This window comes from Eudoraea sp. (genome assembly GCF_049669105.1).
In the GTDB taxonomy this organism is placed as follows: domain Bacteria; phylum Bacteroidota; class Bacteroidia; order Flavobacteriales; family Flavobacteriaceae; genus Eudoraea.
In genome coordinates this window covers 1-44038 of sequence record NZ_JBATKE010000050.1, presented here as the reverse complement: position 1 = coordinate 44038, position 44038 = coordinate 1, and the positions used below count along the sequence as shown (strand labels likewise).

Sequence of the window (44038 nt, the reverse complement as noted above, 5' to 3'; positions counted from 1 at the left end):
CTTTGAGCACATCAATTCGTTCATCGCTCGCATTCACTTTGGCTGTGCCTGCGTAAGGCTTGCCTTCTAATTTGCGTCCCGGCAATGTATAATAAGGGATACCTGTTTCTGCAGTTTTCATTTGAATAAATTATTAGGTTAAAAATTGAGTTTATTGATAATTGTCTCATTTTTCAACATACCTGAAAAATGAATTGCGTTCTTTATGTTCATAATTATTTAGAATACTCCAGTTTTAAAGTTACGCAGAGATAAGCATAATTAAAATACCTATAAATAGGTATTTTTAGTGACTTTCCATAGTGATCACACCCGATAAGTTTATGCCCATAATGAAGTTTGTGAAAGTTTCCGGCATCAATGAAAAATAAGGGGGAATCCAATGTAAAATAGTTTTACCTGCTTTACCGTTGATGGTAGATTTACGTATGTTTGAAAAGGGTATTTGAATGTAATTATCTAAAGGAGACATGAAAATATTGCATGTTGCAAAAAACAAGTATTTTTAAGAACTATTTAAATGGTCGCCCTTGGAACAAGTTACAATTAAAAACGATTTTATATCCTTAAGCGTTCTGGACTACGGTGCTATTATTCAAAAGCTTCTGGTGAAAGACAAGGAAGGAAAAGAGCTGAATTTGGTTGTAGGGCTGGAGCACCCGGAAAGTTATCTGGACGATCTTAAATGTTTAGGCGCCTGCGTTGGCCGATATGCTGGAAGGATATCAAACGGGGGCTTTCAGATAGATGGGAATACCTATAATTTATATACCAAAAATGGTGTGCATCTTCACGGTGGAAAGCAGGGTTTCGCACAAAAGTACTGGAAGTTCGAAACCGTAGATAATAGTGAACATCCCTGGGTGAAATTGAGATACAAAAGCTCTCATATGGAAGAAGGTTATCCGGGAAACCTGAATGCAAGTGTGACTTATAAACTGATCGATAATTCGCTGCATATAATTCATGAAGCGGTGACGGACAAGCCTACGGTAATAAATTTAACCAACCATTCCTACTTTTGCCTGGACCATACCAATTCTATTGATCACTATGAGCTGCAACTGGAATGTCCTGAAATATTAGAAACTCAAGATAATTTGCTGCCAACAGGAAAACTGATTTCCGTGACAGACACGGATTACGACTTCCTTACCAGAAAAGAGATAGCAGGAAAACGATTGGATACTCCTTATGTGGTTTCAGATAATGCCCAAAAAGTGGCTGAATTATATTCCCCTGTTTCAGGACTGCGAATGACAGTGGAAAGTAATCAACCTGCTGTTATTGTTTATACTCCTCCGGAATTTGCAGCTATTTGTTTTGAAACCCAAAACTATCCTGATGCACCCAACATCAAGTCATTTCCCTCGGCAATTCTAAATCCCGGAGAAACCTATTACAACCAGGCAATTTTTACTTTTGATTTAGTAACTTAGACAAACTAATCAGCACTTATATAATATGAAAGTATTAAAATGGATTTTGATCGTATTGGCGGCATTGGCCTTACTTTTTTACTTTGTGGGAATGCCCTATCTAAAAAACCAAACTAAGAAAAACAGTCCTCAAAAGACCGTTGTTTATACTGAAAATGGCATGGACCTTACACTTAAATACAGCAGTCCCTTCAAAAAGGGAAGGGTCATTTTTGGTGAACTTGTGCCTTATGATACCGTATGGCGCACTGGTGCTAATGAGCCTACTACCTTTACTACTAATTCCAAAATTTATATCATCGATAAAGAACTACCGGCAGGCACCTATTCCCTTTGGACAATCCCGGGTAAAGATAGCTGGCAGGTAATTTTTAACAAGAATGTCCCGGATTGGGGAGTTACTCTGAGTAGCGGTGGAAAAGAAACAACACGTATCCCTGAAGAAGACATTGTTAACGTTGAGGTACCCGTTATTAATTTGTTGGAAACAGTTGAAAGTTTGACTATAAATTTTGAAGAAACCGGGCAATTATACCTCAGTCTCGATTGGGACAAAACCAAAATCCGGGTACCAATTAACAACTAACATTGAGTACGGAAAAAAATAAAGGTACAAAAGGAGTACGCCAGGTAAAAAAACACCGCAAAAAGAAACTCTCTGTTGAGGATCTTACCCGTGGGGTCCTAAATGGAGACAAAGCCATTTTGGCAAGGGCTATAACTTTAGTTGAAAGTACCAGAAATGAAGATTTAAAGAAGGCTTATACTTTAATTGAGAATTGCCTTTTAAAGAAATCCAATAGTATTCGGATTGGTATAACTGGTGTACCTGGGGTTGGTAAGAGCACCTTTATTGAAATCTTCGGCAAAACCCTAACAAGCCTTGGCAAGAAAGTTGCCGTATTAGCTGTAGACCCCACCAGTACGCTTAGCAAAGGAAGTATCCTTGGTGATAAAACGCGTATGCAGGAGCTGGTTAAAGATCCTAACGCTTTTATACGACCATCACCTTCGGGTGAATCTCTAGGAGGAGTGGCCCGTAAGACCCGAGAATCAGTTATCTTATGCGAAGCCGCCGGTTTTGATGTGGTTTTAATAGAAACTGTTGGGGTTGGACAAAGTGAAACTGCAGTGCACAGTATGGTTGATTTCTTCCTGCTATTAAAGTTAGCCGGTGCAGGCGACGAACTTCAGGGAATAAAAAGGGGCATCATGGAAATGGCAGATGCGATTGTCATAAACAAGGCGGAAGGCGATAATCTAAAAAGAGCGCAACTGGCGAAAGTGCAATTTGAAAGAGCATTGCAGCTCTATCCTCCCAAAGAAAATGGATGGACCCCTCAGGTAAACACTTGTTCAGCCATTGATAATAAAGGGATAATTGAAATATGGGAAATGATTGTGCAATTTTTGAATACCACAAAAGACAATGGGTATTTTGAAAGGAACAGACAAAATCAGAATAAATACTGGCTCTTGCAAGCTATAGATGAACTTTTAAAGCAACACTTCTTCCAAACGTCGACTGTTAAAGAGAATCTGGAAACTATGATATTGAAGGTTTCAAAAGATAAAATCTCCCCTTTTAGGGCTGCCGAAGTACTAATGGCCGGGTATAGGAAAGAACTTAAATAAAAAGTATAAATTTGTCCCAACATTTATCCACCACAATGAAGCCGGTTACGCTCTCTCTTTTATCTATTGTTATTCCAATCTATAATGAAGAAGAAAATGTAGAACTTCTTACATCTAAAATTAATGAGAGTCTGCAGGGTTATTTCTATCAGATTATATATGTGGATGATTTTTCTACAGACCTTACCCGCAAAAAGGTAAAAGAGATGAAAGATCCTAACGTTCACCTCATAGCTTTAAAAAAGAACTATGGCCAAAGTTTGGCTTTGGCTGCAGGCATTGATTATGCCAAAGGAGAGTATATTATTACCATGGACGGTGACCTGCAAAATGACCCTCAGGATATACCTAAAATGTTGGAATATGCAGTGAGCGGGGAATACGATGTTGTTACAGGAATCCGGCAAAAAAGAAAGGATTCATTGGTTAAGAAAATTCCATCCAAGATCGCTAATTTCATGGTTAGACGCGTCACAAAGTTAGACATCCAAGACAACGGATGCGCTCTAAAGGTATTTACCAGAGATATTGCCAAAGATTTGAATCTTTACGGTGAAATGCATCGTTTCATTACTTTATTGGCCTATTTGGAGGGTGCTCAGATAAAACAGGTTCCTGTAAAACACCATGCGAGAAATGCCGGAGTTTCCAAATATGGACTGGAACGTGTTTTTAAAGTTGTGGCCGATATGATGTTGCTCCTTTTTATAAGGAAATATTTCCAACGACCCATTCATTTATTTGGTATTCTTGGAGTATTGCTAATTATATTGGGAATCTTTATTAATATCTATTTGCTCATCGTAAAAGTAGGTTTCGGACAGGATATAGGAACCAGGCCGCTGCTCATTTTTGGAATGATGTTCATATTGGCCGGTATTCAGCTATTTACCATAGGTATAGTTATGGAACTGCTCATTCGAACGTATTACGAATCGCAAAATAAAAGGCCCTACAGAATTAAAAGTATATCTATAGGTGGCCAATAATCGTAAAAAAGGGACTACCCTCCTTAAAATCCTTTTTAGCTCTGTTCTGCTGTATTTTGTTTTTACCAAAATTCAATTCAAAGAAGTATGGGATATACTTAAGGGAAGTAATTTAGGATACCTGTTTATAGCGCTTTTGTTTTTTATCCTATCCAAGGTTTTATCAGCCTTTCGCCTAAACCTGTATATTCATCAAATCAAGATATTTCTTACTCAATTAAGCAATTTAAAACTATACCTCCTTGGCATGTTTTATAACTTGTTTTTACCAGGTGGAATTGGGGGAGACGCTTATAAAGGATATGTATTAAAGAAAAAATATGAGGTAAAGACTAAGAGCGTTATATCTATTCTTGTTTTAGATCGGCTTAATGGACTTTTGCTAATCTTTGTGATCAGCTGTATGCTTGCACTTTTTTTAGGTGAAGGCCGTTTGCAGCCTTATAAACTCCTTTTTGGAATTGCTATTGGGCTTAGTATTCTTACTTTTTGGCTTATTAATAAAAGATTTTTTTCATTCGTTTATCCTGTTTTCTGGAAATCTTTGGGGTATTCGGCTTTGGTCCAATTAGCTCAATTGGTAAGTGTTTTATTTATTTTACAGGCTTTAGATGTGCAAGGCGATAACATTGCTTATTTGTTTATTTTCCTAATATCGTCTATTGTTTCTGTTTTACCATTGACAATAGGCGGAATAGGTAGCAGGGAAGTTGTTTTCTACTACGGTGCACTTTGGTTGGGATTAGGTGAGAATACCTCAGTAAGTATTAGCATGCTGTTTTTCCTAATAACCGCAACAGTTTCGCTTTTAGGAATTATTTACCATTTTAGAAAACCCGAATTGAAAGAGATACCGGCTTAAAATTTACTCGATCAGGTGAATTAAATGCATGCTGTTTAGCACTTGCTTCCTCGTGGAAGGATTTAAAAACTTTGGCTGCAAACGCGTTATCCTGAATTGATCTGCGGTGAAATGTCTGTCCCAACGCAAACCGGACTCTTTTAGTTTTTTAAGATCGTCATCTGTGCCATAAACCCATATAGCTCCAATATCAGGTAAATTTGCGACCTCAGTAATTTTAACGGGGTGTTGGTTATAAAAATCCAGGGCCCATGAAGGCCCGGCGGTAATTTTGTATATCTGATCAGGCGGAATGTCATTTTCAGCAACAATACCTGAGATAGTAGAGCCTGCCTGATACTTTAATAAAGATGGATAAAAATGTAAATTCAAAACAGCATTTAGAAGAAGAGAACTGTATAGCGAGATAGTTAATAATCGAAGGCCATATTCCTGCTGCTTCAAACAGAAATATCCTATGAGGACAAAAGCTGATAATAATAAAACATAGGCATACCAGTTTGAAATTTTAAACACAAAAAAACAGATCAGAACCGTTGTAGTTACCACCAGACCCAGAATAAAATATTGAAGTCCAAGAAATACTTTCATCTTTTTTACTTTTGCAGAACTGATTAAATCCTGCACAAAGGAAGCCGAGAGTACCGCGAACAAAGGAATCATTATATTTAAGTAGTGTGGTAATTTAAATTGTGCAAAACTTATTATTAAAAAAATTAATGTAATACCCCCTATTGTAAGAAACTCCAGGCCCGAATCTCTCCTGAATCTAGTATTAAAAAATGCCTTGACCCGTGTCCAATAAGCAGCAAGACCTAGTATTGTCCATGGAAGAAATACCCATAAAAAAGTATGGAAAAAGAAAAAATAATCGCTGCTGTTCTTTCCTACCCCTTCTCCGCTTAATCGTTCAAAACTTTGCTCCCAGAGAATAAAGAGAATACCACTTCTGTGATCTTTGCCTCGGATTATTTTTTCCGGATGCAAATCAAATTGCAGGTAATAGGCATAAAGAATTGGAGAAATAGTTAATCCAAATACTACCAATGCAGCTAATACCTTCCAACTGAACAGCAATTTCCATTTATTGCTATAACCTAAATGGCAAAGTATTGGAAGACCTATGACTAATAGTGCAATCTGCCCTTTTGTAGAAAAAGCAATTCCGGCACCAAACGCACCCAGAAGTAAGTTTTTCAAGGAATTTTTTTCTATATAAGCTGCCAGTTGCCAAATGGCAAAAGCGGTAAATCCGGTAAGAACAGCATCAGTCCGAACGTCAATATTAGACAGCATGATGGTTTGTGCTGTCATAAATATAAGTGAAGCTATTTTACCTACTTCCTTGTTATACAACACCTTACCTAAGCCATAGCAGCTATATGCACCTAGCAATGTTGCCAGGATACCGGGAATTCTATAGGCCCAATCGTAAAGACCGAAAATTTTAAAAGCAATGGCTGCGAGCCAATAGTGCATATGAGGTTTGTCTAAATACTCCTCCGGGCCTTTGAACAAATTTATAAAGTCATTTTCCTGTACCATTCGCATTGCCATAACAGCAAACTGAGCGGAATCATATTCAAAAAGTGTTACGAACATTCCCGCCAGATATACCAGGATAGTAAGCAAGAGAAAAAACCAATACTTCGTATTTGAAATCATATACGATATTTGTGAATTGCAAAGATATATAACTTAGCAAATAGCCAACCAAAGAGTGCTCCTACAACCATTCCTGTAATAATATCTAATGGAAAATGTACCCCAATATAAATTCTGCTATAAGACACAAAGAGGGCCCAAACAATTAAAAAGACACCAATATATTTGTAGGTAGCGTTAAAAAGAAAAGTAAAGAATAAAGCCAGTGCAGAAGTATTGGCGGCGTGAGCAGAAAAATAGCCGAATTTTCCTCCGCAATAGTCTTTTACCAGACGCATCAATTGGTTTACGTCCGGGTCATAACAAGGACGTAAGCGTTGAACACCATATTTAAAAAAATTAGATAATTGATCCGTAGCGGTAATCAATAAGGCCACAGCAATAACCAGGATAATCATTTTCTTTATTCCATATTGTTTAAATGAAAGTATTAGCAATAAAAAATATAAGGGAATGGCGCTCCACTTATTGGTAAGAAACATCCAAAAGGCATCCCATTCAGAAGTTCCCAGGTTATTGAGATAAAGGAATACTTCCTTGTCGAGATGTACTAATTCTTCTAACATCTTAATCTTCGTATCTCGCTATTTCCCTATCATAAAATGCCGTAGCCGCTTCAATTAATTTTTCTGCTTCATCAGACAACTCTTTTTCATCTTCAGCAGTGAAATCTTCAAGCCATTCAACCTCGTCATTTTCAAGGTTCAAAATAAACCTTGGATATTCGGTGTGTACAACAAATATCGCGGTAGGGTAATCTGTATTATCGCCAAGTAAAAATTTTGGAAATTGCATAGATCAATTTGTTTTTTTATTTATCTGGTAATAAAATTTACCAATGACTTGCATAAATATAGAAATAAGTAAAGGTCCTAAGAATTTATAAGTTTTTTGGTCATTTTGTTAAATCGAATATACAACATAATTGCCGATGCCGTCAAGCCCGCCAGCAACCCTATCCATATGCCTGTACTCTTCAATTCTGTATGTAAACCCAGGTAATAGCATATAGGAAAGCCTATCAACCAATAAGCAATAAGAGTAATAAAAGTTGGGACTTTTACATCTTGTAAACCCCTTAAAGCACCAAGAATAACCACCTGAAAACCATCTGAAATCTGGAAAAATGCCGCTACCAGAAGTAATTGTGAGGCCAGAAGAATTACTTCCAAATTATCTGCCTGGTTTATTGGGTCGTTAACATCCAGGTAAATGGTAGGAAACCAATGCCGTCCTAAAAGGAAAAGTATGGCAAAGACAATCTCAATTATAAATGTGAGGAGAAAAATAGATTGAGCAATTCGTCTTAAATCTGTAAAATTTTTAAGCCCTTTCTGATTTCCAACACGAATCATTGCCGCAACTCCTAATCCCATGCCAAACATGAATGTCATGCTGCTCAGATTTAATGCTATCTGATTAGCGGCTTGTGGATTTTTGCCTAAAACGCCACTCAACCAAATGGCCGCTGTGAATATGGCTACTTCGAAAAACATTTGTAAAGCCGATGGAAATCCAAGATTAATGATCTTGTGAATTACCTTATTTTCAATCTTTTTGAAGTTAAACCCTGTAACGTAATCGTGAAATTTTTTCTTCTTATCCAATAAATACCAAAGCATTATCAACATTATTATTCGTGCGGCTAAAGTCCCAATGGCGGCACCTATAATTCCGAGCTTTGGAAAACCTAATGCACCAAAAATAAGCAGGTAATTAAGGACGATATTAACCACATTAGCTGCAATAGTTGCATACATTGGATATTTGGTTTGAGACAGTCCTTCTGAAAATTGTTTATACGCCTGAAACATAACCAACGGAACCAATGAAAAAGCCACCAGATCTAAATAAGGGATAGACAACTCCACCACCTCAGGTGGTTGGTCCATTAAATAAAGTAAAGGTTTTCCCAATTGAATAAGGCCAAAAAGAACTAATCCGAGTATAGTACAAAGTATCAATCCGTGCTTTAAAGCACTTTTCCCCTCAGCCTTATTGCCAGCGCCATCAGCCTCAGCAACCAACGGGGTAATTGCCGTTGAAAATCCTATTCCCAAAGACATGGCTATAAAAACAAAACTATTTCCCAAAGAAACGGCGGCCAATTCTGCAGTACCCAGCTGCCCTACCATAATATTATCTGCGAAGGCAACAAAAGTATGCCCAAGCATTCCTAGTATAACAGGTACAGCTAGCCTTATATTGTATCTGAATTCCTTGGTATACTGTTGCAACAAAACTGGCTGTTTTTTGAAGCAGCAAAGATAGGATTTAGGATTGGTTTAATTAGAGTATTGCAGAACCTCTGATCACCCCGTTTCAAGAGAAAGTGACTCAATATCATAAGAGGTAGAAATTTATAAGCTGTTGGTCTGCGTAAAGCCTATATTTTTTTAGCCTCCTCCCAAAAGACATCCATCTCGGCCAGTGACATATCCTTTAGTGTTCTTTTCTGTTCTTTAGCCTTGCTCTCCAGATATTGAAAACGTTTAATAAATTTCTTATTGGTTCTTTCCAGGGCATTTTCCGGGTTAACATCCAGAAATCTGGCATAATTCACTATAGAGAAAAGTACATCTCCAAATTCAGCTTCCAATTTATCTCTGTTCCCTGCATTCACTTCTTCCTGCAATTCTGATAATTCTTCATTAACCTTTTCAAAAACTTGCTCTGGTCGTTCCCAATCAAATCCAACGCCAGCAACTTTTTCCTGAATTCTATTGGCTTTAACCAATGCTGGAAGACTATTTGGAACCCCTTCAAGAACACTTTTTTTACCTTCCTTTAGTTTAATATTTTCCCAATTCCTTTTAACATCCTCTTCGCTGGTAACAGACACATCTCCATAGATATGTGGGTGTCGGTTAATTAGTTTATCACAAATAGAATTAGCAACGTCGGCAATATCAAAACTATTGGTTTCGGATCCTATTCTTGCATAAAAAACAATGTGTAACAAAAGATCTCCAAGCTCATTTTTCACTTCCTTAAGATCATTTTCCAGGATTGCATCACCCAATTCATAAGTCTCTTCAATGGTAAGATGCCGCAGTGTTTGAAGTGTCTGTTTTTTATCCCATGGACATTGCTCCCGGAGCTCATCCATTATAGTAAGTAAGCGATCAAAAGCCTTAAGTTGTAATTCTCTTTTATTCATAGAACGGGTATTTGGGTAAAAATACAAATACCATTGATAAAGGTGTATGGAAAATTTAGACTAATTTAGAAGAATACAACTACCTTAATTAAAACAAGAACATCATGCAATCCAGAAGAGATTTTTTACTTCGATCCACGGCTTTTACTGCCGGATCATTACTTCTACCTTCCTTTACTTATGCGCCAAATAAATCGCAAAATTTTGGAGTTCAATTGTATTCTTTTCGCAATGAAATGGCTCAGGATGCAATTGCTACATTAAAACAAATTGCTTCTCTTGGCTTCAAGGAAATTGAAACAGCCAGAAGTCAGAAAGGCCACTACTACGGTCTCGGCCCCGCGGAGATGAAATCTGTTTGTGATCACCTGGATATGAACCTAAAGAGCGGACACGTACATTTAGATGATAAGTGGCAGCAAACCATGGAAGAAGCAGTAGAATCCGGACAAGAATATCTTATCTGCTCTTCAATGCCCAGTGAAGGACAGAATGTAGATAATTATAAAAAGGTAGCTGAAGAATTTAATAAGGCCGGTGAAGCATGTAAAAAATTGGGGCTTAAATTCGGTTATCACAATCATGAATATGAATTTGAAACTGAAAATAACAAGGTTCTTTATGATGTTCTCCTCTCAAATACCGAAGCAGATCTTGTTCATATGGAATTAGATCTCGGATGGGTGGTTGTGGCCGGCAAGGACCCATTGGACTATTTTAAAAAGTATCCGGGGAGATTTCCTTTATGGCACCTTAAGGATATGGACATGAATAAAAAAGAAAGCACAGAATTTGGCAAAGGCGGCCTGGATATTCCGTCTATGATGGCTCATAAAAAAGCTTCAGGTGTAAAACATATCTTCATAGAACAGGAAGAATATGCCAGCAATCCTTTGGAAAGCATGAAGCATAATATGGCCTATTTAAAAAACCTTTCATAGACATTAATGTAATAGGCGAATAAAATAGCAATGTCCGAATCATTAGACCCCTATTTACTATCCCAAGATAAAATAAAACATCCTCCTTCTACTTTCAGGGAACGTCTGAAATTTCTTGGACCCAGCTTTATACTTTCTGCTTCCATAGTAGGTTCTGGAGAATTAATAGCTACAACAACTCTTGGGGCAGAAGCCGGATTTATTACATTTTGGGTGATTATTGTTAGCTGTTTAGTGAAAGTAGCGGTCCAATTAGAATTTGGAAAACATACAATCCTGACTGGGGAAACCGCTATGCAGGCATTTAATAAGCTTCCGGGGCCTGTTTTCGGCAAAGCCAGGTGGACAGTCTGGACGGTATTGGCCGTAATGACCATAAAACTTTTGCAAGTTGGAGGTATCGTAGGTGGTGTGGCCATAATATTAAACATAGCCGTTCCGGGAATTGGTGTTCCGGTCTTTTGTTTTGGAATAGCAATAATCGTTGCATTGATGATTTACAGGGGGTATTATTCTTTTATTGAAAAATTTTCCCTAAGCATGATCGGGTTCTTTACAATTTTCACATTTGCTTCCCTTTATTTTCTAAAGTTTACACCTTATCAGATATCTTTTGAAAGTATATGGAGCGGGCTTCAATTTAATTTGCCGAAAGAAGCCGTAGCGGTTGCCATAGGGGCTTTTGGGATAACAGGTGTCGGTGGAGATGAGATAATACATTACAACTATTGGTGCCTTGAAAAAGGCTACGCGGCTTTTACAGGTAAGAATGACAATTCTGAAGAATGGAAGTCAAGGGCCGAGGGATGGTTAAAAGTTATGAAATTGGATGCGATTATTGCCATGTGCATATATACATCTGTAACTGCCGCTTTCTATTTACTTGGAGCGGCTGTGCTTCATGCTCAGGGTTTTGTGCCTGAAGGATATGCAATGGTAGAGACGCTGTCTGCCATGTATACTGAATCTTTAGGACCTTATGCAAAATCTGCGTTTCTTATAGGAGCGTTTATCACCTTATTCTCTACCCTATTCGCTGCTTTGGCGGCATGGACCAGACAGATTACCGATATATTTGGGCAAATAGGATGGATCAGTTTTTCTAACTTTAAGCAACGTAAAAAAACAATTGCAGTTCTTGCATGGGTAATCCCTTTATTGTGGGCCTTGCTTTTTGTATTCATTAAGTTACCTGTTCTTATGGTGTTAACAGGCGGTATTGTTGGTTCATTCCTACTTTTTCTGGTAGTTTTTGCGGTAATCCACTTTCGATACTTTAGAACACAACCGCTTTTCAAACACGGATTTTTTTATGATTTTGCGCTATGGATAAGTATATTGAGTATTCTAGGTGTTGGCATTTTGGGTATTATTAAATTATATAGCTGAAACGCACCGGAAAAAATGAAACAGTATAATAGCAAACTAAATGTATAGAATGAAATTGAAACCAATTGTATTAGCTTTACTGGTCATAGGCTTGTTCATAAGTTGTGAGCACCATAAGTCTTATGATCTGGTCATCAGAAATGGTATAATTATGGACGGATCAGGTGAACCGTCATTTAAAGGAGATATTGCAATTAATGCGGACACCATAGCTGCGGTTGGCGATTTAAAAAATGCTGCTGGCTCATTGGAAATAGATGCAATCGGACTCACCGTTGCTCCCGGGTTTATTAATATGTTAAGTTGGGCCAATGTTTCGCTGATTGAAGATGGAAGATCACAAGGGGATATCAGACAAGGGGTAACCCTTGAAGTTATGGGTGAAGGGCATTCCATGGGCCCGTTAAACGAGGCTATGAAACTGGAAATGAAAGAAACACAACAAAATATTAATTACGAAATTAATTGGAGTACCCTTGGAGAATACATGGAGTTTCTCGAAAAAAAAGGTGTATCTACAAATATTGCTTCTTTTGTTGGGAATGGAACCTTAAGGGAATATGTTATGAATTACGAAACCAGGCCTCCAGACACAGCTGAATTAGAAAAAATGAAAGAGCTGACAAAACAGGCTATGGAGGAAGGTGCAGTAGGTCTATCAACATCATTAATTTATGTGCCTAGCGGACATGCAAAAACGGAAGAAATTATTGAATTAGCCAAAGTTGCCGCAGACTATGGTGGAATGTATGTTTCCCATATCAGGGATGAAGAAGAAAACCTTTTAGAGGCCATTCAGGAACTAATAACTATTTCTAAGGAGGCCGGGGTACGCTCCGAAATATATCACTTTAAAGCCTCAGGCACCGCTAACTGGCATTTACTGGACAGTGCAATACAGCTGGTGGATAACGCCCGTAAACAAGGTCTGCCAATAACTACTGATATGTATATGTACAATGCCAGTTCCACAGGTCTAAATATTTTATTGCCTTCATGGGCAAAAGAAGGTGGGCATAGCAAAACAATGGAACTGATATCGCAATCGGCAAAAAGGAGGCAGATGATTCAGGAAATAAAATTTCATGTACCACCGGAAAAGATCCTTTTAGTTGGGTTCAGAAATAAACAAATGAGGCACCTTATAGGTACAACCCTTGCCGAAATAGCTAAGGAAAGAAATATTACCGCTGCCGAGGCCGTAGTTGACTTAATACAGGAAGACGATAGCAGAATTCAGGTGGTTTATTTCTCAATGTCTGAAGAGAATATTAAAAAGAAACTGGCCCTACCCTATATGGCCATCTGTTCTGATGCAGGATCCTATACTACTGAAGGCGTGTTTTTAGAACAAAGTACGCATCCGAGAGCTTATGGATCCTTTGCACGCTTATTAGGACATTTTGTGCGCGACGAAAAAGTTATTCCATTGGAGGAAGCTATCTATAAACTTACTTCGCTTCCTGCAAACAATTTAAAACTAAAGCATCGGGGCGCTCTAAAAGAAGGATATTATGCAGACATTGTAGTTTTTGACGCCAATACAATTAAAGACAACGCTACTTTTGCCAAACCACATCAATATGCAACGGGGATGAAACATGTATTTGTAAATGGAACCCAGGTGCTCAAAGACGGAGAACATACTGGTGCTTTCCCCGGCAGGGTAGTTCGCGGACCGGGATGGACTGGAAATTAACTCTTATTATTCTATTAAAAACAAGTCAATGAAACATTTAAATGCAATCCTGATCTTACTTTTAGCTATAGGATGTAAAGCCCAAAAACAAGAACTAGTGGCCGATCAGGCCAACCTCACTTTGGTTGCTGCAGATTACAAATTTACCGAAGGCCCGGCAGTAGATAAAAATGGTGATATATACTTCACGGACCAGCCTAATAATCAAATTCTAAAATGGACGGCCTTAGATAATTCGGTCTCTGTGTATATGGAAGATGCCGGTAGAGCAAATGGCCTTTATTTTGATCACGATGGCAATCTTTTGGCCTGCGCCGATGAAAAATTTGAACTTTGGAGAATAGATAAGGCTAAAAAGCCAACAGTGCTGGTAGACGAATTTCAAGGAAAAAAACTCAATGGCCCCAATGACCTTTGGGTAGATGCAAAGGGGGGTATTTATTTTACAGATCCTTATTATCAAAGACCGTATTGGGAACGTAAGGAAAAAGAAATTGAAAAAGAACGTGTTTATTATTTGACCCCTGATACTAATGAGTTGCGCATTGTAGCCGATGACTTGGTACAACCCAATGGAATAATAGGAACTCCAGATGGTAAAATGATCTATATCGCAGACATAGGCGATAAAAAAACATATAGTTTTACTATTTCGGAAAATGGTGATCTCAGTAATAAAACACTCTTTACAGAAATGGGTTCAGACGGGATGACAATAGACAACCAGGGTAATGTTTATTTGACCGGCAATGGCGTAACAGTATTTAATAAAAAAGGGGAAGAAATACTTCAAATTCCGGTACCCCAAAAATGGACAGCCAATGTTACATTTGGTGGGCCCAGTCAAAATATACTTTTTATTACCGCAATGAATTCAGTTTATACCCTGGAAATGAATGTGAACGGGGTGCGCTGATAATTTATTACTGTAGTCATTATAAAAGTCAGCATTGGAAAATCAATGTAAACTGAATATTGCAGATTCTTAAAAAGAGATTTCGTGAAAAAATTTCTTATTCTACAAATGCGACCAGAAAACGAAACTTCCGACAGTGAGTTTGAGGCTATTTTGAGGGTCGGAGGTTTAACAGCAGATGAGGTGCATCGGGTAAGGGTAGAACAAAATAGCATACCCGACATTAATCTTCATAACTACTCTGCCATAATTGCCGGTGGCAGCCCGTTTGATGTGAGCATCCCGGAAGCCAATAAAAGTGTCGTCCAAAGAAGGGTTGAATTATTTTTTACTGCTCTTTTTGACAAGCTGATTCCTCAGGATTTCCCATTTCTTGGTGCCTGTTCAGGAAATGGACTTTTGGGTAGATATTGCGGTGCAACAATATCTAATAAATTTTCTGAACCCATAGGAAGTGTTGATGTATGGATAACAAACGAAGGCATGAAAGATCCTCTTTTAAAAGGCCTGCCAAAGAATTTTACCGCAATGGTAGGCCATAAAGAAGCTTGCGATACAATTCCTTCTGGTGCTGTTCTCCTGGTATCTTCAGATTCCTGTCCGGTCCAGATGTTTCGAATAAAAAAAAATATATATGCCACTCAATTTCACCCGGAAGCCGATGCTGATGAATTTATTTTGCGTGTCAAAATTTATAAACATGCCGGTTATTTCCTGCCTGAAGAAGCTGAAGATCTGATCAGGGAAATTCGTCAAATGAATACCCCGGTGCCGAAAGAAATACTGAATCGCTTTATAGACAAATACAAATCCTATAAATAAAATTAGTTCAGCACCTATTTCTTAGATTTTTTTAAGTAATTTAATCCTGCACTATTAAAAGCTGGCATGGCTTCTCAATCTTTAAATATTAACAATAAAACGTATGTTGTAGATCTTAATGAGGATACTACATTGCTTTGGGTATTGAGGGAACATCTTGGACTGACGGGAACAAAATACGGCTGCGGTATCGCCTTATGTGGATCTTGCACCGTGCATGTGGACGGCCAGCCAATGAGATCATGTGCACTTCCAATGAGTGGTTTAAACAAAAATCAAAAAATTATTACAATAGAAGGCTTGTCAGATGATGGTGATCATCCGGTTCAGAAAGCCTGGATAGAGGCTCAAGCCCCGCAATGTGGCTATTGCCAATCAGGTCAGATAATGCAGGCTGTGGCCCTGCTTGCGGAAAATCCCAATCCAACAAAGGAAGAGATAAAAGCTTATATGAATGGAAATTTATGTCGTTGTGGCACATATTTGCGCATTGTAAAAGCTATTGAAATAGCAGCAAAAAAACATCAGTAAATACTTAAATCGTTTTCAAGCTATAAATTTTTTACGGAACTAATGAGTAAAGCAGTAAGTAGAAGAGAATTTCTTAAAACCTCAGGTGAGGTTGCCTTATTTATTGGTGTTTCCGGTCTCCTGCCTCAAATGATTTCCTGTAAAAACAACAAGGAGGTACAAAAACTTTTAAAAAAACATCAGCTAACAGCTTGGGTGAAATTAGCTGAAGACGGCCAGATTACTATATATAATCCCGCGGCTGAAATGGGCCAGGGATCCATGACCTCATTACCTGCAATCTTTGCAGAAGAAATGGATGCAGATTGGTCTAAGATCTCTGTAGAGTTCTCGCCACAGGAATCCCATATATACGGATCGGATAAATGGAGCCCAAATAATAAGGTAATGCTTTCAGCCGGTAGTATGATAACCTATGGTTACTACTCCATAATGAGGCAGGCCGGTGCTCAGGCCCGTTATATTTTAATGTATAGTGCCTCCGAGCATTGGAAAGTACCTATGGAGGAGCTTAGCACTTCCAATGGTGAAGTAATTAACGGGCGGGATAACAAAAGGATTGGGTATGGTAATTTGATTCCCTTTCTGAATATGCCCGAAAAGCTACCGGAATTCTCAGAATCAGAGTTCAAAGATCCTAAAAACTATCGGTTTATAGGGATAGACCGGCCACGCGTAGATATTCCCGAAAAGGTAAAGGGAACCACCCAGTTTGCCATTGATATTCAATTACCAGAAATGCTCTATGGGGTACTGGAGCGCGGTAATCTCCATGGAGCACGACCAACCCTGAATAATGAATCTGAAATCCTGGCCTTAAGAGGGGTGCTGAAAATAGTACCCTTTGATTATGCCATTGGCATAGTTGCAGAAACTTTAGATCAGGCTCTTGCTGCCAAAAAACGGCTTAATATTACCTGGAGTGAATCTTCTGCAAGCGGTTTCAATTCTCAGGAGTGTTATAAAAAATATGAAAAAATAGCCTCAGGGAAATCAGCAGGTAAAGTGATTACGAATGAAGGAGATGTTATTGGCGCCATTAAATCAGCAGCAAAAACCTTTAGTGTTGATTTTAAAAATGATTATGTCTATCACGCCCAAATGGAACCTCTTAATGCCGTAGTGCAGGTTGGGACAGATGGAAACTCAGCTGAGGTTTGGGTTGGAAGTCAGCAGGGTTTTGATTCTAAACTTGGAGTTCCCAAGTACCTGGGGATTCCGGCAGAAAATGTAAAAATAAATCTGCAGTATTTGGGGGGTGGCTTTGGCAGAAGAAGTATGACAGATTTTGTTTTGGAAGGAACAGGTTTAGCCAGAGAGGTTGCTCCCAGACCGGTAAAATTAATTTGGACACGTGAAGATGACGTTAGTTATGGTGCCTATAGGCCTTTAACTCTGCAAAGACTAAAAGCCTCTGCAGATGCTCACGGGAATATAACAGGTTTTTCACATTGTGTGGTTGGAGATGGTGGTAATTTGGTTGCCAGCGGTATCCGAATTGATTATTATGATATTCCTAATAAATATGCAGAATGGCGGGAAGTTTCTGAAGGTATAAGGCTAAAGCACTGGCGTTCGGTGGGCCACGGCCCCAACAAATTTGCGATAGAGTGCATGGTCGATGAAATAGCTGCTTATTTCAAGAAAGATCCTGCCGATTTTAGAAGGATTTTATTGCGTAAATCACCAAGGGGCCTTGCAACATTAGAGAAAGCTATAGCCATGTCTGATTGGCATTCAAATATTGCTGATAACCGTGCCAAAGGGATTGCTTTTTTAGAGCGAAGCGGTACATTAAGCACAGGTGTTTGTGAAATTTCCGTGGATAGAAAAACCGGCAAAATAAATGTACATCATTTTTGGACTGCAAGTGATGCGGGAATAGTAATACAGCCAGATAATGTTAGGGCACAAATGGAAGGTGGCATATTAATGGGTATTAGCAGTGTACTTAAAGAGCAGCTGACCATAGTTAATGGACAGGTACAACAGTCCAACTTCAATGATTATGAAATATTGAGAATGTCAGATATTCCTGAAAGCGTAGAAACTGAAATGATTGAATCTCGTGAAACACCCCGGGGAGTGGGTGAATCTGGCACTCCATTAGTTGCCTGTGCCATTGCCAACGCCTTCCTTAAATTAACCGGTAAACACCTCAGGCATTTACCTTTTACTCCGGAAAGAGTGTTAAACGCCTTAAATACCTGATTCTAATTAGGCCGTATGTCTATTTATAATAACAGTTAACCCACCATTTTTATTACCTTTAATATTAAGTTCCATAATATTTTTAAAGGAGTTTTTAAATACAATAAATAATAGTATTTCAAATTGGTAATTATAAATAATTCCTCATAAGGTAGCCATAATGAAGAGAAGAAAGTTCCTGTTATTGTCGCTTCTTGGTTTATTTATAAGCTTAGTTGCCTATTGGTATTATAAATTTAAATCTGCAGCAGTTGGAGATCTGATGTACCCTTCAGACCTTACAGAAATATGCGATCGAAAAACTTTAATTACTATTGGAAAGCAGTATCGGAAGTTAACCGATGAGAATAATAAAAAATATTTGGAAGAATTGTTGCTCAAAGATGCAGAAGTTCACCACACCGAAATTAAAACAGGCTTGAAAACTAAAGTGGCGGAAGACTTTAACACTGGCAATACGATTCTTATTGATGGCTGGTTACTTTCTATAACTGAAGCCAGACAATGTGCCCTTTTATCAATCTCGGAAGCAAATTAGAATTTATGCATTTAGACGCCAGAGAACTTGATAACAACACCTTAATTGAAGGAGATCTTTGTATTGTTGGTGCCGGTGCGGCAGGTATCAGTATGGCACTGGACTGGAATAAAAGTGGCAAAAAAGTAATCCTTCTGGAAGGTGGAGGTTTTGAATATGACAACGAAATTCAGGATCTGTACTCCGGAAAATCAACGGGACAGAGGTATTATCCTTTGCGCTCATGCAGGCTTCACTTGTTTGGAGGGACAACAGGTCATTGGGGAGGTATGTGCGCCCCCCTGGATCCCATAGATTTTAAAATAAGAAGTTGGGTGCCAGATAGTGGTTGGCCTATTACATTGGATGATCTTGTGCCCTTTTACACTAAAGCCCAAGATTTATTTGAATTAGATGCTTATAATTACGACTTGCAATACTGGCAAAAAAAGTACCCGGGACTCACCCCTTTTCCGCTGGACAAGAACATTATCTGGTCAAAAATGTGGCAATTTAGCCCCCCTACCCGATTTGGTAAAACATATAAAGAAACTATTGTTAAATCAGCTAATATACATCTGTACACCTATGCCAATCTTACCAATATTGTGGCAAATAATGAAGTTAACGGCATAAAGGAACTAATAATAAAAAATCATGAGGGAAAAACCCATAAAGTAAGGGCTAAAAATTTTGTCTTGGCATGTGGTGCTATACAAAATGCAAGGATGTTACTGGCATCAAGAGGAGTGGCCAAAAAAGGCATAGGCAATGACAGGGATCTTGTCGGGCGTTATTTTATGGAACATCTGGAAATTAAGTCTGCCCAATTATGGCTCAAAAAACCATTTTCAACCGAGTTATACACTTTTGATTACGGCACCCGTAAACCAAGAGCAGAATTGACACTGACCGAAGGTATTCAAGAGGAAAATCGTATTCTAAATGGTTCTGCTTCATTAACACCACTGATTATAGCAAAACAGCAGACGCCACTGATAGATGTCTGGAGCAATGAAGATCCAAGGAAATCCTTCGATAATTTAGTAGCAAATTTCAGAAAATCCAGAGAGAAAAACCAGGCTTGGAAGGATGATAGCGGAAACAGGGCTTTTGAATTATTCACACGCATGGAACAGGCCCCGAACCGTAATTCCAGAATAATGCTCTCCGATGAAAAGGATGCACTGGGTGTGCCCAGACCCCAACTGCATTGGGAATTAACCGAGCTGGATAAATACAGTATCAGAAAAATGTACCACATCCTTGGTGAACAAATGGGTAAGGCAAGTGTTGGAAGAATAAAATTAGAGGAATTCCTATGGGATGAAAACGACAACGCAATGCCAGATCAGTTAGGTGGAGGTTGGCATCATATGGGTACTACACGAATGAGCGAAGATCGCAATAAAGGAGTGGTAGATGAAAATTGTAAAGTTCATGGTATTGATAACCTCTTTATTGCCGGTTCCGGTTGCTTTAGTACGGCCGGTGCTCCAAATCCAACGCTAACACTGGTTGCCCTGTCTTTAAGATTGTCAGATTATTTAAAAGCAAGCTAAAAATTACTATAGGAATTAATAATTGGTTTATCAATATTGTAAATTAGTTTAAAAAGGTTAACCCATGCCAACGGGCAGAAAATTTATCCTCGAAAATCCGAGTAAATCGGCTCGCTATGCCTTGTCTGTACTGGCCCCTTTTATATCAGCTTATTTGATATTCTTTGTAGAACTGGACCCCGATAATCCGGCTATCACTAATACACTGGCAGTAGCATTATTAATGGCCCTTTGGTGGATAACCGAGCTAATTCCCCTCGCCATCACCTCCCTCCTGCCCATTGTCCTTTTTCCTGCACTTGGAATCATGAATGGCCGGGAAGTTTCAGCCACTTATTTTAATCATGTCATATTTTTATTTATTGGAGGTTTTTTGGTTGCTCTTGCCATTCAAAAATGGGCGCTGCACAAGCGAATTGCATTAAAAATTCTTCGAGTTATTGGTAGTAGTCCGGGCAGAATACTATTGGGGTTTATGGTTGCTACTGCTTTCCTTTCCATGTGGATATCAAATACGGCTACGGCAATGCTAATGGTCCCTATACTTTTATCAATAATTACCAAGTTGGAGGAGATAAATGGTAAAACATTGGTAAAGCACTTTGCTGTAGGCCTTCTACTTTGCATTGCCTACAGCGCTTCTATAGGAGGAATTGCGACTCTTGTGGGTACACCACCGAACCTTTCGTTCGCCCGTATCTTTTATATTTACTTTCCTAATGCCCCGGAGATTTCATTTGCAACCTGGTTTTTTTATGCCTTTCCAATATCACTTGTTTTATTTGCGGTTCTATTTGGGTACTTATACCTCATTTTTGTCAAGAGAAAAAAGAATTGGAAAAGTTTGAGTACAAATGAGATTCTTCTAGATTATGCAAAACTAGGCAGGAAAAACTTTGAAGAGAAAGTATTGATCATTGCTTTTGCGTCCCTTGCATTGCTATGGTTTTTCCGGGCAGATATAATGGTAGGTGGATTTAAAATTCCCGGATGGTCAAACTTATTCAATTATCCACAATTTTTTAATGACGGGACAGTGGCCATTTTTGTTGCTGTGATCTTATTTATGATTCCATCTAAAACGCAACCAGGGACTTTTCTCATGGATTGGAAAGCGGCAGAAGAGATACCTTGGGAAATAATATTACTGTTTGGTGGTGGTTTTGCCCTTGCAAGCGGATTTAAAGAATCTGGTCTATCCTTGTGGTTTGGACATCAATTGGAATGGTTAAGTGGCCTGCACCCCCTAATTCTAATTCTTTGCATATGTTTCCTTGTAACTTTTTTGACCGAAATTACTTCAAATACGGCAACAGTAGAAACCTTATTGCCAATTCTTGCTGGCCTGGCCGTTAGCATAGAAACCAACCCCCTGCTCTTCATGCTTCCGGCCACAGTGGCGGGTTCCCTTGCATTCATGTTACCGGTTGCAACTCCTCCCAACGCTATAGTTTTTGGCAGTAAACGTATTTCCGTCATTCAGATGGCTAAAACCGGTTTTTTCTTAAATATTATAGGGATTATCCTGGTATCTGTGATAACTTATTATTTCGGTACCTTTATTTTTGATATTGTAGAAGGCGTTTTTCCCGAATGGGCAAAAATCGATTAATAGGAATTTCTTAACTTGACTTAATAAACATCCTTATGAAAAATACGATCTTTTTTTTGGCTTTTCATCTCATAATTAGCTCAATTGCGTTTGGTCAAAACGGAAAAGTTCTGGACGAACTTACTCTTAACAGTAAAATATTGGAGAGTCAGCGAAAATTTGCAATTTACTTACCTCCGGATTATGATTCCTCCCAGCGAAGCTATCCGGTACTTTATTTACTTCACGGCGGAGGTGATGACCAAACCGGTTGGGTGCAATTTGGAGAAGTTTTGCATATTACAGACAAAGCTATTCGAGAAGGTAAGGCTACTCCAATGATCATTGTAATGCCCGATGCAAATACCGGAAAACGAGGCTATTTTAACCGAGGGGACTGGCGCTATGAAGATTTCTTTTTTGAAGAATTTATGCCTTATGTAGAAACTACTTATCGTATTAAAAGGGAAAAGCGATTTCGTGCTGTGGCAGGACTCTCTATGGGCGGAGGTGGTTCTTTTATGTATGCCTTACATCATCCGGAGTTATTCTCTTCGGCCTGCCCTTTAAGTGCTTCCGTTGGCCCACTTACAATTGATAAATTAAAAGAACGATTAAAAGAAAGAGGAGAAACCTATTCAGAAGAAGAAATAAAAACGTATTTCAAACGGCATAATGCTATTTCTTTGGTTGAGTCTATGCCGATTGAAGACGTTAAATCTGTCAGGTGGTTTATTGATTGTGGAGATGATGATTTTTTATACGAGGGCAACAGCCTAATACATATTGCTATGAAGAAAAAAGATATCCCTCATGAATACAGGGTCCGAGATGGCAGGCATAGCTGGACCTATTGGAGAGCGTCACTACCAGTAGTATTAGAATTTGTATCTGATGCATTTCATCAATATTAATCGGGAAAAACATGAAAATAAAAACTACCCTTATGGCCTTATTTTTAATCGCAATTATGAATGCCCAGGAAAAGCACCCTCAGGACCTACCTTATTATCAGATTCCGGACTATCCGGATAGCTATACGGCAGGTACTGTGGTTTCCCGAATGATAGATGGTTTGGGATTTAGGTATTATTGGGCTACTGAAGGATTGCGTACCGAAGACCTGGCCTATAAACCTTCGGAAAGCAATAGAACTATTGATGAAACCTTAGATCACCTTTATAACTTATCACGCGTCGTGTACAACTCCGCAATAAAGGAAATTAATGATAGAACACAACCCCGGGAAGAAGCACTTTCATTTCAGGAAAAAAGAAAGCGCACTTTATTAAATTTTAAAAAAGCCAGTGAAATTTTTATTAATGCAGGGGACCTAAACGAACATTTGGTGATCTTCAAATCCAAATCTGGCACAATTATAAACCCATTCTGGAATCAGATAAACGGACCTATTGAGGATGCTATTTGGCATAGCGGACAGATAGTGGCTTTGCGAAGGGCATCGGGTAACCCAATAGATCCCAAAGTTAATGTTTTTAAGGGTGTAAGAAGTTCGGAGTAATTGGAAAAAGCCAAAGGATAATAAACTATTTAAAGGTTTTTTCTGATTCGCTGAAAGGATTTAATCAGTAAAAAGACTATTTGACATTAATTTATTGATTACAAGGACTTTTATCCTTAAATTCTTCGTATATCTATTAATAGGATATTCCAGGGTTTATAGAAATCTTTCAAAATATTTCGGAATTATCAGGCACATGATTGATAATTTAATTAACAACCTTAAAAACAAACAAATGAAAAAAATTCTTCTTCCAGTAATTGCGCTTTTCTTACTTGGTTTTGGTCCCACAAGTACTAAACTTACGGATCAGGAAAGAGTTATAGGAGCTCTTGAATTGACTAAAACACATGCATATATGATGGAAACCCTTAACGGACTAAGTGAGGAACAGTTAAATTTCAAAAGTAGTCCTGAATCATGGTCTATTGCCGAATGTGTTGAGCATCTGGCAATTTCCGAAAATGCTTTGGACCAAATGCTTCAGGAATCCTTAAAAACACCTGCTGATCCCTCTAAGCGTGCAGACGTAAAAATGACCGATAAAGAACTAATGGCTATGATTAGAAGCCGGGATACAAAAGTAAAAACCTCAGAACCTTTTGAGCCATCCGGTAAGTTTGGATCCTATGAGGAAAGCCTGAAAGCTTTTCAATCAAAAAGAAAAGAACACATAATCTATATGGAGACTACAGAAGATGATCTGAGAAATCATTACGGGCAAATGCCTTTCGGCACCATTGATGCCTATCAAATACTCATGTTCATTTCTGGTCATACTGAAAGGCATGTAAAGCAAATGGAAGAAGTCAAAGCAGATCAAAACTTTCCTAATATATGATTTGATTTTCTTTGTTTGGAAAAGATAATTGTAATACCCTCGTGCTATTTTGTTCGCTGAGGGTATTTGCTTTTAAATGGTATTGCTTATTTTTAAAGCGATGACATTTTTCACTTTTGTAGTCTTTACAGGTTTTGTTGCCCTTTATGCTACCTGGAAACTTCGCCGGGATAAATTAAATACCAAAGACGGTTATTTTCTGGGAGGAAGGTCGCTGACTGGTGTAATTATTGCCGGCTCATTGCTATTAACCAATATTTCTACAGAGCACCTTGTGGGAATGAATGGTTCTGCATATAAAAATGGTGCCATTATAGTAGCCTGGGAGGTCACTTCCGCATTAGCTCTCGTAATTGCAGCTTTATATTTTGCACCTCGGTACCTAAAAATGGGTCTGACAACTATTCCGGAATTTTTGGAAAAACGATTTGATGGCCTTACTAGAACCCTTGTTGCGCTCTTGCTCATCATATCTTTTGTAGCCACTCTGTTACCCATAGTACTATATACAGGGGCATTAAATATCGAAGCCATATTCGAAATCTCCGAACTTTTAAGTGTGAGTCAAAAAGAAGGTATCTGGATTACCATAGTTATTGTTGGAGGGATCGGTGCTCTATACGCTATTTTTGGTGGACTTAAGATGGTAGCTTACACAGATACCATAAACGGTTTTGGTCTCCTTGTAGCCGGTTTGCTGGTTCCCGTTTTGGCGCTTTGGAGTATAGGCGATGGAAATCTGGCGGAAGGTTTAGGTATGGTCTTTGAGAAAAACCCCGGTAAATTTAATGTTATTAGCAGAGAAGCGGGCATAGGACCGGGATCAAGGTCTGCAATATTGCCATTTGAAGTACTTTTTACAGGATTAATGTTAAATCAGATTTATTTCTGGACCATGCATCAGTCCATTATTCAAAGAGTACTCGGGGCCGTAAGTCTTAAGGAAGCCCAAAAAGGTTTGCTGTTTACCGGACTATTAAAAATTCTGGTTCCTCTGGTAATAGTCCTTCCTGGTCTTATTGGGTTTTATTATTTTGGAGAAGAATTTTATGATAATCCCGACAGTGTTTACCCCAATCTGGTGAAAATGGTATTACCAGCCTGGTTAACCGGATTCTTTGTTGCCGTTATGATGGGGGCAATACTCACTACCTTCAATAGTGCTTTGAATAGTGCAGCAACAGTTTTTAGCCTGGGCATTTTTAAACGATATATCCAAAAAAATGCCGGGGAAAGAAGACTTGTAAATATAGGAAAATGGACCTCAGCCATACTTGCCCTTTTTGCCATTGGAATAGCACCTTTTGTAGCCAATGCACCAGAAGGTCTTTATCAGCTGTTGCAACAACTCAATGGAATATTCTTCATACCAATTGCTGGTGTTATAATCGCGGGTTTTTTACTGCCAAGTGTTTCGGCTGCAGGAGCGAAAACCGGTTTATTATTTGGCTTGTTATTTTATATCGTAAGCTACTTTATTCTCGAAGTTGATCTGCATTTTGTGCATATATGGGGAATTGAATTTGTACTAAATATTGGTGTAATGCTTTTAATATCACGGTTTTTTCCAAATAAGGAAACTTTTGTCATTAAAGATGCGGGAATATTAAACCTTAAACCGTGGAAATTTGCGAGACAGTTTAGCCTGTTTTTAGTAGTATTCACCATTATTTTGTACCTTTTACTAGGAAATGTTTAGTATGGAAAAAGTATTTAGAAATTATAATGATACAGATGTAAATGCTGCAGTGCGAGACCATTATCGCAAAATGCGGGAAAGACAAACCTTTGAATATGTCCAGCGGATGCAAAGGAAGTATTTGATGTTTAATAAGCCTATGGGTCTCTGGGATGCAATGACACATTTAAATGACCTGATTGACGTGAGCGATCCGGATTTGGATTTGCCTAACGTACAGCATCTTATTCAAAGTGCTGAAGCAATCAGAGAGGACAAGCGACCAGACTGGATGCAATTAGTTGGCCTGATACACGATTTAGGGAAAGTGATGTTTCTTTGGGGAAGCGATGAAGATGGAACAAGCCAGAACGAACAATGGGGAATGGTTGGTGATGTTTTTGTGGTTGGTTGTGCGTTGCCGGAGTCTTGTGTTTACCCTGAATTTAATCAACTTAATCCGGATATGAGAGATTCAAGATATAGCTCTGAATTGGGAATATATGAAAAGCACTGTGGTCTGGATAATCTTACTCTTGCATGGGGACATGACGAATATCTATTTCAGGTATTACAGCACCATAAGGGAAACCTAATCCCGGAAGCTGGTATGGCCATGATAAGGTATCATTCCTTCTACCCCTGGCATAGCGGAGGAAGTTATACTTCGCTGCTTTGTGATAAAGACGAAGAATATTTAAATTGGATAAGAGATTTCAATAAATATGATCTTTATACAAAATGTAATAAAACCTATGATCTGGAAGAGATTAAGGATTATTATTTACCCATAGCTGAAAAGTACCTCGGAACTGGCCCAATCTATTGGTAGTGCAAAAACCAAAAAAAGACATCTCAAAATAACAAAGTAATTTACTTTGCTATTTATGATTAAAACGTAATAGACCGTATTTATAGTTTTGTGGGAACTTTTAGAGTAAAAGCACAATAGAAAATTCTACCCAAAGAGCAAGAAATAGACACATTTCTGCACAGGCATCATTGGTCTTAAGGATATTTATCCTTCAGCAATCTTTAAGAAAATTTATGATATATTAACAATTTAAGATGATCAAAATCATTAAATTAGAAAGAAATGGGTTGTATTTTTGCAACTATAGTTTTTAAAAATCTAGATCATGAAAGATATCATATTTCTCAAATCCAATAATGTTCTATTATCAGCATTAGCAGGAATTATATTGTTAATAGGAATACCTGCAACCAGCCAGGCATCAACTGTCTTCCAGGATAATCCTCAGGAAGTAACATCATTCAACCAATTCAAAGGAGAGGTAGTTGACGGTGAGAACAACAAGCCGCTTGTATTTGCTACATTAACTTTGGAAGGAAGTAATATTAGTACTATAACCAATACAGAAGGTAAATTTTTATTAAAAATTCCAACAAGTATTAAACAAGGAAATATTATTGTATCCTTTTTAGGTTATAAATCTTCCGTAGTTCCTTTGGAGCAATTAAAGGATAATAATAATAAGATTGTACTGATGGTCTCAATAACTAAATTGGAAGAGGTAAATGTTGTTATTCCAAAAAGTGCCCGTACCCTGGTTAAGGAAACGCTGCGAAGAAAAGGAGAGAATTACTTTGGAGATCCTACACTTATGACCGCATTTTACAGGGAAACTATTAAAAAACGAAAGAAAAATGTATCTCTTTCAGAAGCCGTGGTAAACATATATAAAACCCCTTATTCCTCTGAGAAAAAAGATGCCGTACAGCTCTATAAAGCCAGAAAGAGTACAGACTACAACAAACTAGACACTCTGGCATTAAAACTGCAAGGAGGTCCGTTCAATGCGCTTTATGTAGATATTATGAAATACCCGGAATATATCTTTAATGAAGTTACCATGGAGGATTATGATTTTAGTTTTGAAAGATCTACAAGGATTAATGACAAATTGATTTATGTAGTAGGTTTTAAACAACGCCCTAATATTTATGATCCTCTTTATAAAGGACAATTATTTATTGACGCAGAAAACAAAATACTTACCAGTGCTATATATTCTTTAAATATTACAGATAAGGAATTAGCGAGTCAAATGTTTGTTAGGAAAAAACCTCGCAATGCTAAAGTATACCCCACAGATATAGCCTACAGGGTGGATTACAGGGAAAAAAATGGAAAATGGTATTACGGATATAGTAATGTGCTTTTAGAGTTTAAAATCAACTGGGATAAAAAGCTTTTTAATTCTGTTTATAGTATGAGCTGTGAAATGGCCGTTACTGACTGGGAAAAAAATATTTCTGGCGAAGTTCCGAAAGTTAAGGATAGATTAAAATCCTCTATTATTCTTAGCGAGGCTGCCATTGGTTTTTCAGATCCTGATTTCTGGGGAGAATACAACATCATAGAACCTGAAAAATCTATAGAATCTGCTATCAAGAAAATACAAAGACAGTTAAAAAAATCTAATACAGACGGCGGGGAATCCATACCGTAGTAACAGTTTAAGAGATATTCTTTTAATCGGCCTCAGATGAGGCCGATTTGTATTAATATATCCCACTGAATAACCCTTTTGATAAATAATTGTAAACTTCCTAGTTATGAACAATTGTTCATAAAGCAAGTTCATAAACTGTTGATTATTAAATTCTTGCAAAATTTGATATATGCTCAAAAATGATGTATATTTATTTTATGGTTTAAGAGAGTTACCTGTCTAGGGTAAATCAACAAGACCATTGTAAAGTTGACGTTCTTTATATTATTGTCTAGTCTTAAAATTAAAGTAGGGTAATTTATTACCAGATTTTAACAAGAGATGAGCATAACGAAGGAGAGCTGTAGTTTTCCTTAGGTGTGTGGGTTTATTTACGTTAAATTTAGAACTTAGGTTTTAGATTTAAGATAGATGAATTAAAACGATGAGAAGAAGCCTTCAGTTGTTACTTGGTTGAAAAATTAAGAACAAAGAAAGTTTCAAACGTTGATTTAGTTAGTCAAATGCAATCAATGGTTGCCGTGCTGTACTTCGGTACAGAACAAAAAGTTTGCTAGCTAATTCTAGAAAGCCATGTCAATGTACTTGTACAATGATATGGCTTTTGTTTTTTACTATTTGTCCCTATAACTTTCATTCTTTTAGCAAGCTATCTTGGCTTTAATTAAAGTTTAAAAAACCGTGGTTTTATGATCTGTTAAAATTGTATATTTGCTGCGCTTAAAACAAATTCTCTTTAATTTATGCCAAGAATAATATACACTAAAACCGACGAGGCACCGGCTTTAGCAACCCAATCGCTTTTACCCATAGTAAAGGCATTCACTAAAACAGCTGGTGTATCCATTGAATTAAAGGACATCTCCCTGGCCAGTAGGATTTTAGCAACTTTTCCAGATTTTTTGAAGGAGAACCAACGAACCCCTGATGATCTGACTGAATTGGGTGACTTGGCAAAAACACCAGAAGCAAATATCATTAAACTGCCAAATATTAGTGCGTCAATTCCTCAACTAAAAGACGCAATTGCGGAGCTACAGAAAAAAGGATACAAATTACCAGATTACCCGGATGAACCCAAAAACGAAAAGGATTTTGAGCTTAAGTCCAGATATGACCGTATTAAAGGAAGTGCGGTAAATCCTGTATTGCGAGAAGGTAATTCTGATAGAAGAGCTCCAGTGCCCATAAAGAATTATGCCAAGAAAAATCCGCATTCAATGGGTGCCTGGGATTCCAATTCAAAAACACATGTTGCCACTATGGCACATGGTGATTTTAAATCCAATGAAAAATCAATAACTATAGACAAAGCTACTGATGTTAAAATAGTTTTATCGGGTACTGATGGTTCAGTAAACACTTTAAAAGAAAAAATACCCTTGTTGAAAGGTGAGATAATTGATGCGACCGTCCTCAGCAAAACTGCACTTCTCCAATTCTTAAAAGAACAGTTGGCAGATGCCAAGAAAAAAGGAGTCCTATTCTCAGTTCATCTGAAGGCAACTATGATGAAAGTCTCAGACCCTATTATCTTTGGTCATGTAATGGAGGTTTATTTTGCTGAAGTATTTAACAAGTATGCAGCACTTTTTGAGGAAATTGGCATAAGTTCTAATGATGGTCTCGAAATGTTATTCGAAAAATTAAGAACCCTTCCCGAAAATAAAAGAACAGAAATTGAGGAAGAAATAATGAAAGCCCTGCAAGATGGTCCTGATCTTGCTATGGTAAATTCCGAAAAAGGAATTACTAACCTCCATGTACCAAGCGACATCATAATTGATGCATCCATGCCTGCAATGATCCGTACTTCGGGTCAAATGTGGAATAAGGAAGGAAAGCTCCAGGACACTAAAGCCATAATACCTGACAGCAGCTACGCAGGTGTTTATAAAGCTACCATTGATTTTTGCAAAAAGAAGGGAGCTTTTGATCCCCGCACCATGGGAACTGTGCCTAATGTTGGCCTTATGGCTCAGAAAGCAGAAGAATATGGCTCGCATGACAAAACCTTCGAAATTAAAAAGGATGGTTTTGTAAGCATTATTGATACTCTTACAGGAGAAGAGCTTTTAAAACATAAAGTAGAAACAGGTGATATATGGAGGATGTGTCAGGTTAAAGATGCCCCAATTCAGGATTGGGTAAAACTTGCTGTATCCAGGGCAAGAACTTCTAATACTCCGGCTGTTTTCTGGCTGGATAAAGAGCGTGCTCATGATGCTGAACTGATTAAGAAAGTTAACAAATATCTTCCTGAAAATGATACTTCAGGATTGGATATCAGAATATTGTCACCCGTAGAAGCTACAAATTTTACACTAAATCGGATTATCCAAGGCAAAGATACCATCTCGGTGTCGGGGAATGTTTTGAGAGATTATTTGACTGACCTGTTTCCTATTCTCGAAGTTGGAACCAGTGCTAAAATGCTTTCTATTGTGCCCTTAATGAATGGTGGTGGATTGTTTGAAACCGGAGCCGGGGGTTCTGCTCCAAAACATGTTGAGCAATTCCTTGAAGAAGGTCATCTGAGATGGGATTCATTAGGTGAATTTTTAGCACTTAGTGTATCGCTCGACTTTTATGGAAATAAAAATAACAATACCAAGGCTTTAGTATTGGCCAAAGCACTGGATAAAGCCACTGAAGAATTTTTGGATAACGATAAATCGCCATCAAGAAAAGTAGGTGAATTGGATACCAGAGGAAGTCATTTTTATTTAGGCCTATATTGGGCCAGGGCTCTTGCCAATCAGGAAGAAGATAGTGAACTTAAAAATACTTTTACAAAACTTGGCAGCTCACTTGAAAAAAATTCCCAAAGAATTGTGGAAGAATTGATTGATGCCCAAGGTACTCCGCAGGATATTGGTGGTTATTATAAGCCCGATCCTTCGCTTATGAGTAGTGCCATGAGACCAAGTAAAACTTTAAATTCTTTATTAGAACAAATTTGATACTAATTCAGTAATAAAATTAAAGACCTCAACGAATTCAGTTGGGGTCTCTTTATTTTAAAATACCGATAACAATGAATAGATTATAATCTTAATGCATATTTTTGAAGAAAATTGCCTTAATGTACCAACCCTTACGACAATTCGTAATTATCCTCTTTTTTATTTCCTCATTTTGCCTCTTTTCACAGCAAAAGTATACCTTCAATGGAACAATTACAGAAGCCTCGAGCAATGAGACATTAATTGGAGTTACTTTACTGGTCCCTGAAATAAATACCGGTGTTACCACTAATGATTATGGTTTTTACTCCCTAACCCTACCTGAAGGAGATTATCAAATCAGACTTAGTTATTTAGGATATCAGGACATCGTGCAAACCATATCACTTACCCAGGACCTCAGAATAAATTTTGAAATGGTTGAAGAGGTTGAACAATTAGACGAAGTTGTGGTAACCGAAGATGTGGAAAAAGTTAATATTCGCAAACCACAAATGAGTGTGAATACACTTTCTGTACAAACCATTAAAAAAATTCCCGTGATTTTGGGTGAGGCAGATGTAATAAAATCTCTGCTTCTTCTACCAGGTGTTACCAGTGCGGGTGAGGCGTCTTCGGGTTTTAATGTGCGTGGTGGTGCAGCAGATCAGAACCTCATACTGCTTGACGAAGCAACTATTTTTAACTCTTCCCATTTGTTTGGCTTTTTCTCCGTATTTAATCCGGATGCCATAAAGGACGTAAAACTGTTTAAAGGGGGTATTCCGTCCAGATATGGAGGACGTGTATCTTCTGTCCTTGAAATATTTCAAAAAGAAGGGAATAGTAACAAATTCCATATGACCGGAGGCATCGGTGCCGTAGCAAGCAGATTATTGGCAGAAGGTCCAATTGTAAAAGATAAGGCCGCTTTTTTAATTGGCGGGAGAGCCTCTTATGCACATTTGGCTCTTCCCCTATTTGATATTCCCAACAAAGCGTATTTTTATGACCTTAATGCTAAACTAAATTATAAAATAAATGAAAGGAACAATATTTACCTTTCAGGTTACTTTGGACGGGATGTTTTTAGTATTTCAGACAGTTTTGAAAACACTTATGGCAATAGCGTAGTTAACTTTCGCTGGAATCATCTCTTCTCCAATAAATTATTTTCCAACCTCTCTCTAATTTATTCGGATTATTACTATGGTTTGGAGCTGGATTTTGTTGGATTTAAGTGGAATTCCGGTATTAAGAATTTTAATATCAAGTATGACCTTAAACATTATCTCAGTGAAAAATTGCGAATTAACTACGGGTTAAATAATATCTACTATAAATTTAATCCGGGAAAAATAGTTCCAAACAGTCCGGAATCTGGAATTGTAGAAGAACAACTTATTGAAAAATATGCCAATGAATTTGCGGCCTATGTGGATGTAGAACATAATGTAACTCAAGACTTAAGTTTGAATTATGGCCTAAGATTCAGTTATTTTATGAGACTGGGACAAGATGAATTAAACGTTTATGAAAACAATAACCCGGTAACTTTTGACCCTTTCCTTCTTATTTATAAGGAAGCTGAACCTATTGGGACCATAAATCCAGGCAGAGGGGAAACTTTAGCTTCATTCGCCAATTTGGAACCGCGAATTTCACTGGCATATACCCTAAATCCGGATAATTCATTTAAAGCTAGTTATACAAGACTATCTCAATACCTTCACCTATTATCTAATACCAGTTCACCTACTCCTTTGGACGTCTGGACACCCAGTGGTCCTTTTGTTAAACCCCAACTGCTCGATCAATATGCTCTTGGGTATTTCAGAAATATAAAAAACGGCGATTATTCCTTTGAGACAGAAGTCTTTTATAAAGACATACAAAACAGAATAGATTATATAGACGGCGCGAACTTAATTGCCAATAATGCTATTGAGCAAGTAATTTTAAACGGCACAGCCCGGGCATATGGTCTTGAATTACTATTCAGAAAAAACCAGGGGAAGTTTCAGGGATGGCTGGCATATACATTATCCAGATCAGAACAAAGGACTCCGGGAAGAGCTCCTGTTGAAGACAATGGCAGATCTAATTTGGAGACAGGCATAAATCTGGGAGAATGGTATAGCACTCCTTATGATAAAACACATGACTTTTCGGTGTTTGGAAGTTACACCCTAAATAAGAAATGGACGTTCAATAGCAATTTTATTATTCAAACCGGACAGCCTACCAATTACCCTGTAGGCCAGTTTGAGTTTCAGGGCATTGTTGTTCCCTATTACGGATTACGAAATCAGGAACGCTTGCCGGACTATCACAGACTTGATATATCTGCTACGCTGACTCCAAAGAAAAATGAAGGGAGAAACTGGAAGTCCGAATGGGTGTTTAGCATCTATAACGTCTATAATCGTATGAATGCGGCCTCTATTAATTTCAGGGAAAATCAGGATACCGGTGTTAATGAAGCTGTGCGTACTTCTATTTTTGGAATTGTACCCTCAGTAACCTATAATTTTAAATTTTAATCTCTACTATGAAAAAATATATCTACCTCTTAGTGGTTTTAGTACTAAACGTTGCCTGCGAAGATGTCATAGACGTGGAAGTCCCCAATGAGGAGCCAAGACTGGTAGTAGATGCCCTGATACGGGTCGATATAGATGAACAATTTATTCCGGTGGAGGTTAAATTATCTTTAAGTAGTGATTTTTTCAATAATAATACGCCAACTTCTGCAGAAAGTGTGTTAATTCAATATGATGAGTATGAAGATGGAATAATAATAAATTCTGGTTTTTCTAATTTAGCTGAAGAAATTCCAGGATCGGGCATTTATACTCCAGATCCCAATTTTTCATCAGATCAAAGAATACCTACCAGCATCTTAGACAGGAATTTAGTATTCAATCTATTAATAAGGCATGAGGGCAGACTATATCTGGCGGTCACAGAATATGTACCCTCGGTTCCAATTGATTCTGTAGTTCAAGGAGATGGTACACTTTTTAATGATGATGAAACAGAAATAATCGTAACATTTACGGATGACCCTGAAAGGGATAGTTTTTATCTTTTCGACTTCAGTTTTGGCGAATTTCTGGTTACCGAAGATAAATTTTACAAAGGACAGCAATTTAGTTTTTCGTACTTCTATGACAAAATATTTGAATCTAATACGGAAATAGAGATTCGACTAATGGGGGCGGATCAGACTTTTTTTAACTATATGGATCTCCTGATTGAGCAAACCACTAATGATGCTGGTATTTTTGCCACTCCTGTGGCTACCGTTCGGGGGAATGTGTTTGATATTACTGATATAGACAATATTGACATATCTGATAACGTGGGTCAACCTAACATATTTCCGCTGGGGTATTTCGCCATAGTTCAGGAATATAAGGATACCGTGGTTATCCAGTAAGGGAATTATGCCTGAATCCTATCATGGTAGTGAGCTTTGCCACGTACAATGACCCCCTTATCTTTTTATGTAATTCTTAAAAAATTTTACTATAGCTAGTTCTATTAAACTGGACGCGTTTTCCATACTATAGGAAAGTGACATTGATGGATCTCGTATTTCTATGACTTCAACATTTCCCATCTCATTTAAGTGTTTTGCATTTACCTCTGAAACTCCACAAACCACTATGACCGGAATATTGTAATTTTTACCCAATTGGCATACTCCATTTATTAATTTCCCTCTTAAGGTTTGTTCGTCAATTTTACCTTCCCCTGTAATAATGAAATCTATTGAATTGGATTCTAAAAGTATATCTATTCGTGCCAGTTTGAATATGAAATCAGTACCGCTTATAAACTCCGCATTTAAAAACGTCTTTAACCCATATGCCGCACCACCGGCCGCTCCGGATCCGGGTATATCCGCATAGTCCTTTCCCATTTCCCCTTTAACAATGGTATGCAAGTGTTTCAAACCTTTATCCAGGAATTCTATATCCTCTTTATTTCCACCTTTCTGAGCCGAATAAACGTAAGCTGCCCCAGTTGGTCCAAATAATGGATTGTCTACATCGTTAACAGCATAAACCTCTAAATTTTTATAATCTTGTAGGAATTTGGAAGGGATTATAGCATTAATCTTAGATAAATTTCCTCCTATCGGTTTCAGTAAATTTCCAAATTCATCCTGGAATGAAAATCCAAGCGCCGTTGCTATTCCCAAACCCGCATCGGTAGTTGCACTACCCCCCAGGCCAATATATATTTTTTTAGCCCCTTTTAAGACTGCATCCTTAATTTGAATTCCTGTCCCTATGGTTGAGGTTTGCAAAGGGTCGCGTTCCTCATTTCTCAATAATTCCAGGCCGGAGGCCTTAGCAAGTTCTATATAGCCCTCTCCTGTTTGCCGGTTTAATAAATATTCGGTATTTATTTTTCCTCCTAAAGGGTCTGTCGTATTAACTTCAATGGTTTCTAATTGCTTATAATGATTTACTGAATCAAGAAAACCATCTCCCCCATCGGAAGCTGTAACGCTGTAAATCCCCGCTTTTGGAAAAATGGAAGAAACGCCACTTTCAATTGCGGCTATCACCTGTTTCGCGCTAAGAGATCCCTTAAATTTATCGGGAACCAGTAGAAAATTCATATGTTTTATTTAATGAAGATTTAAATAATTCCAACGGAAAACTTAATCATAATTTTGATTTCTTCCTGAAATGTCCATGTCTATTTATTCAACCCCTTTTGTATAAATATAGCGCAATATTCTTACTTTTAACCGGATCAATCTGGTATATGCAGAATATGAAAACGAACAAAGAATTAATTATTAAAGGAATAAAATACCTTGCCTATACGCTCGTACTTATGTTTACTGCACCTGTGGTATTGTATCAGGCATTCAAAAATACCGAACATTCCTTTTACCTTCCTGTACTCGTCGTTGGTTTCATTCTGGCCATTGGCGCCATAGCTATGGGTTTTTACAGTATTAAGATACTCATGGAAGGTATTTTTTCCAGTAATAAATAGTTAATCGACAAAATATTAGGGTTTTTAAATCTAATGAAAATCATTTAGGGATATTTTGCCTTCATATTCTTAAGATGCTATCTTTGCAAACTTAAATCCTCATACCAGCATATGATTAAAATAACACTCCCGGACGGGTCAGTTAAAGAGTATGAAAAAGGCATTACTCCTTTAGATGTTGCCAAAAGCATTAGTGAAGGTTTGGCCAGGAATGTTATTTCCGCAAAATTCAATGACACTATGGTGGAAGCGGTTACAGCCTTGAATGAGGATGGCAAACTTGTACTTTATACCTGGAGTGACACAGAAGGGAAAAAAGCATTTTGGCACTCTTCTTCACATATCATAGCCCAGGCTCTTGAGGAGTTATATCCGGGAATCAAACTTACTATTGGTCCTGCTATTGAAAACGGGTTTTATTATGATGTCGATTTTGGGGAGCAATCAATTTCTGAAAAAGATTTTCCGGCTATTGAACAAAAAGCTTTGGAAATTGCCCGTGGAAAACACGATTTTAATATGCGTTCAGTTTCCAAGAAGGATGCGTTACAATTTTATAAAGACCAGAGTAATGAATACAAGGTAGAGCTCATTGAAAATCTTGAGGATGGCAGCATTACCTTTTGTGATCATGATACCTTTACCGATTTATGCCGGGGAGGTCATATCCCAAATACGGGCATCGTAAAGGCCATTAAAATAATGAGTGTTGCAGGGGCCTACTGGCGGGGCGATGAAAATAAAACGCAACTTACACGTGTTTACGGCATTTCTTTTCCAAAGCAAAAAGAATTAACCGAGTATTTGGAATTACTCGAAGAAGCCAAGAAAAGAGATCATAGGAAGTTAGGTAAAGAGTTGGAATTATTTACTTTTTCCAAAAAAGTGGGGCAAGGATTGCCTCTGTGGCTTCCAAAGGGTGCTGCTCTGAGGGAACGTCTTGAAAATTTCCTGAAGAAAGCCCAGAAAAAGGCGGGTTACGAAATGGTGATTACGCCACATATTGGGCAAAAAGAGCTATATATTACTTCCGGACACTATGACAAATATGGGGCTGACAGTTTTCAGCCCATTCATACCCCAAAGGAAGATGAGGAGTTTTTATTAAAACCAATGAATTGTCCCCACCACTGCGAAATATTTAATTCTAAACCATTGAGCTATAGGGAACTTCCAAAACGTTTTGCCGAATTTGGGACAGTTTATCGCTATGAACAAAGTGGTGAACTCCATGGGCTTACCCGGGTAAGGGGGTTCACACAGGATGATGCTCACATATTTTGCACACCGGATCAATTACATCAGGAATTTATAGATGTGATTGACCTTTCGCTCTACGTTTTAGGCTCTTTGGGTTTTGAGAATTTTACCGCTCAGGTATCGCTAAGAGATCCGGAAAAGCCGGAAAAATATATTGGTTCTATAGAAAATTGGGACAAAGCGGAAAAAGCAATCATAAATGCTGCTGAGGAAAAAAACCTGGATTATGTTATTGAAAAAGGTGAAGCTGCTTTTTACGGTCCTAAACTAGATTTCATGGTCAAAGATGCTCTTGGCAGAAACTGGCAATTGGGAACAATTCAGGTCGATTACAATCTCCCAGAGCGCTTTGAACTTACCTATAAAGGCAGTGATAATGAGCTACACAGACCTGTTATGATACACAGGGCGCCTTTTGGTAGCATGGAACGATTTGTTGCTTTGTTACTTGAACATACCGGAGGAAATTTTCCATTATGGCTCACACCAGATCAGGCTATAATTTTGCCGGTAAGCGAGAAACATGAAAAATATGCCGAAAAAGTTTTAAATTCATTGGAAAATGACGAAATTCGCGCGCTCATTGATGTTAGGAATGAGACCGTAGGGAAGAAAATACGGGAGGCAGAAATGAATAAAATACCATTTATGCTTATCGTTGGTGAAAATGAAGAGGAACAAAATACAATTTCGGTCCGTAAGCACGGGGGTGAAGACTTGGGAATGCTTAGTCTAAAGGAATTTGCAAACTTGGTCGAAAAGGAAATAAGTAGTACCTTAAAGTCATTTTAAAAAAATTAAGTTTAATTAAATATATCAGTCATAGCAATACGAAGAAGATTTAGGCCCCAACCTCGGAGGGAAAACAAGAATCCTCATAATATCAATGAAAAAATTACATCACCAAGTGTTCGCTTGGTAGGTGATAATGTGGAAGTGGGGGTATTTCCCATTGCTAAAGCAATTTCTCTGGCAGAAGAACAAGGTTTGGATTTGGTGGAGATTTCACCTAAAGCAGATCCGCCGGTATGCAAGATTATAGATTACAAGAAATTCCTCTACGAGCAGAAAAAGCGAGAAAAGGTAATGAAGGCGAAAGCCACCAAAGTAATCGTAAAAGAAATTAGATTTGGGCCCAATACGGATGATCATGATTATGAGTTCAAAAAGAAACATGCGGAAAAGTTTCTTAAAGACGGAGCTAAATTAAAGGCCTATGTTTTTTTTAAAGGAAGATCAATAGTTTATAAGGATAAGGGAGAAATACTCTTATTGAAACTAGCACAGGAGTTGGAAGAATTTGGCAAGGTTGAGCAAATGCCAAGACTTGAAGGAAAGCGAATGACAATGTTCATTGCTCCTAAGACAAAAAAATAAGAAAGAAAAGAAGCGAGATTAATAAACAAATAGGAAGAAAATGCCTAAGATGAAAACAAAATCCAGTGCCAAAAAGCGATTTAAGCTTACAGGTTCTGGTAAAATTAAAAGAAAGCACGCTTTTAAGAGTCATATTTTGACAAAGAAATCTAAAAAGCGAAAGCTTAAGCTAACACATTCGACATTAGTACATGACTCTGATGTTGCGAATATTAAAGGACAATTAGGATTAAAATAAATTGTTCTTTAGGTAATCAGTATTAACCATGGAGTTGGGCTTTTAAAAGTGTTTTTAGAATAATTCTTTGAGCCGCCTGCTACAAAAACAAATGTAAAAAAATGCCAAGATCAGTAAATTCAGTCGCTTCCAGAGCCAGAAGAAAAAAGGTAATGAAGCAAGCCAAAGGTTACTTTGGAAGACGTAAAAATGTCTGGACAGTAGCCAAAAATGCGGTCGAAAAAGCAATGGTATACGCTTATAGAGACCGTAGAAATAAGAAAAGAAATTTCCGTGCACTATGGATCACCCGTATTAATGCAGGGGCAAGATTACATGGAATGTCTTATTCGCAATTTATGGGAAAAATAAAGGCCAATAATATAGAACTAAATAGAAAAGTTCTGGCAGACTTGGCAATGAACCACCCGGATGCCTTTAAGGCTGTTGTGGATAAAGTAAAATAGTAAAAAGAATTCTCGCTTTAAAGCCCTGACTGTTTTAGTCAGGGCTTTTTTTATTCAATATGCTAAAAGTTAACTGCCAATACAGCTAAGGACCAAACTACGACCTGAAGCATTATTTCTGTGTTCGCATAAATATATCCCTTGCCAAATACCCAGATTTAAACGGCCTCTACTAATCGGAATTTGAATTGATGACCCCATTAGAGAAGCTTTTATATGAGCAGGCATATCATCTGAACCTTCATAGGTATGGACATAGTACGGCGCATCCTCCGGCACCAAGATATTCATATGTGCCTCAAAATCTGAACGCACCGTTGAGTCTGCATTTTCATTGATAGTTAAACTTGCTGATGTATGTTTTATGAACACATTTAGGACTCCAATCTTAATTCCCCCTAACTCTGGAAAACTATCTTCAATAGTCTCTGTAATTAAATGAAAACCCCTTTTATATGGTTTTAATCGTATTTCTTTTTGATAAATATTCATCCCGATTTATGTTAGTGTAAAACTTCAAGAAAGTTACTAGTATTTTAAACATAAAAAATACCTTTGTCCTTTACAATTAGAAATATGAATTTATCAACAATTAAAATGGTGGTTACAGACATGGATGGAACACTTTTGAATTCCAGGCATGAGGTGAGCCAACATTTTTTTGAATTGTATGAGGAATTAAAAAAACGGGGAATCCTTTTTGTGGCAGCTAGCGGCCGCCAATACAACAGTATTGCTGATAAGCTTAGTCAAATACAAAGTGAGATAATTATCATCGCAGAGAATGGTGGATTGGTTATACATAATGACCAGGAACTGATTTCAACTCCTTTGGATTCAGTTTCCAAGAATGTAATTCTTGAAATTTTGGGTCAGATTGATGGGGCATTCCCAGTATTATGCGGTAAACACAATGCATATATACTTGGTGACTCCCCAAAATTCATCAATACACTTAAAGAGTACTATACCAAATATGAGATTTTAGACGATCTGCAGAAGTTTGATAGCGAAGTGATAAAGATTGCTGTATATCACTATGGAGGCTCAGAAAAATTCATATATCCAGCTGTGAAACACCTGGAGGGTAAACTAAAAGTCAAAGTCTCCGGTGAAAACTGGGTAGATTTATCTCATATAAATGCGCATAAAGGTTTTGCGTTAAAGCAGATACAGGAACAACACGGCATTGGTCCTGATGAAACTCTGGTATTTGGAGACTACAATAACGACCTGGAAATGCTTGCCCTGGCAAAATATAGTTTTGCTATGGCAAATTCACACCCTAATGTTTTAAAAGCGGCAAATTACAGGACCTTGAGCAATGATGATTTTGGGGTAGAGCATATCCTGAAAAAACTATTAAAAGATAAAAATTAGGTCTTTTGTTTTTTCTTGCGTGCTGCAGGAAATAAAACATTGTTCAAAATAAGCCGGTAGCCGGGTGAATTTGGATGCAGTTCCAATTCAGTTTTAGGATCCCCTACCCTATGTTGATAGTCTTCCGGATCATGTCCTCCATAGAAAGTAAAAAATCCTTTACCCTTAATGCCATGAATATAACGCGCCTCACCATTAATTTTATTTTCCCCCAAGACCAGTACTGTTGCTTTAATTTCATCCCGAGCAAAAGCTGTTGTCTGACCCATAAAACCTTTAACCAATGACGTATGATTCTGGCATAGCATGGTTGGAACAGGGTCCCATTTTGCCGAAAAATCCATCAAGCTAAAATAATCAGTTTCCCGTGCAACATTGCTCCGTTTACTGGTCATATCAATGGATGAAAATTCGTAACGCAATGGGTTTCTCTCTAATGTAAAACTGGTAAAGGCAAAGGTTTTTTTAAAATCCAGTTTGCTTTGATAATTGGCATCTGACGGATCCCCATCAAACATAGGTTCACAAATATCAACCCCATCTGCAGCGAGAGCGATATCAAAACTATCTGTTGCAGAGCACATTGCGAACATAAATCCTCCACCTATTACATAATTTCTTATTTTAAGTACAACCGCTCTTTTCTCTTCTGAAACCTTATTGAATCCAAGCTTTGCCGCCAAGGCTTCAGCTTCTTGCTTCCCTTCAATATACCATGGGGCAGCTCTGTAAGCCCCATAAAATTTACCAAATTGTCCTGTAAAATCTTCATGATGTAAATGAAGCCAATCATATAAAACAAGTTTATTATCTAGTACTTCTTCATCGTAAATAGTGATATAAGGGATTTCTGCATAAGTCAATGCCATGGTTACAGCATCATCCCACGGCTGATTATTCTTTGGTGAGTAGACCGCTATTTTAGGAGCTTTCTCAAGAATCACTGCTTCCTGATTTTTAGACGGACTACTTATCTCATCCAAAATTGCCTGCGCCTGTCCGTCTGACAAAATTTCATAGCTAACGCCCCGAATCTGGCACTCTTTTCTGATACTTTCGCCATCGGGTAATAAAAATGAACCTCCCCTGTAGTTAAGTAACCATTGTACCTTTTGTTGTTTGGTTAATACCCAATAAGTAATGCCGTAGGCTTTTAAATGGTTTTCCTGACTTTCTGCATCCATGGGGATGAGAATTGTAGAAGCACTGGAATGAAAGGACGTCAAGAAAAGAAATAGAATTGGTATCAGAAAGTTGGTAATGGCAGGCTTTCTAAATTGGTGTATGCAGGTTTTAAAAAGGTACATCATTGTCATCCGGGTCTACATCGGAATCCTCATTCATAGTTCTTCCAAAGGCTTCTTCAGCATTAGGAAGGTTTTTTGTAATGAATGGATTATCCCCATCTATATTCATCTTTGACTGAAACTCAAATGGCGAATCAAAGTCATCCAAGTTATCAAATTTACCCAGTTGAGCAATGAACTTTAACCTAATATTATCTAAACCACCATTCCTGTGTTTGGCTACAATAAACTCTGCCTGTCCCTGAGTAGGTGTTCGCTCTTCATCATCCCATTCATCAATTTTATAATATTCGGGACGATAAATAAAGGAAACGATATCCGCATCCTGTTCAATAGCACCTGATTCCCGGAGATCTGACAATATAGGTCTTTTACTACCTCCACGTGTTTCCACGGCCCTTGATAGCTGAGACAAAGCAATTACCGGAACATTTAATTCCTTTGCCAGTGCCTTTAAATTTCTTGAAATGGTTGAAATTTCCTGTTCCCTATTTCCCCCTTTTTGGCTGCCACCCGCAGTCATTAGTTGCAAATAATCGAGGACAATCAGTTTAATTTTATGTTGTGATGCCAGTCTTCTTGCTTTTGCCCTGAGATCAAAAATTGACAGCGAAGGGGTATCGTCAATGAATAGGGGAGCCTTTTCAAGTGCCTTTACTTTTACATTCAATTGTTCCCATTCATGTTTTTCCAATCTTCCTGTTCTAAGTTTCTCAGAAGGTAAACCGGTTTCTGAAGATATCAGCCTGGTGATTAATTGAACCGAAGACATCTCCAAAGAGAAAAAAGCCACCGGAATATTGGAATTGACAGCCATATTTCTAGCCATGGATAAGGTGAGCGCAGTTTTACCCATACCAGGCCGTGCGGCTATAATTATCAAATCACTTGGTTGCCAACCAGAAGTAAGCCTGTCTACCTTATCAAAACCAGAAGGAATTCCACTCAATCCATCCTTATTTGATATTTCTTCAATTTTCTTTTTAGCCTGAATTACAAGGTTTTGGGCTGTTTCAGCAGAACGCTTTAAATTTCCCTGGGTAACTTCATATAATTTTGCTTCTGCGCTATCTAAAAGATCAAAAACATCCGTAGAATCCGTATAAGCATCCTCAATAATTTCACTGGAAATCTTAATTAAACTTCGCTGAATATATTTTTGAAGAATAATCCTTGCATGGAACTCAATATGTGCCGAAGAAGCCACTTTTTGAGTTAATTTTATTAAATAAAAATCTCCACCTACAGCCTCAAGTCGCTCATCTTTCCGTAGTTGGCTAGAAACGGTTAATAAATCCACCGGTTCTGAACTTTCAAACAGTTTAAAGATAGCTTCGTATATATAACGATGTGCATCTTTATAAAACGCATCGGGATGTAAAATGTCAATAACTTCATCCACGCCTTTCTTATCAATCATCATTGCGCCAAGGACAACCTCCTCTAAATCAACAGCTTGAGGGGGTATTTTACCCTTCTCAAGGTTGATGATTGCCGGCTTACCTATTTTATGACCAATAATTGGACTGGGTTTTTCCATGGGTGTAAAAGTATGCAATTAACCTTAAGTTAACTTTAAATAAAGCTTTTCGGATATCAACCGTTAATTAACATTT

The 44038-nt window shown here is 37.9% G+C and carries 39 protein-coding genes; 30 read left to right on the top strand and 9 right to left on the bottom strand.

Annotation, left to right across the window (positions count from 1 at the left end):
* Positions 1-530 precede the first annotated feature (530 nt).
* From WBM60_RS03910 to WBM60_RS03890, 5 genes are read left to right on the top strand one after another with little or no spacing between them, the layout of a single operon-like run.
* Positions 531-1439 (top strand): aldose epimerase family protein, encoded by a 909-nt coding sequence (locus WBM60_RS03910; RefSeq protein WP_424282774.1) that lies wholly within the window; start codon positions 531-533, stop codon positions 1437-1439.
* A 25-nt stretch (positions 1440-1464) separates the two neighbouring features.
* Positions 1465-2025 (top strand): DUF2911 domain-containing protein, encoded by a 561-nt coding sequence (locus WBM60_RS03905; RefSeq protein ID WP_424262113.1) that lies wholly within the window; start codon positions 1465-1467, stop codon positions 2023-2025.
* 2 nt (positions 2026-2027) lie between these two features.
* Entirely contained in the window at positions 2028-3074 is a 1047-nt protein-coding gene (gene meaB / locus WBM60_RS03900; protein ID WP_424276270.1) for a methylmalonyl Co-A mutase-associated GTPase MeaB, read from the top strand.
* 35 nt (positions 3075-3109) lie between these two features.
* A complete protein-coding gene (locus WBM60_RS03895; protein ID WP_424262121.1) occupies positions 3110-4063 on the top strand; it encodes a glycosyltransferase family 2 protein in 954 nt (317 codons plus the stop codon).
* Entirely contained in the window at positions 4053-4925 is an 873-nt protein-coding gene (locus tag WBM60_RS03890; protein ID WP_424276578.1) for a lysylphosphatidylglycerol synthase transmembrane domain-containing protein, read from the top strand. Before WBM60_RS03895 ends, WBM60_RS03890 begins: the two co-directional genes overlap by 11 nt.
* A 3-nt stretch (positions 4926-4928) precedes the next feature.
* Here WBM60_RS03890 and WBM60_RS03885 read toward each other — a convergent pair whose 3' ends face one another.
* The 5 genes from WBM60_RS03885 to mazG all read right to left on the bottom strand — a co-directional run bounded on the left by WBM60_RS03885 (position 4929) and on the right by mazG (position 9750).
* On the bottom strand, positions 4929-6590 hold the full coding sequence (locus tag WBM60_RS03885; protein ID WP_424276579.1) for an ArnT family glycosyltransferase: 1662 nt from the start codon (positions 6588-6590) through the stop codon (positions 4929-4931).
* Positions 6587-7156: a phosphatase PAP2 family protein gene (locus WBM60_RS03880; protein WP_424260305.1), complete on the bottom strand. Its 570-nt coding sequence runs from the start codon at positions 7154-7156 to the stop codon at positions 6587-6589. Before WBM60_RS03880 ends, WBM60_RS03885 begins: the two co-directional genes overlap by 4 nt.
* 1 nt (position 7157) lies before the next feature.
* Positions 7158-7385: a hypothetical protein gene (locus WBM60_RS03875; RefSeq protein ID WP_299163751.1), complete on the bottom strand. Its 228-nt coding sequence runs from the start codon at positions 7383-7385 to the stop codon at positions 7158-7160.
* 77 nt (positions 7386-7462) lie between these two features.
* Positions 7463-8830, bottom strand: a complete 1368-nt coding sequence (locus tag WBM60_RS03870) for an MATE family efflux transporter (RefSeq protein WP_424260307.1) — start codon at positions 8828-8830, stop codon at positions 7463-7465.
* Positions 8831-8976: 146 nt separating this feature from the next.
* Entirely contained in the window at positions 8977-9750 is a 774-nt protein-coding gene (gene mazG / locus WBM60_RS03865) for a nucleoside triphosphate pyrophosphohydrolase (RefSeq protein WP_424260309.1), read from the bottom strand.
* 104 nt (positions 9751-9854) lie between these two features.
* Between mazG and WBM60_RS03860 the strand changes: the two genes are divergently transcribed.
* From WBM60_RS03860 to WBM60_RS03770, 19 genes are all read left to right on the top strand, one after another.
* Complete coding sequence (locus WBM60_RS03860; protein ID WP_424277773.1) at positions 9855-10691, top strand: sugar phosphate isomerase/epimerase family protein; 837 nt, start codon at positions 9855-9857, stop codon at positions 10689-10691.
* Positions 10692-10721: 30 nt separating this feature from the next.
* A complete protein-coding gene (locus WBM60_RS03855) occupies positions 10722-12080 on the top strand; it encodes an Nramp family divalent metal transporter (RefSeq protein ID WP_424260313.1) in 1359 nt (452 codons plus the stop codon).
* A gap of 49 nt (positions 12081-12129) precedes the next feature.
* Positions 12130-13779, top strand: coding sequence for an N-acyl-D-amino-acid deacylase family protein (locus WBM60_RS03850; RefSeq protein ID WP_424282773.1), 1650 nt, complete (start codon positions 12130-12132; stop codon positions 13777-13779).
* Positions 13780-13807: 28 nt separating this feature from the next.
* Positions 13808-14695 (top strand): SMP-30/gluconolactonase/LRE family protein, encoded by an 888-nt coding sequence (locus WBM60_RS03845; protein ID WP_424282772.1) that lies wholly within the window; start codon positions 13808-13810, stop codon positions 14693-14695.
* A gap of 84 nt (positions 14696-14779) precedes the next feature.
* Positions 14780-15517, top strand: a complete 738-nt coding sequence (locus WBM60_RS03840) for a glutamine amidotransferase (RefSeq protein ID WP_424260319.1) — start codon at positions 14780-14782, stop codon at positions 15515-15517.
* A gap of 66 nt (positions 15518-15583) precedes the next feature.
* Positions 15584-16048: a (2Fe-2S)-binding protein gene (locus WBM60_RS03835; protein WP_424276583.1), complete on the top strand. Its 465-nt coding sequence runs from the start codon at positions 15584-15586 to the stop codon at positions 16046-16048.
* A 42-nt stretch (positions 16049-16090) separates the two neighbouring features.
* On the top strand, positions 16091-18259 hold the full coding sequence (locus WBM60_RS03830) for a molybdopterin cofactor-binding domain-containing protein (protein WP_424259184.1): 2169 nt from the start codon (positions 16091-16093) through the stop codon (positions 18257-18259).
* 160 nt (positions 18260-18419) lie between these two features.
* Complete coding sequence (locus tag WBM60_RS03825; RefSeq protein WP_424259183.1) at positions 18420-18797, top strand: hypothetical protein; 378 nt, start codon at positions 18420-18422, stop codon at positions 18795-18797.
* A 5-nt stretch (positions 18798-18802) separates the two neighbouring features.
* Positions 18803-20338: an FAD-dependent oxidoreductase gene (locus WBM60_RS03820; RefSeq protein WP_424259182.1), complete on the top strand. Its 1536-nt coding sequence runs from the start codon at positions 18803-18805 to the stop codon at positions 20336-20338.
* 64 nt (positions 20339-20402) lie between these two features.
* Positions 20403-21950 (top strand): SLC13 family permease, encoded by a 1548-nt coding sequence (locus WBM60_RS03815; RefSeq protein WP_424259181.1) that lies wholly within the window; start codon positions 20403-20405, stop codon positions 21948-21950.
* A 35-nt stretch (positions 21951-21985) separates the two neighbouring features.
* Entirely contained in the window at positions 21986-22843 is an 858-nt protein-coding gene (locus tag WBM60_RS03810; RefSeq protein WP_424259180.1) for an alpha/beta hydrolase, read from the top strand.
* A gap of 11 nt (positions 22844-22854) precedes the next feature.
* Entirely contained in the window at positions 22855-23451 is a 597-nt protein-coding gene (locus tag WBM60_RS03805; RefSeq protein ID WP_424259179.1) for a hypothetical protein, read from the top strand.
* Between the two features lie 235 nt (positions 23452-23686).
* Entirely contained in the window at positions 23687-24292 is a 606-nt protein-coding gene (locus WBM60_RS03800; protein ID WP_424259178.1) for a DinB family protein, read from the top strand.
* Between the two features lie 100 nt (positions 24293-24392).
* Complete coding sequence (locus WBM60_RS03795) at positions 24393-25991, top strand: solute:sodium symporter family transporter (protein WP_424259177.1); 1599 nt, start codon at positions 24393-24395, stop codon at positions 25989-25991.
* A 1-nt stretch (position 25992) separates the two neighbouring features.
* Positions 25993-26802 (top strand): inositol oxygenase family protein, encoded by an 810-nt coding sequence (locus WBM60_RS03790; protein ID WP_424259176.1) that lies wholly within the window; start codon positions 25993-25995, stop codon positions 26800-26802.
* 307 nt (positions 26803-27109) lie between these two features.
* Entirely contained in the window at positions 27110-28444 is a 1335-nt protein-coding gene (locus WBM60_RS03785) for a carboxypeptidase-like regulatory domain-containing protein (RefSeq protein WP_424259175.1), read from the top strand.
* Between the two features lie 746 nt (positions 28445-29190).
* Positions 29191-31410: an NADP-dependent isocitrate dehydrogenase gene (locus tag WBM60_RS03780; protein WP_424259174.1), complete on the top strand. Its 2220-nt coding sequence runs from the start codon at positions 29191-29193 to the stop codon at positions 31408-31410.
* A 122-nt stretch (positions 31411-31532) separates the two neighbouring features.
* Positions 31533-33935 (top strand): TonB-dependent receptor, encoded by a 2403-nt coding sequence (locus WBM60_RS03775; protein WP_424276593.1) that lies wholly within the window; start codon positions 31533-31535, stop codon positions 33933-33935.
* A gap of 8 nt (positions 33936-33943) precedes the next feature.
* Positions 33944-34834: a DUF4249 family protein gene (locus WBM60_RS03770; RefSeq protein ID WP_424259872.1), complete on the top strand. Its 891-nt coding sequence runs from the start codon at positions 33944-33946 to the stop codon at positions 34832-34834.
* A gap of 57 nt (positions 34835-34891) precedes the next feature.
* On the opposite strand, the gene WBM60_RS03765 is transcribed toward WBM60_RS03770, so the two are convergent.
* The gene (locus tag WBM60_RS03765; protein ID WP_424259873.1) at positions 34892-36028 is read right to left on the bottom strand and encodes a glycerate kinase; all 1137 of its coding nucleotides are present in this window, start codon (positions 36026-36028) and stop codon (positions 34892-34894) included.
* 158 nt (positions 36029-36186) lie between these two features.
* Here WBM60_RS03765 and WBM60_RS03760 point away from each other — a divergent pair, with 158 nt between their 5' ends.
* The 5 genes from WBM60_RS03760 (at position 36187) to rplT (ending at position 39735) form a co-directional block, all read left to right on the top strand.
* The gene (locus WBM60_RS03760) at positions 36187-36414 is read left to right on the top strand and encodes a DUF6095 family protein (protein ID WP_424259874.1); all 228 of its coding nucleotides are present in this window, start codon (positions 36187-36189) and stop codon (positions 36412-36414) included.
* A 111-nt stretch (positions 36415-36525) separates the two neighbouring features.
* Positions 36526-38466 (top strand): threonine--tRNA ligase, encoded by a 1941-nt coding sequence (gene thrS, locus WBM60_RS03755; protein WP_424259875.1) that lies wholly within the window; start codon positions 36526-36528, stop codon positions 38464-38466.
* A gap of 36 nt (positions 38467-38502) precedes the next feature.
* On the top strand, positions 38503-39051 hold the full coding sequence (infC, locus tag WBM60_RS03750) for a translation initiation factor IF-3 (protein ID WP_299163984.1): 549 nt from the start codon (positions 38503-38505) through the stop codon (positions 39049-39051).
* A 40-nt stretch (positions 39052-39091) separates the two neighbouring features.
* Positions 39092-39289 carry a 50S ribosomal protein L35 gene (gene rpmI / locus WBM60_RS03745; RefSeq protein ID WP_299163788.1) on the top strand — a complete coding sequence of 66 codons (198 nt, stop codon included), beginning with the start codon at positions 39092-39094 and terminating at the stop codon, positions 39287-39289.
* A 101-nt stretch (positions 39290-39390) separates the two neighbouring features.
* Positions 39391-39735, top strand: coding sequence for a 50S ribosomal protein L20 (gene rplT / locus WBM60_RS03740; RefSeq protein WP_424259876.1), 345 nt, complete (start codon positions 39391-39393; stop codon positions 39733-39735).
* A gap of 69 nt (positions 39736-39804) precedes the next feature.
* Here rplT and WBM60_RS03735 read toward each other — a convergent pair whose 3' ends face one another.
* The gene (locus tag WBM60_RS03735) at positions 39805-40227 is read right to left on the bottom strand and encodes a secondary thiamine-phosphate synthase enzyme YjbQ (RefSeq protein ID WP_424259877.1); all 423 of its coding nucleotides are present in this window, start codon (positions 40225-40227) and stop codon (positions 39805-39807) included.
* An 84-nt stretch (positions 40228-40311) separates the two neighbouring features.
* Here WBM60_RS03735 and WBM60_RS03730 point away from each other — a divergent pair, with 84 nt between their 5' ends.
* On the top strand, positions 40312-41115 hold the full coding sequence (locus WBM60_RS03730) for an HAD family hydrolase (protein ID WP_424259878.1): 804 nt from the start codon (positions 40312-40314) through the stop codon (positions 41113-41115).
* Here the strand turns inward: WBM60_RS03730 and WBM60_RS03725 are convergent.
* Together WBM60_RS03725 and dnaB are read right to left on the bottom strand one after the other, a co-directional pair.
* A complete protein-coding gene (locus tag WBM60_RS03725) occupies positions 41112-42422 on the bottom strand; it encodes an asparagine synthetase B (protein ID WP_424282775.1) in 1311 nt (436 codons plus the stop codon). The two genes, WBM60_RS03730 and WBM60_RS03725, sit on opposite strands and share 4 nt — an antisense overlap.
* Positions 42409-43962 carry a replicative DNA helicase gene (dnaB, locus tag WBM60_RS03720; protein ID WP_424259879.1) on the bottom strand — a complete coding sequence of 518 codons (1554 nt, stop codon included), beginning with the start codon at positions 43960-43962 and terminating at the stop codon, positions 42409-42411. Before dnaB ends, WBM60_RS03725 begins: the two co-directional genes overlap by 14 nt.
* Positions 43963-44038 lie beyond the last annotated feature (76 nt).

What these genes read in the sequence shown, in the direction of transcription:
- WBM60_RS03905 (WP_424262113.1), top strand. Translation starts at nt 1,465, where the DNA reads ATGAAAGTATTAAAATGGATTTTGATCGTATTGGCGGCATTGGCCTTA.
- WBM60_RS03895 (WP_424262121.1), top strand. Translation starts at nt 3,110, where the DNA reads ATGAAGCCGGTTACGCTCTCTCTTTTATCTATTGTTATTCCAATCTAT.
- WBM60_RS03885 (WP_424276579.1), bottom strand. Translation starts at nt 6,590, where the DNA reads ATGATTTCAAATACGAAGTATTGGTTTTTTCTCTTGCTTACTATCCTG.
- WBM60_RS03880 (WP_424260305.1), bottom strand. Translation starts at nt 7,156, where the DNA reads ATGTTAGAAGAATTAGTACATCTCGACAAGGAAGTATTCCTTTATCTC.
- WBM60_RS03875 (WP_299163751.1), bottom strand. Translation starts at nt 7,385, where the DNA reads ATGCAATTTCCAAAATTTTTACTTGGCGATAATACAGATTACCCTACC.
- mazG (WP_424260309.1), bottom strand. Translation starts at nt 9,750, where the DNA reads ATGAATAAAAGAGAATTACAACTTAAGGCTTTTGATCGCTTACTTACT.
- WBM60_RS03860 (WP_424277773.1), top strand. Translation starts at nt 9,855, where the DNA reads ATGCAATCCAGAAGAGATTTTTTACTTCGATCCACGGCTTTTACTGCC.
- WBM60_RS03855 (WP_424260313.1), top strand. Translation starts at nt 10,722, where the DNA reads ATGTCCGAATCATTAGACCCCTATTTACTATCCCAAGATAAAATAAAA.
- WBM60_RS03850 (WP_424282773.1), top strand. Translation starts at nt 12,130, where the DNA reads ATGAAATTGAAACCAATTGTATTAGCTTTACTGGTCATAGGCTTGTTC.
- WBM60_RS03845 (WP_424282772.1), top strand. Translation starts at nt 13,808, where the DNA reads ATGAAACATTTAAATGCAATCCTGATCTTACTTTTAGCTATAGGATGT.
- WBM60_RS03835 (WP_424276583.1), top strand. Translation starts at nt 15,584, where the DNA reads ATGGCTTCTCAATCTTTAAATATTAACAATAAAACGTATGTTGTAGAT.
- WBM60_RS03830 (WP_424259184.1), top strand. Translation starts at nt 16,091, where the DNA reads ATGAGTAAAGCAGTAAGTAGAAGAGAATTTCTTAAAACCTCAGGTGAG.
- WBM60_RS03825 (WP_424259183.1), top strand. Translation starts at nt 18,420, where the DNA reads ATGAAGAGAAGAAAGTTCCTGTTATTGTCGCTTCTTGGTTTATTTATA.
- WBM60_RS03820 (WP_424259182.1), top strand. Translation starts at nt 18,803, where the DNA reads ATGCATTTAGACGCCAGAGAACTTGATAACAACACCTTAATTGAAGGA.
- WBM60_RS03815 (WP_424259181.1), top strand. Translation starts at nt 20,403, where the DNA reads ATGCCAACGGGCAGAAAATTTATCCTCGAAAATCCGAGTAAATCGGCT.
- WBM60_RS03810 (WP_424259180.1), top strand. Translation starts at nt 21,986, where the DNA reads ATGAAAAATACGATCTTTTTTTTGGCTTTTCATCTCATAATTAGCTCA.
- WBM60_RS03805 (WP_424259179.1), top strand. Translation starts at nt 22,855, where the DNA reads ATGAAAATAAAAACTACCCTTATGGCCTTATTTTTAATCGCAATTATG.
- WBM60_RS03800 (WP_424259178.1), top strand. Translation starts at nt 23,687, where the DNA reads ATGAAAAAAATTCTTCTTCCAGTAATTGCGCTTTTCTTACTTGGTTTT.
- WBM60_RS03795 (WP_424259177.1), top strand. Translation starts at nt 24,393, where the DNA reads ATGACATTTTTCACTTTTGTAGTCTTTACAGGTTTTGTTGCCCTTTAT.
- WBM60_RS03790 (WP_424259176.1), top strand. Translation starts at nt 25,993, where the DNA reads ATGGAAAAAGTATTTAGAAATTATAATGATACAGATGTAAATGCTGCA.
- WBM60_RS03785 (WP_424259175.1), top strand. Translation starts at nt 27,110, where the DNA reads ATGAAAGATATCATATTTCTCAAATCCAATAATGTTCTATTATCAGCA.
- WBM60_RS03780 (WP_424259174.1), top strand. Translation starts at nt 29,191, where the DNA reads ATGCCAAGAATAATATACACTAAAACCGACGAGGCACCGGCTTTAGCA.
- WBM60_RS03775 (WP_424276593.1), top strand. Translation starts at nt 31,533, where the DNA reads ATGTACCAACCCTTACGACAATTCGTAATTATCCTCTTTTTTATTTCC.
- WBM60_RS03770 (WP_424259872.1), top strand. Translation starts at nt 33,944, where the DNA reads ATGAAAAAATATATCTACCTCTTAGTGGTTTTAGTACTAAACGTTGCC.
- WBM60_RS03765 (WP_424259873.1), bottom strand. Translation starts at nt 36,028, where the DNA reads ATGAATTTTCTACTGGTTCCCGATAAATTTAAGGGATCTCTTAGCGCG.
- WBM60_RS03760 (WP_424259874.1), top strand. Translation starts at nt 36,187, where the DNA reads ATGAAAACGAACAAAGAATTAATTATTAAAGGAATAAAATACCTTGCC.
- thrS (WP_424259875.1), top strand. Translation starts at nt 36,526, where the DNA reads ATGATTAAAATAACACTCCCGGACGGGTCAGTTAAAGAGTATGAAAAA.
- rpmI (WP_299163788.1), top strand. Translation starts at nt 39,092, where the DNA reads ATGCCTAAGATGAAAACAAAATCCAGTGCCAAAAAGCGATTTAAGCTT.
- rplT (WP_424259876.1), top strand. Translation starts at nt 39,391, where the DNA reads ATGCCAAGATCAGTAAATTCAGTCGCTTCCAGAGCCAGAAGAAAAAAG.
- WBM60_RS03735 (WP_424259877.1), bottom strand. Translation starts at nt 40,227, where the DNA reads ATGAATATTTATCAAAAAGAAATACGATTAAAACCATATAAAAGGGGT.
- WBM60_RS03730 (WP_424259878.1), top strand. Translation starts at nt 40,312, where the DNA reads ATGAATTTATCAACAATTAAAATGGTGGTTACAGACATGGATGGAACA.
- WBM60_RS03725 (WP_424282775.1), bottom strand. Translation starts at nt 42,422, where the DNA reads ATGTACCTTTTTAAAACCTGCATACACCAATTTAGAAAGCCTGCCATT.
- dnaB (WP_424259879.1), bottom strand. Translation starts at nt 43,962, where the DNA reads ATGGAAAAACCCAGTCCAATTATTGGTCATAAAATAGGTAAGCCGGCA.